The following is a 57091-nucleotide window of genomic DNA, read 5'->3' as shown; positions in this document are numbered from 1 at the left end:
ACCAGCACGCATGTGGGCACCCATTCCAACGATTTTCCCATCTTTAACAACAACGGCACCAACCATAGGATTTGGGCTTGTTTGTCCCGATGTTCCTTGTGCTAACTGCAAGGCAATCCTCATATATTCTTGATCTGTCATTCTTTTCACCTCTCCTGAAAAAATCAAAAAACCCCAAGGATTTTATATCCTTGGGGTTTGGGAGACGTGATTTCTAGAAATATAGTTCGAATACGAAAGTATAGGAAAGAAACCTAACGATGACTGATATTTTGGCATAAGGAAAAAACCTAGCAAAATATCAAATTCTTTCAACGCTAGTCGTATCTTTTTATTTCAGTATAGAAACATAACTATACAAAATAAAACATATATAAAGATTCAAAATGAAACTTTAAAAATATGCATACTGAAATAAAAGTGTATTCGCTATATAAAATTACTAGAAAACATATCCTTCTCCCATCCAGACTATACTGTCGGCCCTAGAGTTTCACTAGATCCACCGTTTTCGCGTTGAAAACGGGTCACGGACTTAGAAGCTATCGCTTCATCACCGCCGGTTGGGAATTTCACCCGACCCCGAAGGATGTTGTTTGCTCACATTATAGCACAAAAAAGAAAAAAGCATAGTAAAAAATGTTCGAATGTGAAGAATTGTTTGAAAATATATGCCGATTTGAATGGGGACGAAAGTAATAGAAATGTTGAAAGGGGAAGGGCTGTATAGGCTTTGATCAAAAGAAAAAACATACACAAATAAATGTGCATGCTCTTTAAATATTTATTCTGCCTCTGGTGCTCTAACAACAGACTCGAATTTGCCTTTATGCGAAGCATCGCAATAAGGCATGTTTTTTGATAAACCACAACGACATAAAGAAAATGCTGGTTTTGCTGGGAATACATTCCCTTGTGAGTCAACTAATTCCACGTCCCCTGTAACGCGAAAAGAGCCATTATCATTCACTTTAATTTGTACTTTTGCCAACGTTATCCCTCCTTTCCAAACGCTTACTCTCATCATATAATTAGGGAGAGTACTTGACAATATAAAAAGAGCACTTTGTTTGAGAGAGAAGAGAGTGTTATAATAGTTTTTATAACTGACTAGAGTAAGGTGACGAAAGATGGATAAAAAATTACACACACTACAAAATATTGCAAATGAGCGCACATGGGCATCATTTTTGAATGATAATCATCCATATAGTTTACTTCATTGGTCAATCGCAGGTGTAGGACAAGAACCGAAAGATGTTTGGTTACTTCAAGATGAGGTAACTTTTCAAACGACGGAATTCCCAACGCTAGACGAGGCAGTAAAGTGGATTTCTGAAAATATGGAACAAGTTACAGACGTTTTAGCGCAGTAAAAAAACAGGCTTATGCAAGCCTGTTTTTTGTTTCTTTTACATATGTGTTTAAAAATTGATCGATGGCATCTTCGTACTCTTCTTTATTTTCATTATAAGAGCAAGCGTGTGCACCATGTTCTGCAATATAAAGCTGTTTATTATTTTCTTTCGCTTCATAAAGTGATTTCGTCATATCAGATAAAATATAGTCATCATCTTTACTATGAATAAAGAGAACCGGATTGTTAATATTTTTTATACAATCAATTGGTGAAACTTCACGAATTGTATAGCCATCACGAACTTTTAAAAAGGCATTTGCTAAAGGTAATAAAGGCCATTTTGGCAAATGAAACTCAACTTTCAAACGATGTTGTAACTGTCCATAAAAATCAGAGAAAGGACAATCAGCAATATAAAAATCAGCACCATCTTCTACAAGTCCTGCATATTGAAGAAGAGTTGCAGCACCCATAGACTCACCATGAATTCCGAGTGTAATATTCGTTCCGAAACGATCTTTTAGCCAGTCAACTACTGACTTTAAATCATGTTTTTCATAATAGCCATAACTTGTTGTTTTACCACCGGTTTTACCATGACGGCGATGATCATAAATAAATACGTTATATCCTCTATTTAAAAATAAGTTTGCATATTTAACGGAATTCATTTTATTTACAGTCACACCGTGGCAAAAAATCATAAATTTATTGGAATGACCAGCTGGCATGTAATATCCGTGAAGTTCGTATCCGAATTGAGAAGGGATGTGAACCTCTTCTTTTTGAATAGCCTTAAAATCGTCCAAATGAAAATGCTTTTTCGTTTCGCGTTCTAAAACTTCTTCCTCTGTTTTTTTCTTCAAGTACATAACTTTATTTGTAAAGAAAATCCCAATCGCAGTTAGTGCACCTAGTATAGTAAACAATGCTGTAAAAAAACGTTTCATACTTTACCTCATCCTCCAAATACCTCTACATGTGATACACTAACATTGTATCACAATGATGTGAAAAGGGGAGAAATCGTGTATGGTTCATATACAAAAAATCACACCAGAAATGAAAGAAGCAATTCAGGATTTTATGTGTGAAAACTGGGGAAGCTCAATGATGGTCTCGCGAGGCAGAGTACATCAATTAGAAGAATTACCTGGTTTTATTGCACTCAGAAATAACAGAATAGTGGGAATTATAACATGTAAAGTGATAGAAAACATGTGTGAAATTGTATCGTTAAATAGTTTTGAGGAAGGGAAGGGGATTGGTACAAAACTGGTGGATTGTGTATTGCGAGTGGCAAAAGAGAACGAATGTAAAAAAGTGTGGCTTATTACGACGAATGATAATATGAACGCACTTCGTTTTTATCAAAAACGTAACTTCATGATGACGAACTTGTATATTGATGCGGTAAAGGAAGCACGAAAAATAAAGAAAGAAATTCCGTTTATTGGTTATGATAATATCGCGATTTCACATGAAATTCAGCTGGAGTATATTTTCTGAGTAGAGTGGAAATTGTGTAACAATTTTCAGAAATATAAAACAATAACCTTGACGAATGTTATATTTTGGTTTAATTTAAAATTGTAATCTATTACCATATTAAGGGGTGACGATGTGGCAACTATACGTGATGTTGCAAAATTGGCCGGTGTTTCAGTTGCAACCGTTTCAAGAGTCATTAACGAAAAAGGATATGTCCATGAAGATACGGTGAAACAAGTAAAAAAAGCAATTGAAGAATTACATTATAGACCGAATGCTACAGCAAAGCCTTTATTTAAACAACCTTCAACGGTGATTGCATTACTTGTAGATAATTTGCATAATCCATCATACATCACTTTGCTCCGTTTCGTTGAGGAAATAGCATACAAAGAAGGGTATCAAGTAATAGTTTGTAATATAGAAAATAAGAATAGATACATAGATATGTTGGAGCAAAATAACATTGCAGGCGTTATAATGACGAAATCTGTTTTTCGAAGTATAGGAGAAATCTCACTTCCTTTCGCTGTGCTTGAAGAACGACAATCTCTTATGAGCTATTATGAAAGTGGACAGAAAGCTGTTTCTTTATTAAAAGAGAAAGGCTGCCAGTTTCTTGCTTATATCGGTGAGGGAGTAGAGAGTGAAGAAATGGAAGAGCATGTGGCAGGATTTCTAGATACTGCTTGGAAAGAAGGACTTTCTTATCGAGAGGAAATTGTACAAGGGTATACGAATCAACAGTTTCTTGAATTGTTACAAAAGCATCCATACATAGATGGGGTTGTAGCTTCAAGTGATAAGGTCGCTATTGAGCTAATCAGGGCGGCGAAAACTCTTAATATTCATATACCAGGTAAGTTACAAATCATTGGATTTAACGGGAGTGTAGAGGGTGAATGGATAAGTCCATCATTAACGACGATTGGAAGTTATATCGAAGAAAATGGGGAAATAGCTTTTCAACAGTTAATAGGAAAAATAAAGAAGAAACAAGTGCGACAAGAAGAAGTGGAAACAGAATTTAGGTGCATTGAGAGAGAAACAACAAAGTAAAAGGTGCGTTTTTAAAACGCACCTTTTATAGTGTAATTGCGGCAATAAAGCCGAATATAAGTAACGGTATATTATAGTGTAGAAATGTTGGGACACATGTATCCCATATATGATGGTGCTGACCATCAGCATTTAAACCGGACGTTGGTCCAAGTGTACTATCAGATGCTGGAGAACCTGCATCACCAAGTGCACCAGCTGTACCGATAATTGCGATTGTAGCCATGGGACTAAATCCGAGCTGGACGCATAATGGTACGAAAATTGTTGTTAAGATTGGGATGGTTGAAAAGGAAGAGCCAATTCCCATCGTAACGAGAAGTCCAATAATGAGCATAAGAAATGCAGCAAGCGGTTTATTATTTCCGATTATATGTGCACTCGTTTGCACAAGAGATTCAACATGTCCAGTTTTTCGAAGAACAGCGCCAAATCCAGCGGCAGAAATCATAACAAATCCGATAAAGGACATCATACGCATTCCACTCGTTAAAATAGCATCGGCTTCTTTAAGAGGGAGGCTACCGCTAACTGATAAGACGATAATACCTGCTAAAGCACCAAAAATCATTGATTCTGTTGCTAATTGCACAGTTAATGTAGCGAGTATTGATAATAAACCCAAAGTAATGCTTCTTTTCGTATAGGGAACGATTTCATTCTGTGCAGAATGAATTTGTTCTGTTTCATATGTACGTGGTTTTCGGTATGTAATGAAAACCGCTACACATAATCCGATAATCATACCGATTGCTGGAATAGTCATCGCTTTTGGAATAAGTGCGACATCAAATGTAAGACCGCTTTGCGCAGCATTTGTTTGCAATACGTCATGATAAATTTTTCCGAACCCTGCTGGAACCCACATGTAAGGGGTAATTAACCCAAATGTAATAAGACATGTTACAAGCCTACGATCCACCCTCAGCTCATTTAATACTTTTAAAAGTGCTGGAATTAAGATTGGGATGAAGGCGATATGAACAGGGATAATATTTTGTGAGAAACAAGCCATTGTTAAAATGATAAATAATATAAGTATTTTAGAATAGACTTGTTTTTTCGTGTCTTGTTCGTTGCCGATCCATTTTAAAGCTGATTGGATCATTGCATCAGGAAGTCCTGTTTTTGAAAGGGAAATAGCAAATCCACCGAGCATTGCGTAGCTTAATGCGATAGGAGCACTGTTCCCAAGACCGGCTGTAAAAGTACTAATTGTTTCTGAAATACCGAGTCCGCCGATAAGTCCGCCTGTTAAAGCTCCAACGATAATGGCGACAATGACTTGGACACGTAACAAACTAAGCAGTAGCATGACTGCTACTGCGATGAGTACAGCGTTCATAATAAATGTAATCTCCCTAATTTTTATTCTGTTAAGGCAAGCAAGTGTTTGTAGTGACATATACTTGCGACATATCATTATAAAATGTTTTCTATGAAATGTAAAAGCGCCTTTTGTTATTAATGTTGAAAAGATAGTTCTTGTTTAATTGATTGTAAAGATTTAGCGAATAACTCAGGCTCTTCTAAATCTGGAGAATGTGCCGAGTTTGGAAACCAAATCATCTTTTTAATAGGAGCTTGAATGATATCGCAATATTGTTGAACGAGTGCATAAGGAGTTTGATAATCATAGCGACCAGAACAAAAATAAACAGGAATAGATAAACTTGAAATAGATGAAAAGAAATCGATTGTCAGCATCTCTTCCCATAAAACTCCGGATTTTAAATTTCCTGCGAGAAATTTGAACCAATCTAATAGCGTATATTCAGGAGAAAAGAAGCCTTTTCGTATGAAAGAAAAGGAAGATCCATTTTGGATTGCTCCTCCGAATGTACCAAGCCACTTTCTTTGAATAATGAGGCGTCTCGTATCTAAAAAGGGTGGTTTCCCTAATTTTAAAAGAGAAGCTAATGCCTTTTTATGGTCATGTTTTTTGGCAGAGCTAATTAAATGTTGATATAGTAATTCTTCATTTTGCTTCATATGTACGATTTGACCGATGCCGATGTATGCTTCTATATATTCGGGACATTGATTAGCGATTTGTAGTCCGATAATACTTCCCCAAGAATGACCTGCGAGAAATAGTTTTTGCTTATTAAAGCGTTTGAGAAGATATTGAATAACCTTTTTTGCATCTGAAAAAAATTGATCAATCGTAAGATTTGTTTGGATGTCCCGCCATAAAAAGGATTTACCTGCCCCTCGCTGATCCCAATTAATAACGATAAAGTGCTTTTCTAACTCTTTTTGAAAATGGCGAATAAAGCCGATTTGTGCCATACCAGGGCCGCCGTGACAGCATAATAAAATAGGCTGTTCCACGTTTTGACCGCGTATAAGGAGAGATTGTTTCCGGTCATTAATCATAACGCTTTCTATCGTAGCGATACTGTTAGGGATTAGTTGCTTCTTTTCGTTGTAAAACTGAGGGGTATGGCTACGAAAAAGCATATGTAAACCTCCTTTTCTTAAATGGTATGAATCGCACAGGCTCTTTCTTTTGCATATACTACTAGAAAATCATTGTATCATAACATACTGGTTTGATTTCAAGTTTAGGCGATTAAGAGAGGAGGGAGAATGTGACGATTGGAGAAATTATTGATTCTTTAAATAGACGCGAATCAATCGCTATTATAGCGAAACGGCTTGAAATGAGCCCATATACATTATCAAAGAAATTAAGGGTGATTGGATATGAATATGATGGAGAGCAGAAAAAACGTATCTTTATAGGTGATGGCGAAGAGCCACGTCATTTGCAAATCCAAGAAGCTACTGCCCTTCAATATGCAAAAACAGACTATCAATTACTAATTTATGAACAATTACAAAGCATTTATGAATTGCTAAGAAAAAGAGAAGAAGTAAGTGTTCAAATTATAAGTAAGAGCACAGAGAAAAAGAAACGAACCTTTTCGATTAATATAGAAGTATTAGCAAGACTAGATGTTATATCGGAATCAAAAGGGATTCAAAAGTCTAAAATTGTAGAAGAAGCACTACAGGAATTTTTGCAACGGTATGATGTTAATCATGAAACGTATCCAGAGAAATAAAAGAAAGGATACTATGTTCCATATAAGAGCGTGTATCCTTTCTTTTATTTCATTTTTTGTTTTGTTTCGAAAAGTAATATAGGAACCAAACGGCATGATTTTGTTCATCAGCTGCTGCGCGCCGAAATGTTTCTTTCACTTGTTGATTTGTCGTTTCGTCAGCAATTTCTAAGTAAAAATCAACTGTTCGTTGCTCATCTTGCCGAATTTCAAGGATTTGAGTTCGTTCATTTATGTCTGGAGCTAAAGTAGCTAATCTAGCATAAAAATGAATGGCGCTATATTCTCCATTAATTGCTTTCTCAATACTACGAATGTGTTTGTCGATACAATGTATCGTCATTGTTTGATAGAAATACATACAAATTTCCCCATTATAGTTTTCTATATACTACGAAGAAACAAGGGGCTATGTGCGTATCCTTTACTGCACTAGAAAAATGACAATACGTATGACTCTAAAAGAAGAAGCTCCTTGCATATAAAAGGAGCTTCTTCTTTCGAGTGTCACGCACTAGTTTGAATAGTATTTAATTGTTTTTTTGAATACGTCCATCAATAATCGGCTGAATTGGTTCTTTCACTTGTTTTACATAATCGACTAATGCTTCAAAATCGTTTGGACCAGTTTCAGCATTTTTTCCATTTTTAAAGGATACGAATCCATCACCGCCAGAAGCTAGGAAAGCATTTGCAACTACGCTATACGTTTTAGAGGGAACTAATTCTTCACCATTTGTTAAACGGATATTCGTAACCTTTTCGTTATTTGGTTTGTTTGCATCCCAAGTGTATTGAATACCTGAAATTTGAAGCATTCTCGTTGCTCCTTTTTGCCATTGTTGATTTAATATATCACGAATATCTTGACCTGTTAGATCTACTTTAATTAATTGGTTTCCGAAAGGCTGAATGCCGTATAATTCGCCCCATGTAATATCTCCAGCGTCTAGATCATTACGAATTCCACCAGGATTCATAAGAGCGATTTGTGTTTGCATAGTTTGGCGCTGGGCATCCGCAACTAAATTTCCAAGTGTAGATTCACCAGCATCGTTTTGTTTACGGTCGATAGGTGCTGTAGATTTTCCGACTACTTCATTTACAAGAGGTGCGATTTTTTCTTTATATTGATCTAACTTTTGTTTTACTTGTTTATCAGGCTCTACACCTTCATGGTACGTTGTAATAACTTCAGCTTTTTTCTTCATAATATCTTTTGTTTTTCTATCAATCGTTACATCTACATCAGAGAAAGCCATCCCGTAAGAGTTCGCTTGCACGATAAGTTTATTATTTACAGTACCATTTACGTACGTATGACTATGTCCGCCGAAAATAACATCAACTTCGGGATCTGTTTCATTTGCAATTCGAGTGAGGTCTCCATTTGTTACACCAGACTCATCAGTTGTTCCGCCGACATGTGCAAGGACTACGATAGATTTAACGCCGAGACGCTTTAATTGTTGTGTGGATTTATTAATAGCCTCTACTTCATCAGTGATTTCTACATTTTTAAGCATAGTAGGCATAACGACATTCGGTGTATCCGTTGTAACAACTCCAATGAACCCTACAGGAACTCCGTCAACCATTTTTACAGTGAATGGTGGTAAAAATAAGCGGCCAGTTGATTTATTATAGAAGTTTGCAGCGACATAAGGGAAGTTTGCTCCTTTGAAATTCCCTGTTTTTTCGTGATATCCACCGTAAATGAGGCGTTTCATTTCATCGATACCTTCATCAAATTCATGGTTTCCGATTGTACCAACATCAAACTTTAAGTCATTTAAAAATTCAATTGTTGGTTCGTCTTGTAATAATGCGGAAACTGGTGGGCTGGCTCCGACAATATCACCGGCATGTACGAGAAGTGTATTAGGGTTTTGTTTTTTGCGTTCTTTTAAATAAGTAGCTAAATAATCAGCGCCACCAGCTTCTTTATTGTTAACTTTTTTTACAGTATCTAGTTGACCATGTAAATCATTAATACCAAGCATTTGTACGTCTATGTATCGGTTTTGTTCGGCAGGAGTCTGAGATGGAGGAGCGGCGAATACGCTTGAAAAAGTAATAGTACTTAAAACAGCAACAGCAGGAATAATTTTTTTCCACATAATTAATTTCTCCTTTTTTTTATAATCTGACATCATACGACATAATTTTAATAGATTAATAGGATTATATCTATAGTTAAATTTAGTTTTTTCGAAAAATTAACATATTTACAAAAAATGAATAATAGAGAATGTGAGAGTAATGAACCTTTTTTATTGTCGATTTCGCCGTGTATCCTCTATAATGGAGAAAAAAGTAAAAGGTGAGTAGTATGAAGAAAAAGAAGCAAAGACAAACACAAAGACACTCTCAAATGAATCAACCAGAGAAAGAATCACTTACACTAGGTGATCAATTGAACGATTCGTTAATGCAACAATTAAAGAATAAGAAAAAAGAGTTGCAAGTGAGAGAAGAGAAAAAAGAGGCAGCAGAACAAGAAAGAAAGCGTAAGGAACAAAAAGAACGTGAAAAGAATAAATCATTTGAAGAACTGTTAAGTGAAAGTAGCCTTACTTGGAAAGACTTTAAATAATAAAAAGATGATCAGTGAAATGCCGCTGATCATTTTTTTGACGAGTTTGTAAGAAAAGGGGAGTTAGAATGAGGGAAATTGTAGTCGTTCCGTATGAAAATCATTGGAGTGAGAAATTCCAAATGGAAGCCGAAAGATTAAAATCGGCGATGCCAGAAATGGTGAAAGTCCATCATATTGGAAGTACGTCAGTGCCAGGACTGGCAGCTAAACCTATTATAGATATGATTATGGAAGTAGAGAGTCTCGACAGAGTAGATCATTGGAATGAACGTTTTAAAGAGCTTGGTTACATCGTAAAAGGGGAAAATGGTATTTCAAGACGTCGTTATTTTATTCATGGGACTGAGGAAAAACGCTCGTATCATTTGCACGTATTTGAAAAAGGGAATCCTGAGATAGTAAGGCATTTATCGTTTCGTGATTACATGATGGCTCATTGCGAAGAAGCAGAGGCATATGCAAATTTAAAGAAAGAACTAGCGGAAAAATATACATATGATGGCACGATGTATACGGAAGGAAAAAATGAGTTTGTACGTAATATTGATGAAAAAGCGAAAGAATGGAAAGGAAATAACGTGAATGACTGAGTTCACGTTATTTTTTTAAATGTGTATAAAAGTATTATGTAAACTGTACGTATGTTTTGACTTTTTGGATGAATCTTGTTGAAATAAAGTGGTGGTTTATAAAAATGTAACAATGAAAGGGAGAACGAGTGTGCATATTCCAACAACTACACTTCATAATGGTGTGAAAATGCCGATGATTGGTCTAGGCGTTTATAAAGCGAAAGAAGGCAACGAGGTTAAACAAGCAGTAAAAACAGCATTAGAATTTGGATACCGTTCGATTGATACAGCAACTGTATATGAAAATGAAAGCGGTGTCGGAGAAGCGGTTCGTGAATCAGGGATTCCGAGAGAAGACATATTTATTACAACAAAAGTTTGGAACGACGATCAAGGATACGAGGAAACACTTGAGGCGTTTGAAAAAAGCTTAAAGAAATTACAAATGGACTATGTAGATTTATATTTAATACATTGGCCAATAAGAGGGAAGTATGTCGATACGTACCGAGCGCTAGAAAAATTGTATGAAGAAGGTAAAGTGCGCGCGATTGGTGTTTCTAATTTTCATAAACATCATTTAGAACTGTTATTACCAAATTGTAAAGTGAAGCCGATGGTCAACCAAGTGGAACTTCATCCGATGTTAGCGCAATTTGAATTGCGTGATTTCTGTCAAGGTGAGCAAATTCAAATGGAAGCGTGGAGTCCTTTAATGAGAGGCGGCGAAGTATTCCAGCATCCAATTATTCAGGCTATTTCTAAAAAATATGAAAAGTCACCTGCACAAGTTATATTAAGGTGGGATATTCAAAGTGGGATTGTGACTATTCCTAAATCTGTTACGCCATCTCGTATTAAAGAGAACTTTACTATTTTTGATTTCTCATTAACTGAAGAAGAGATGGATCAAATTAATACGTTAAATCGTAATTTACATGTAGGAACGAATCCTGATAAATATGATACGTTATAAAAAAAGACTGCCGCCTAGTGTTGGGGGCAGTCTTTTGCTTTTATCGGTATCAATATTTTAGCGATGCAAAGCATATGAATCATACTTAACAATCTTTTGAAGTTGTACATATTCTTCTTTTGTTAAAGATAACTGTTGGCTAGCTTGTATATTTTCTTGCAATTGTTGAATAGAGCTTGCACCAGGTATAACAGCTGCAACAGTTTCGTTATGTAAGCAATATTGAATAGCCGTTCCTGTTAAAGAGCTTTCTCCGATTATTTCTTTTACACTCGCGAGTGTCGAATATAACTCATCGTAAGAATAAGAGAGGTAATCTTTTTCTTTTACTCTTTCTATCTTTCTTGCATTATTGTTAGTTAAAATCCCTTTTGCAAGTGGTCCGCGAGCAATAACGCTAATTTGCTGTTCATTAAGAAGCGGGAACCATTCTTCAGGGCGACGATTTAAAAGGCTGTATTCCATTAATATGCTAACGATATTTGATCGTTTTGCATACTCACGAATGACATTTGGACGTATAGAAGAGATACCATAATGACGAATAATCCCTTCTTTTTTTAATTCTTCAAAGGCTTCAACTGTTTCATCTATAGGATCTTCAATCGTCCCGCCATGCAGTTGATATAAATCAATATAATCTGTTTGAAGTCTACGTAAACTCTCTTTTACTTCGGCCTTTATATAAGCTTTAGAAGGATCCCAAGACCAACCGTTTTTTTCTTCTGTCCATCGATTTCCAACCTTTGTTGTAAGAACAATTTGGTCACGTTTTCCTTTCAGAGCTTTTCCAACAAATTCTTCATTTAATCCATAATCGTATAAGTCCGCTGTATCAAAAAAATTAATTCCTAAATCGATTGCCTCATCGATAATACGCATAGCTTCAGCCTCAGATGCACCGAGAGACATACAGCCAAATCCAATTTCCGTAACATATAAATCTGAGTTTCCTAATTGACGTTTTTTCATAGGTCAACCTCCTTACCTTTATTGTACGAAAGGGGAAGGAGGTTGACAAACGTTTACTTTTTGCCCCGCATTAACTGCCCGTAAAAGCCCGATTGGTTCAACTAATAATCAGAGGGGATGCCCCCCTCTGATTAAAGTTTCACTTTATTTGCTGTAATCCACTCTTGTACAGTTGTATACTCTTTTCCATATTGTTTTAGCTTATGACGAATTTGCCATGCTTTGCCGACTAAAGTGACGCGATTTGGTAAAATGTAAACTTTCATTTCTATCACGCTCCTTTTAATGTGGTAAAATGTATGAAGAACGATTAGGAAATAGAACAGGGAGATGAAGTAGTATGAGTAATCTTGCAGAAAGAACAGTAAAAACTGAACCGATTTTTGATGGTAGAGTTATAAAAGTTCGTGTTGATGATGTAGTATTACCAAATGGAGAAATGAGTAAACGTGAAATCGTAAATCACCCTGGGGCAGTTGCTATTATTGCTATTACTGATGAGGGGAAAATTGTACTCGTTGAGCAGTATCGTAAAGCTCTCGAAAAGGCAATTGTGGAAATTCCTGCTGGGAAGTTAGAACCTGGGGAAAAGCCAGAGGTAACAGCAGTTCGTGAATTAGAAGAAGAAACAGGATATGTATGTGAAAATATGGAGCTTATTACATCTTTCTATACATCACCTGGTTTTGCAGATGAGATTTTATATGTATATAAAGCGACAGGATTAAAACAAAAAGAAAATAAAGCAGCTTTAGATGAAGATGAATTTGTGGAATTAATGGAAGTGTCATTAGAAGAAGCGATTGATCTTATGAAAGACCTTCGCATACATGATGCTAAGACGATGTTTGCAGTACAATATTTACAATTACAAAAATAAACACTCGCCTAAGGCGAGTGTTTTTAGTTGATTTTTGCATATACACGTGCATCGCGTAAGCTGCCATCGGGTGCTAGGAAATCATTTTCCATTGTACCTTCTAAAATAAATTCTAGACGTTCTGCTAAGTTACATGCGTTTATATTTGTTGCATCAGTACGAATTTCAATTCTTCTAGCACCTAGTTTATCAAATGCAAATTGAATCGCACCTTTAATGGCTTCTGTCATATAGCCATGCTTTGTATAAGCGCTATGTAGCCAAAAGTGAAGTGAAAACTTTGGAATATCCCAGTTTTCAGGCTTGAGCGTAATAGCTCCGATGAATGTACCAGATACTTTATCGTATAAGTGGAAATCAAGTGTTTCACGAAGTAAAAACTGTCCGTGAGCTTCGCGAACAATTTCTTCAGCACGTTCTTCTGTTTCAGCTGTAATTGGCATCCATGGTAATAAGTCTTCTAGCGAAGCTTGGATTGCTTCATATACTTCTGTGCCATCACCTGGAAACGGCTTACGTACTTGCAAGCGCTCAGTTTGAAATAATGTTGGAAAATCTAATAATAATGGTTTCAAGAGAAATCCCTCCTATTCTCTACTTTTTAGTTTAGCAAAGTAGAGCGGAATTTCAATGCTAATTCGTCATACTTTTTTTCTTTCTTTCATACATTTTTAGTAAGAGTGTGAACGGAGGGAAGGAAAATGTGGCGAAAAACGTGGCAAGACCGTGTAATGTCTCACATACAGGAAAATTCTTCACTATATATATTTAATGCGGTTTTATTACTGATGGGAGTAATATTTGGAGCGATTCTTGTGAATAGTTTACAAATAAACCAAAAGCAAGATTTATCATTTTATTTACAGCGTTTTTTTGGACAAGTTTCTAAAGGAGAATTTGCTGTCGCAGGCGAAATGTTTCGAGAAAGTTACTTTTCGCAATTAAAATATATCGGCTTTATTTGGATTTTGGGGATTTCAATTATTGGGTTGCCGCTCATTTTTATCTTACTATTTTTAAAAGGGGTAGTTGTTGGATTTACAGTAGGTTTTTTAGTAAGTCAGCACGGATGGAATGGACTATTATTAGCATTTGTATCTGTATTGCCACAAAATTTAATTATAATTCCTGTATTTCTCGTAATGACAACAATTGCTGCAAGCTTTTCCTTACGCATGATTAGGCATCAATTTATTCGGAAAATAACTGAGCCACTATTACCGTTATTAATTCGCTATACATGCTTTTTTCTCGTGATTGGAGCGGTATTAGCTATTGCTTCCAGTGTCGAAGTGTATGCATCACCAGTTTTAATGAAAGAAGTTGTGGAGGCTATTAACAAACAATAAATACTTTTTGAGAATAATTATCAATTTGTTTTTATTGTTTTTCTTTTGACAGGAGCCCTTCTTCTGATATAATGGTGTAAGAGTGGCGAGGAGGGAGTAGTACCGAATGGAAGAAAGAATTGAACGAATTAAGAAGCAATTACATGCAGCGAGCTATAAATTGACACCACAACGTGAAGCAACAGTTCGTGTGCTGCTAGAAAATGAAGAAGATCATTTAAGCGCAGAAGATGTATACCTCCTTGTAAAAGAAAAGTCGCCAGAGATCGGATTAGCAACCGTTTATCGAACTTTAGAGTTATTGTCTGAGTTGAAAGTTGTCGATAAAATTAACTTTGGAGACGGTGTTTCGCGTTATGACTTACGCCAAGAAGGTGCACAGCGTTTCCATCATCATTTAATCTGTACACAATGCGGTGCTGTACAAGAAATACAAGAAGATTTACTTGGTGAAGTGGAGAATAAAGTGGAACGAGACTGGAGCTTTAAGGTGAAAGATCATCGTTTAACATTCCATGGGATTTGTAAAAATTGTCAAGAAAATGAAACGGATGAAAAATAACCTTTTCCTATTTAACTAGGAAGAGGTTTTTTATTTGAATAAGGTATAAATTGGTGAAAGCTTGGCATATGTTGTAATAACTTATATTTTGGAGGAATTTACAATGCGCCGAGCTTTAAAATTAACTTTTGATGGGATGAAAGTATTTTTATTATTTACAAGTTGTACGATTTTGTTTTATTTCGCTATACTATGGATAAATGAAGAATATGAAAGTTACCATCGTTATGAAAAGCCAAAAGAAGAGACTGTAGAAAAAGTATCAGGGAATGAGGAGCCGGAAAAGGATGCTTTCGTAAATAGAATGATGTTTTTCTATGAAAATGGGGAGTAGTGTAGATTGGAAGATCAATTAAAAGATTTTATTCATTATATGATTGTTGAAAAAGGTTTAGCGAAAAATACAGTTGTATCTTATGAACGCGATTTAAAAAGCTATGTGAAGTATTTGCAAAATGTAGAACAAACGAAGACGTTTCATGAAGTGACACGCTTGCATATTGTTAACTTTTTGCAGCATTTAAAAGAAAACGGGAAATCTTCAAAAACATTGGCGCGTCATATTGCATCGATTCGTTCGTTTCATCAATTTTTACTTCGTGAACGAGCAGTGGAGCATGACCCATCGGTACATATTGAAACGCCACAAGGGGAACGAAAATTACCAAAAGTATTATCGGTCGACGAAGTGGAAGCATTACTTCAAACACCGAAAACGGCAAGTGCTTTTGGGATTCGTGATAAGGCAATGTTAGAGTTGTTGTATGCAACAGGACTTCGTGTTTCAGAATTAATTGCATTAAATTTAGAAGATGTGCACTTAACGATGGGATTTGTTCGCTGTATCGGGAAAGGGAACAAAGAAAGAATTATTCCACTAGGAAGCTTAGCGACAGAAGCGATTCAAAAGTATATTGAAAAAGGAAGAAGAGAATTGATGGGTAAAAAAGCAGTAGATGCGCTCTTTTTAAACCATCATGGTAATCGATTATCGAGACAGGGATTTTGGAAAATTTTAAAACGGCTAGCGAAAGAAGCGAATATTGCAAAAGAGCTTACACCGCATACGTTACGCCATTCTTTTGCTACGCATCTATTAGAAAACGGGGCAGATTTGCGTGCTGTACAAGAAATGCTTGGACATGCAGATATTTCAACGACGCAAATCTATACGCACGTTTCAAAAACTAGATTAAAAGATGTATATAAACAGTTTCATCCGAGAGCATAGTTACTATGCTCTTTTTTCATAGATTGAGAAGAGTAACGTACTTCACAAAAACTTCACAAACATTTCGTACATTGTTTTCAGCGGAAGACTAGAATATTACAATGTATTTCCTCTATACTAAATAAAGTATGAAGGAGGAAATGATGATGAAAAAACTTATTATGACGTTATTTATCGCGATGCTAGCATTGGCTGGCTGTAATACAAACAAAGAAGAACCGAAAAAAGAACAGAAACTTGAAGCTGTAAAAGTAGCAGTTCAAACGAATCCGAAAGAAATTAAACCAGGTGAAAAAACAGAAGTACAAGCACTTGTTACACAAGGAAAAGAAAAAGTAACAGATGCTGATGATGTAAAGTTTGAAATTTGGAAAGCAGGCGACGAAAAGCACGAGATGTTAAATGCTAAGCATAAAGGAAAAGGTGTTTATGCTGTAGAAAAAACATTCGAAACGGATGGAGTATATCATGTTATTGCTCATACAAATGCACGTGAAATGCATGTTATGCCAGAAGTAAAAGTGGCTGTGGGAAATGCAAAAGTTGAAGATGCGAAAAAAGAAGAAGGTCATGGGGATCATAAAAGTGATACGATGATACATCTTATGGCTGGTGATATTAAAGCAAATGCAGAGTCAACAATGAAAGTTCATTTAAAACAAAAAGAAGAAGCGTTATCTGGTGCTGAAGTACAACTTGAGATTTGGAAAGACGGCGTTGAAAAACACGAATTTATTCCGGCGAAAGAGGGGAATAAAGGGGAGTATGAAAGTAAACATACTTTCAAAGAGAATGGTGCTTATAAAGTGAAAGTTCATGTAAGAAAAGGTGAACTACATGAACATAAAGAAGAAACAGTAGAAGTAAAATAAAAAGTAGCTCTTTAGAGCTGCTTTTTATTTTTATATTAGGAAATATGTTATAAAATGATTAGCACTTCTTTGCAGAATGGATTACAATAGAAGGGTAAAGAAAATGAGAAATTCTACGAAAATGTATTAAAAAGAAAGCGTAAACATGGTATGATATCAATATCAGATGTCTGACATCTGACTTAGAAAAAACTAGAAATTTTTTTGATTCGTTTGAAAGTAAAACGAAAAAGTTAGAGACTGATTTAAAGCAGTACTGTTTGATAATGAGGACGAAAGATAATTCCCATTGATAACAGTTTCACTTTATAGCGTTTTGAACATACTACAAGAAGTAGAACTGAACATATAGGAGGTTGCAGTTATGAATAAATATAAACGTATTTTCCTAGTCGTAATGGACTCTGTGGGAATCGGTGAAGCACCAGATGCTGAGCAGTTTGGTGATTTAGGTTCTGATACAATTGGTCATATCGCTGAACATATGAATGGATTACACATGCCAAACATGGTGAAATTAGGCCTTGGTAATATTCGTGAAATGAAAGGAATCTCTAAAGTAGAGAAACCGCTTGGATATTATACAAAAATGCAAGAGAAATCTACAGGTAAAGATACAATGACAGGTCACTGGGAAATCATGGGCCTTTACATTGATACACCATTCCAAGTGTTTCCTGAAGGATTCCCGAAAGAATTACTTGATGAATTAGAAGAAAAGACAGGTCGTAAAATTATCGGTAATAAACCAGCTTCTGGAACTGAGGTACTTGTTGAGCTTGGTCAAGAACAAATGGAAACAGGTTCTTTAATTGTTTACACTTCTGCTGATAGTGTATTACAGATCGCAGCTCATGAAGAAGTAGTACCACTTGAAGAGCTATATAAAATTTGTAAAATCGCACGTGAATTAACATTAGATGAGAAGTACATGGTAGGGCGTGTTATTGCTCGTCCGTTCGTTGGAGAGCCAGGAAACTTCACACGTACACCAAATCGTCATGACTATGCGTTAAAACCATTTGGTCGCACAGTAATGAATGAACTTAAAGATAGCGATTATGATGTAATTGCTATTGGTAAAATTGCTGACATTTATGATGGAGAAGGTGTAACTGAATCACTTCGTACGAAATCAAATATGGATGGAATGGACAAGCTTGTAGATACATTAAATATGGACTTTACAGGTATTAGCTTCTTAAACTTAGTTGACTTTGATGCCTTATTTGGTCATCGTCGTGACCCACAAGGGTACGGAGAAGCTCTACAAGAATATGACGCACGTCTTCCAGAAGTATTCGAAAAACTAAAAGAAGATGATCTATTATTAATTACAGCAGACCATGGTAATGATCCAGTACATCCTGGTACTGATCATACACGTGAATATGTACCGTTATTAGCATATAGCCCAAGCATGAAAGAAGGCGGACAAGAGTTATCACTTCGTCAAACATTTGCTGATATTGGTGCAACTGTAGCAGAAAACTTTAATGTTAAAATGCCAGAACATGGAACAAGCTTCTTAAACGAGCTAAAGAAATAGGGGGATAAACAGATGAATCGTGAACTAATTACAAAATCAGCTTCATACTTAAAAGAGAAATTTCAAGAGACACCACAAGTAGGACTAATCCTTGGATCTGGACTAGGTGTATTAGCAGATGAAATCGAGAACGCAGTAACAGTACCATACAGTGAAATCCCTGAATTCCCAGTTTCAACTGTAGAAGGACATGCAGGTCAACTTGTATTCGGTACACTTCAAGGTGTAACAGTAGTAGCAATGCAAGGACGTTTCCATTTCTATGAAGGATACGATATGCAAAAAGTAACATTCCCAGTTCGTGTTATGAAAGAACTAGGTGTAGAAACAGTTGTTGTAACGAACGCAGCTGGTGGTGTAAATACATCATTTGAACCAGGCGATCTTATGTTAATTTCAGACCATATTAACTTCATGGGTACGAACCCATTAATCGGACCAAATGATTCTGAAATGGGTGTACGTTTCCCTGATATGTCTACATCATATACGCCAGAACTTCGCGAAATGGCGAAACAAGTTGCAGCAGATTTAAATATTAAAGTACAAGAAGGTGTATATGTTGGAATGACAGGTCCTGTATATGAAACACCTGCTGAAATTCGTATGCTTCGTACACTTGGCGGAGATGCAGTTGGTATGTCAACAGTACCAGAAGTAATTGTAGCTCGTCATGCAGGTATGAAAGTACTAGGTATTTCTTGTATTTCAAATATGGCAGCTGGTATTTTAGATCAACCACTTCACCACGATGAAGTAATTGAAACGACAGAACGTGTTAAAGCTAATTTCTTAGCATTAGTAAAAGCAATTGTAAAACAAATGAAGGGGTGACTTCACAATGAGAATGGTGGACCTAATTGCAAAAAAACGTGATGGACATGCATTAACGACAGAAGAAATTAACTTTATCGTTGAAGGATATACAAATGGTAGTATTCCAGATTATCAAATGAGTTCACTTGCAATGGCAATTTTCTTCCAAGATATGAATGATCAAGAACGTGCAGATTTAACGATGGCAATGGTAAATAGCGGTGATACAATTGACTTATCAGCCATTGAAGGGGTAAAAGTAGATAAGCATTCAACGGGTGGAGTTGGTGATACAACGACACTTGTATTAGGTCCATTAGTAGCTGCTTTAGGTGTACCAGTTGCGAAAATGTCTGGACGAGGTCTAGGACATACGGGTGGTACAATTGATAAATTAGAAGCAGTACCAGGATTCCATGTGGAAATTGAAAATGATGAATTCATGCGTCTTGTAAATGAAAATAAAATCGCTGTTATTGGTCAAAGTGGAAACTTAACACCTGCTGATAAAAAGTTATATGCGCTTCGTGATGTAACTGCAACAGTAAATTCAATTCCTCTTATCGCTAGCTCAATTATGAGTAAGAAAATTGCTGCTGGTGCAGATGCAATTGTTCTTGATGTAAAAACTGGAGCAGGCGCGTTTATGAAAACGGATGAAGATGCAAAGCGTTTAGCAGAAGCAATGGTACGCATCGGTAATAACGTTGGTCGTAATACGATGGCGGTTATTTCTGATATGAGTCAGCCGCTTGGTGAAGCAATTGGTAATGCATTAGAAGTACAAGAAGCAATTGATACATTACAAGGTAAGGGACCGAAAGATTTAGAAGAGTTATGTTTAACACTTGGAAGTCAGATGGTGTACCTTGCTGGACAAGCTTCATCTTTAGAAGATGCACGTGAAAAGTTAATTGAAGTAATGAACAATGGTAAAGCGCTAGAATCATTTAAAACGTTCTTATCCGCGCAAGGCGGCGATGCATCTGTTGTTGATGATCCTTCTAAATTGCCACAAGCACAATTTAAAATTGAAGTGGAAGCGAAAGAAGACGGTTACGTATCGGAAATCGTTGCAGATGAAATCGGAACAGCAGCAATGCTTTTAGGAGCAGGGCGTGCAACGAAAGAGTCTGAAATTGATTTAGCAGTTGGTCTAATGCTTCGCAAAAAAGTAGGCGATAGCGTGAAAAAAGGTGACTCTCTTGTTACAATTTACGCAAACCGCGAAAATGTTGAAGACGTAAAAGCGAAAATTTATGAGAACATGAAAATCGCTAAAGATCACGTAGATGCACCAACTTTAGTACACGGTATTGTAACGAAGTAATAAAGTGAAACTTTAATCAGTGGGGGCTTTATCCCCACTGATTATTAGCCTTCACCAATCGGGCATTTACGGGCAGCCCGACCCAGACCTAACTTCTTTGCTTTCGCTGAATTTTGAGGTAGGGGTCTTACTGCCCGCAAATAGCGGGATAAAAAAAGCTGAGGAGATTTCTCCTTGGCTTTTTTTACTATTTTTTGTTTATAATAGTAATGGGTGAAATTATGATTAGAATTTGTGCAATAACGAAAAAAAATGAAGTTTTATATGATGTTTCGCTAGAAGAAACGAAAAAAGAGAACATCATATGGTATTGGCTTGATTTATATAAGCCAACGAAAGAGGAGTATACATATATTTTACAAGATCACTTCAAGTTCCATCCCCTTGCAATTGAAGATTGTGTAGAGTATGTACAGAGACCAAAGGTAGATTTTTATGATGGATATAACTTTTTAGTTCTTCATGCATTCGGAGAAGACGGATTAGAACCGCATGAAATCGATTTATTTATTAGTGATCGATATATAGTCTCTTTCCATTTCTCTCATAATAATGCGATTGAAAGAGTATGGAAAACGCTCGGTGAAAAGAAACGTATTAAGAAGAGTCCTTTGCATGTAGCACATACAATTATTGACCAAATTGTAGATGATTATTTCGCACCTGTTTATTACATCGAAGACCATTTAAATGCAATTGATGATAATTTAACGGGTGAGACAGCAGGAAGTGTGCTAGAAGAAGTATTTGATATTCGTGCAGATTTATCTAAGCTAAGGCGTACGATTATTCCGATGCGTGATTTATTGTATCGTATATTAAATTCAACACGTTTTTACGGTATAAGCGATCATGAAATTTATTTTAAAGATATACATGATCATTTGCTTAAACTGACAGAGATGATTGAAGCGAGCCGTGAATTAACAGCAGATATTCGAGATAGTTACTTTTCGTTGAATTCCCACCATATGAACAATATTATGAAAACATTAACTGTTTTCTCAACTATTTTCATGCCGTTAACATTTATTGCAGGGGTATACGGCATGAACTTCGCACATATGCCAGAGCTTGGCGGGAAGTATAGTTATTTTATTTGCTTAATTTTAATGGCATTAATTGGCGGCGGAATGATGGCTTGGTTTTATAAAAAAGGTTGGTTTAAGTAAAAAAACACCGAGGATTTCCTCGGTGTTTTTTTCTTAGCCAATAGCGTGTAATACGAACATGGCTAAGAATAAGCATGTAATAATATACATGGACGGTGCGACTTCTTTACGCTTTCCAAGTGCAACTTTCAAGATAGGATAAGCAATAAATCCGAACGCAATGCCATCAGCGATACTATATGTGAGCGGGATCATAACGATAATTAAAAACGCTGGAAATCCTTCTGAAAAGTCGTTCAGAGGAATTTGTTGAATGCTTGTAATCATCAGCCCGCCAATAATAATTAAGATTGGTGCAATGGCACTGTCAGGAATTATTTTGACAAACGGAAGCGCAAACAGTGATGCGAAGAATAACAACCCTGTAACGATAGACGTCAGACCTGTCTTTCCGCCTGCAGTAATACCTGCGGCACTCTCTACTGTTGAAACGGTAGGGCTTGTGCCAAATAGACCACATGTCATTGCTGAAATTGCATTTGCTTGGTAAGCACGTGGGAATTTACGATCATCTTCTAATAAACCATGTAAAAGTCCCATGTTCTCAAAAATAAGCACCATGCTTAAGGAGAATGTTGCAATCCAAAATGGCAAGGAAGAAAGTTTCCCAAATGACATAGCTCCAAACACATCGCCATAATTAGCGAATGAAAACGAACTATTTCCCATTTGACTCGTATCAACAAGGCCAAACAGCCATGCAATACCAGTTCCAATTGCAATCGTCCATAAAAAGCTTCCACGTACGTTACGCGCAAATAGTACAAGTGCGACAATAAGAGTAAGTAGTGTGGCAAGAACGACAGGACTACTTAATTTTCCCATTGCAACAGCAGTATTAGGATGCGAAACGACTAAACCACCTTTTTGCAAGCCGATGAAAGCTAAAAACAACCCGATACCGACAGTGATCGCTTCCTTTAATGACTTTGGAATCGATACCGAAAGCACGCGAGCAATCGGTGTAAAAGCAGCAATTGTAAAAATAATACCGGCGATAAAAACAGCTGCCAATGCTTCTTGCCAAGTTAAACCGAGCGTATGCACAGCAGTGTACGTGAAGAATGCATTTACACCCATACCAGGGACAAGAATAGCAGGTGCATTTGCCCAAAATGCCATGAGTAGACATCCGACAAATGAACTAAAAACAGTTGCCAAAATTCCTGCCTCAAGAGGAATGCCGGCATCTGATAAGATTGACGCATTTACAATCATAATATAAACAATTGTGAAAAATGACGTGACTCCAGCTAAAACTTCTTGTTTTGGTGATGTTTGGTGTAAGTCTAATTTAAATGTTCTTTCAAGTATTCCTTTCATGTTAAACCTTCTTTTTCATATCCCTCTCCCACCCGTGATATCTCTTATGTAAGAGCTCACCGTCCTTTATTATATCAGAACATCATGTTTTTACAACAACGAAAATGATAACGGTTACTTATAAATGAGTTTATTTATAAATACGTAAAAATTGCCCGGATAGATGAAATGATTTCTAGTTCTCCTGATTGAATGGGCGGAGCTGCTTGCGCATGCAAAGTAGCATATGATGAGATCTCCCGTGGTAATTGGGCAGATTCTTCAACGAGTGAGAGGGGAACAGGATTAATATTTAAATTGTAGGTACTCGCAATTGTACGAGCTTTGTCTACTGCTTGTTGCAGAGCTTGAATGAGAGCTTGCTCATAATATTTATTTGGATGAGATATTCGAAAACGTAATCCTTTTGCTACGTTTGCACCATTTGTAACGGCTATATCATATACTTCCCCTGCTTTTTGCACATTTAAAACGGTAATTTCATACAAATGCTCCACACGGTAGCCTTGTAGTAATGCTTTATCATTTACATATTCGTATTGAGGAGTAATTGTATAAGAAATGGTTTCTATATCTTTATCGGCAATACCTAGCTGTTTGAGTGCATCAAGCAATTGTTTCGATTGCACTGCATTTTCTTCTTGCGCCTGTTTTACATTTTTACTATCTGTTCGAATGCCCAGTGTTAATATGACAACATTTGGTTTTGCCTTTATAATGCCTTCTCCTTGTACAGTAATAGTAGCTTCTTTACCAGTATTTGTCGTACGGATATTATGTAAATACGGATTCATTCCACTTTGCATTTATGCTCACCATCCTTTTTTATATGTATATGTGTGAACAAAAAAGAAAATCTTATGAAAAAAGTTACATAAATGAGAATGTTGAGGGAAGAAAGCATATACAATATAGGTATTTATAGATTATAATATGTGTAAATATGATAAAAAAGGGACGAGGCTAGTGAACGAAAATAGAGAAACACTGATTTTAGATTTATCTGCATCATTTCGAAAGATGATACGTTTATTACAAAATGATATTAATACACGTTTTTCAGAGCATATGCCATATAACGAATTCTCTGTATTACGTGCGTTATTTTTAAAAAGTCCACAGATGGCTTCGCAAATTGCGAGTGAAGTAAACGTAACCTCCAGTCATATTACAGCTGTAACAGATCGTCTCGTGCGAAAAGGGTTTGTTGAAAGAAAACGTTCAAATTCGGACCGTCGTATCGTATACTTAGAAATTACTGAAAACGGACGAGAAGTAACTGAAAAGCTTGAAGCTGTGCGTAAAGAATATTATAAAGAGAAATTTAAAGGTTGGAGCGACCAAGAGATAGAAATGGTTTTAGAACTATTTGGCCGCGTATTATAATAAATGAGGATAGGAAGCGAGAGCTTTCCTATCCTTTTTCTTTTGAATAAAAATATTTTGAAACTCCGATACTTTAATTAAACAGATCGGAGGAAAGATTATGAAATATATTGCTGCACTTACCATTTTACTTGGAAGTTTCTTCTGCTTTCATACATTCATGTACGCCGATACCCCTATCCAAGTGGTGCAAAAAGAAGTGAAGTACATTGAGAATGAGAATACCGTCTTGTATTCGAAATTATGGGTTCGTTCTATGCAAAACGCAGTATTATTTCATCATAGCGATAATGTTCGTAATCAGGACACTTTGCGTAATGTAACAAGTTCATCGCTCGTTAAAGCGAAGCAATTACCATTTAAGAAAGCATCAATGTACATTCCAAGATTATCGCAATACGTATCAAAAGCAGGGAAAGAAAATATTCAAGTGCACTACATTGCGGTGCACTATAATGTGAAAAAAGAAAATGCGTATCAATTAAATGGCATGAACTATTTTCTGCAAGTATTTGTGAAAGAGCGCGGCGAATGGAAAATTGCTGAAAGTGTAGTCGCGCCGACAGAGCAAATTGTGCAAAACGGTGATGGGTTTGGGATGAAAGAAGAGATGGTGTATGGGGATAGGAGAGAGAATGTAAAATAACCTCCTCTTAGTGAGGAGGTTATTTTATTTGAAATTCCAAGAGACCTTCAATCTCAATATTTTAGATAGAAGAAAATAGCTAATTATGCTTGTTCCGAACAAACCAATGTAAAAATTAAGCAACGAATGGGTCCCACCAATTATTAAACCACCGCTAATTCCAATACAGAAAATAGCGCAGACCATAAATGTTTTTTGAAGCTTTGGATATAGTAAGAAACTACCATTCCGCTCATTGACTGAACGAACATATAAATATATACCGAGTGGTAATAAAATAATTATATTTACAATAGGTCCAATCAATGTTTTTACTGAAGGAATTTTTGTAAAGTTTGGTTCATTATGACGCACTCCATCAGGATCGGTATAGGCATTTTGCGGATTATAATCAAATCTAATATGAAAATCTTCTGCTGGACCTGAAATGCGTATGTTTTCCATAACACGATGCATATTGCCATTGTCCTCATGAAAGTCAGTATTCGAGTGAACAGCGATGACTGCTGAGATAAGGGATGGAAATAACAATGGAAACATGAATATAGCTGCAGTGAGAAGTCCCTGCGAGAGAATATTCCCAGTAATTGTTCCTATACATAAAGCAAGTGTATAAATAGCAATTAATACAATTAACATGTATATAAAATAAGAATGAAATGGGGAAAATACTTGATACTTATTATGAAAAGTTGTTTTTTTCATAATGGCGAATAGTCCCCAGTTTAATACGATGATTGCTGCAATGTTGCAGATTCCAAACAACCACTTTGTTATATAGAGGTGTGAACGTTTAAAGGGCATAGACCACAACAAGTCACTAGAGTTATTTTGTCTTTCCCATCCGATTAATGTGCAGGCTAGAACGATAAGTACACTACCTAATATTATGACAGGGTCTATAAGTGTTAAATCAAAGTGGTAATGATATACATAGTTCCACTGTTTATTTTCTTTTAGAAAGTATAGCTGTTGAATAGAAGCCATATAGTATTTATATGATAAAGTATAGAAGCTAACGAACCAAAACAACCACACAACATATTTACTTTGTTGATATGTTCTTAGCCATAGTGCTTTTTGAAACATAGGCCCCCTCCTTTAAAAAACTTTATAATTTGTTAGACGTGATAGTACAACATAAGTAATGATTCCAGCGAGAAGCAAACTGATGTAATAGTTAAGTAAGAAATTAAATTGATTTATTTTATAGCCACCTAGTAATGCAAAATAAATGGTTGTCCCCCATATCCATATTCGTAAATGTTTTTGGAAAATAAATATCTTTTGACTATTTTCATTTGGAGAACGTTTGTATAAATATGTGCCAAGTATTAAGTAAAATATTGTATAGAAAATAGGGACTAACATGGATTTAGCCGAATAGTACCTATAAGATGCTGGATCTCTTAAAGTGGTTGAATCGTTTTCTTTTTCACGTGATTTTGGATCATAATCGTAATAAATAGAAAAATTATATATTGGTGCAACTATATTTGTTTTATTATTTATTTCAGAAAGACTTTCATATAAGGAAGAATTTCTATTATTCTGAGCATCTAAATGATTTATTGTAAAATTGTATAGTAATGAAATAAATGTAAGACCCATTAGTAACCAAGGAATACAAAAAACGATTTGTGAAACAACGCTTCCAGTAAAGGCACCAATACATAATGCAGCTGTATATACTGCAACATATGAAACAATTGCATAAAGAAAGTATCGATGAAATGGTTCGAATGATTGATAATCCAAATGAATTGTTGTTCTATAAATAAAGTACATAACAATCCAGTTTACAAGAAGAGACCCCACAATCCAGAATGAACCGAAAGCCCATTTAGATAAGAAAACATCTTTTCTTTTAAATGGCATTGTCATAAGTAGTGCATTAGACTGGTTGCTACGTTCCCATCCTATTAATAGACAAGCAATAGAAATAATAAGAATAGTTATCGAAAAACTATTACCTGTATTTGACGAAAAAACATAATCATAATAGAACGTTCCCTTTTCATGTAATTTATAATAATTAGCAAGTTGTTGCTGAGCTGCTTTATAGTATCCGAAAGATAGAAGATAAAGAGTATAAAAGAAGAACAGTAGTACAGCATATTTCCCGCGTTTCCAATTCCACATCCACAACGCCTTATGAAACATACCCATCCTCCTCAAGTGTCGTAACGAAGACATCTTCAAGTGACATTGATAATTCTTCAATGAGTATTGGTTGCTCTTTATAAAACTTCTCCAGTGTTGTAGCCACATTTTCCTCAATTAAGATTGTATATACTTTTCCTGTTTGGTTTAATATTTTAATATTGCTTAAGTTTTCTAGTTTTTGAGGTAATGAACGTTCATAAGCAACTTGTATTTTGGCAAATCGTGATTTTGCATCATCTAGTGATGTAATAGAATCTACTGTATGTCCTTTTAAAATAATGATTGTATCGGCAATTTTTTCAACTTCATCTAAATGGTGAGTGGAGATGAAAATTGTAATTTCTTTTTCTGCCACTTCTTCAACGAGAAATTGTAGAATCTGTCTTTTGACGATAGGATCAAGTCCGTTTGTCGGTTCATCTAAAATGACATATTCTGCTTTTGCAGCGAAAGCTAAAATGATCGCAAGCAGTGCTTTCATTCCTTTTGAGTAACTACGAATACGTTTGTTTGGTAAATTAAAACGTTCTAATATTTCATAAAAATATTGTTCATCAAATGCTGTATAAACCGCTTTATAAAACTTTACGATTTCTTTTACTGTATATCCGTTCAGTATGTTAGTAGAGTCTGGAACGTATACAACTTTTTGTTTAATTTCAGGATGCATATGAACATCTGTATTCTCATATGTAACAGTTCCTTCATCGGGGTCTAAAATGCCGACCATCGTTCGTAATAAAGTTGTTTTCCCCGCACCGTTTCTTCCGAGCAATCCGACGATACTACCTTTTTGTAATGTGAAAGAAACATCGTCTAAAATCGTTTGGTTATCAATTGTTTTCTTCAAGTTTGTCACTTTCAACATCTGTATTTCCTCCAATCTCTTTATAGTATGAATCTATCCAATCGTGAATTTTATCTTTCGTAATCCCAAGATAAGAGGCTTCTAGTAATAATTGATGAAATTGCTTTTCAACCATAGCGATTTTCCTTTCGTCTAATGTTGGGGTAATCGATTGGGCTACAAATGTTCCTTTTCCTCGTAATGTTTCAATAATCCCTTGTCGCTCTAATTCTTGATAAGCTTTACTTACTGTATTTGGATTTATAACGAGCAAAGAAGCAAGCTCGCGTACAGAAGGAAGTTTATCACTTGGAGCTAACATATTTTTTAGTACGAGCTCTTTTATATTTTGAACAATTTGTTCCCATATCGGAGTGTTGCTTCTTGGATCAAGTTGAATATGCAAGAGCAATGTCTCCTTCCTTATGAGTATTAAGTGTACTACTACGTGTAATACACTTAATACAATATAGGCAAGGAATTTATTTGTCAACTGAAAATAATAGAAAAATATGGTATTAAAAATGTATAAATTGGAAAAAATAAGTTTGATATAGAATGGAGGGTTAGTCATGAAGCGAGTTTTTGGAATACTTGTTTGTTTCATGTTATTGCTTTCTGGTACTTCAGTTAGTTTCGCACAATCTGAGAAAACGAAGCAGGAAAAAACAGAAGAAACCACGCCGAAGTTAGCGGAACAAGCGTCGTCAGCGATCGTAATTGAGCAAGATACAGGTAAAGTTTTGTTTGATAAAAATCCGAATGAAAAGTTACCACCTGCTAGTATGACAAAGATTATGACAATGCTATTAATTATGGAACAAGTTGAAAAAGGAAAACTAAAACTAAACGATAAAGTTAGAGCGAGTGAACACGCAGCTTCAATGGGCGGATCACAAATTTTTCTAGAACCTGGGGAAGAGATGACTGTAAATGAAATGTTAAAGGGCATTGCAATTGCATCTGGAAATGATGCATCGGTTGCAGTAGCTGAGCATATCGCTGGTTCAGAAGAAGGTTTCGTAAATATGATGAACAAAAAAGCGAAAGATCTAGGATTGAAAAATACACATTTTCAAAATCCGACAGGTCTTCCAGCGAAAGATCATTATTCTACAGCGAATGATATGGCTATTATGGCGAAAGAGTTGATGAAGTATCCACTTATTCGAAAATACACAGGTAAATATGAAGACTATTTACGTGAAAATACGGATAAGAAGTTTTGGCTTGTTAATACGAATAAGCTAGTACGTTTTTATCCTGGAGTAGATGGAGTGAAAACAGGCTTTACGACAGAAGCGAAATATTGTTTAACGGCATCGGCTGAGAAAAATGGTATGCGTGTTATTTCAGTTGTAATGGGAGCACCTACATCAAAAGAGCGGAACAATCAAGTAACGAAGCTTCTTGATTATGCATTTGGACAATACATGACAAAGAAATTATATACACGTGGTGAGAAAATTAAGACTGTACAAGTAGGAAAAGGTAAGGAAGAAAAAGTAGATTTAGTTGCGTCAGACAATGTGTCTCTTCTTATGAAGAAGGGCGAAAATATGGACAAAGTTAAACAAGAAGTGATTGCTGAAAAGAAAGTGAAGGCACCGATTAAAAAAGGTGATGCACTTGGCACACTTGTTATTAAAAGAGATAAAGATGTTTTATTAAAACAAACAATTGTAGCGAAAGAAGATGTTGAGGCAGCGAGCTGGTGGGAGTTATTTAAAAGAAGTTTTGGGATGTTTTCAACATCAAAATAGCGGCGGGAATTTTGATGTTTTTCTGTTCGTATTTACTGAAATAATTGCTGAAAGGTTTCACTTTATGACGAAATAGTTCTTCTTTTGTCAGTAGGAAGGATTCTGATTTTATATCACGAAAATCTTATGTTAATGAGTAAAGTTTGAGCATAAGGAGGAAATCGTGTGAGTCTTTCCATGCATTTAGAAGTAAAACGTGACGTCTTATGTGTGAGGCTAGAGGGCGAGTTAGATCATCATACTGCTGAAGAGTTGCGAACGAAAGTCACAGATATGATTGAGACACATGGTGTTCATCATATTATTTTGAGCCTAGAGAACTTAACATTTATGGATAGTTCTGGTTTAGGCGTTATATTAGGCCGATATAAACATGTAAAGGGATTAGGTGGAGAGATGGTTGTCTGTGCAATTTCACCGCCCGTTAAACGTTTATTTGAAATGTCAGGTCTATTCAAAATTGTTCGTTTAGAAGAAAGTGAAGCGCATGCGCTCGCGACGTTGGGGGTGGCGTAGATGAGAAATGAAATGAACCTTCAATTTTCAGCGTTAAGTCAGAATGAATCATTCGCTCGTGTTACGGTAGCTGCTTTTATTGCGCAATTAGACCCGACGATGGAAGAACTAACAGAGATTAAAACAGTTGTGTCAGAAGCGGTTACAAATGCAATTATTCATGGGTATGAAGGAAATGCAGAAGGTGTTGTTTATATTTCAGTGATTTTGGAAGAAGCGATGGTGAAACTCACGATTCGAGATGAAGGGATTGGTATCTTTAACTTAGATGAAGCAAGACAACCCCTTTTTACAACTAAACCTGAATTAGAGCGTTCCGGAATGGGATTTACTATCATGGAAAATTTTATGGATGAAGTAGAAGTTATTTCAAACGAATCTTTCGGGACAACAATCCATTTGACAAAATACTTATCAAATAGTAACGCTCTATGCAATTAAGGAGAATAGCCAATGGACATAGAGGTCAGAAATGAGAAGAAGAAACCTCAGTTAAAGGACCACGAGCTAAAAGCGTTAATTCAAAAAAGTCAAGATGGAGATCAACAAGCGAGAGATACAATCGTTCAAAGTAATATGCGTCTCGTATGGTCGGTTGTACAGCGATTTCTTAATCGAGGATACGAACCAGACGATTTATTTCAAATTGGATGTATTGGACTCTTAAAATCGGTAGATAAATTTGATTTATCTTTCGACGTGAAATTTTCAACATATGCAGTTCCAATGATTATCGGTGAAATACAACGATTTTTACGTGACGATGGATCAGTGAAAGTAAGTAGATCTTTAAAAGAAACAGGAAACAAAGTCCGAAAGATGAGAGACGAGCTTTCGAAAGAATTTGGAAGGGCTCCAACGATTAATGAGGTAGCACAGGCTCTTGAACTAACGCCGGAAGAAGTTGTTCTGGCGCAAGAAGCGAGTCGTGCTCCTTCGTCGATACATGAAACTGTGTATGAAAACGACGGAGATCCAATTACTATTTTAGATCAAATTGCAGATCAATCGGAAACGAAATGGTTTGATAAAATTGCTTTAAAAGAAGCAATTAGAGAATTGGATGAACGAGAAAGGCTAATTGTGTATTTGCGCTATTATAAAGACCAAACCCAATCAGAAGTAGCGGAGCGAATAGGCATTTCGCAAGTACAAGTTTCAAGACTTGAAAAGAAAATATTAAAACAGATGAAAGATCGAATAGATGAATAGCTATCTATTCGATTTTTTTTTATTGTCACGAAAAGGAGAAGATTCCAACTATCGCTGAAATTTACAGAATTTATTGATAATTTAGTTAATTTAAACTATAATCCAAGTATGAACTTGTCACAAAGGGGGAAGGAAACATGGAAACGAGGCAACAATGGGGAACGAGGGCTGGATTTATTTTTGCAGCAATCGGTTCCGCTGTTGGACTAGGGAATATATGGCGTTTTCCTTATACAGCGTATGAAAACGGGGGAGGCGCATTCTTTTTACCGTACTTATTTGCATTATTAACGACTGGTATTTCATTGTTAGCTTTCGAGTTTGCTCTTGGGCATCGTCATCGTGGTTCGGCGCCACTTACATTCTTCCGTATTCATCGACGTGCTGAATTTATTGGATGGTGGCAAATGTGTGTGACATTTATTGTTTCAACATATTACGCCGTAATCATTGCTTGGTCTATTTCGTATACGTACTTTGCAATTACTGGAGCATGGGGGAAAGACACGCAATCATTTTTATTTAAAGAATATTTACATGTTGCAGATAAGCCAGGACAATTCGGGGGGCTCGTACCAGAAGTATTAATTCCGTTAGCTCTCGTTTGGATTATTGTGCTTGGTGTTGCGTTTAAAGGAGTTAAAAAAGGAATCGAAGTTGTTAACCGTATTTTTATTCCTTTACTAGTTGTTATGTTCCTTATTATCGTTGTTCGTGCAGTGACGATGGAAGGGGCGATGCAGGGGCTAGATGCATTTTTTAAACCAGATTGGAGTCGTATTTTTGATGGGAAAGTATGGCTTGCTGCTTACGGTCAAATTTTCTTTAGTTTATCTTTAGCATTCGGAATTATGATTACGTATTCTAGTTATTTACCGAAAAACTCAGATACAACAAATAATGCTTTTATTACAGGATTTGCAAATTCAGGATTTGAATTATTGGCAGGTATTGGTGTCTTTGCAGCTCTTGGATTTATGGCGAATAACATGGGGGTACCGGTTGATAAAGTAGCTAGTGCTGGTGTAGGACTTGCATTTGTAGTATTCCCGCAAATTATTAATGAGTTACCGATGTCGCCGTTATTTGGTGTATTATTCTTCTTATCTCTAACTGTTGCTGGAATTACATCACTCATTTCACTTGCAGAAGTATGCTTTGCCGCTGTATCTGAAAAATTCAGCTTGAGTCGTCAAAAGACGATTGGAATTATGGGAACGCTATTAGTATTAGTTTCTCTTGTTTTTGCAACACGTGGTGGACTTATGTTCCTAGATGTTGTTGATTACTTCGCTAACAATTTTGGATTGATTACAATTGCACTCGTTGAAGTAGTTACAATAGGACTAATCTTGCGCCGTTTACCAGTTTATCAAAATCATGCAAACTTTGTATCTGATATAAAGTTAGGAACGTTTTGGAGAGTGAGTTTACTCGTTATTACTCCACTTATGTTAGGGTATATGTTAATTGATGGTACAATCCAAAACATTAAAAAGAACTACGGAGGTTATCCAACAGAGTTTGTTGTAACGTATGGTTGGTCGATAGCGGCAGCATTCCTTCTAGTCGCGTTAGTTATTGGTCTGAAAAAATGGAATGCACAAATACATTCAGACTCTGTCCAGCTTGAAAAAGAATGGAAGGACCGAGGTGTTTCATGATGAGTGGATCAGCGATTATGATGATGGTTATAGGTATGGTAGTCATTTGGGGAGGACTTGCATTAAGTATTGCAAATTTATTTAAGAAAAAGGCATAAGCTAAAAACATCTGTACCGAAATGGTACAGATGTTTTTTTATGAAAAAATTGTATTAGAAAAAATTCCAATAACCATACTACAACTACGAGGAAGAGTGAAGGGGTGAATGAAAATTGGAACAAACGATTTATATTAAAATGCGCAATCGCTTAAAAGTGTCTCCTACGTATGAAGTAAAGCTGAGCGATGTTGCTCAACTTGCCGGAGATTCTTTTGTAGTTGAGTTGTTACAAAATGAAATAGTCTACAAAATAACAGCGCATGATAAAACACATGTTGTAATTGATGTTATGAAAGTGATTGAGATTATTCAACAAAAAGCGGCTCACATACAAATTAATTTACTTGGTTCTGGACAAACTCTTGTTGAAATTATATACGAAAAAAAGAAAGTGCATCCGGTTTTCTTCGGACTTGTATGGTTGTTACTTTTCATTGGAGCGGCCCTTGCGATCATTTATTTCCATGAGGATGTAAGTATGCAACAAGTACACCAACGGTTATATTACATGATTACTGGAGAATTTAAGGCGCAACCACTCTTATTTCAAATTCCTTATTCATTAGGTCTTTGATTAGGTATGGTCTTATTTTTTAATCATGTATTTCAAAAGAGAATTAATGAAGAGCCGAGCCCGTTAGAAGTTGAGATGTTTCAATATCAGCAGTCGCTTGATCAATATGTAATTGTTCACGAAAACAAGGATAATATGAAACAGATTGCTGATGATTGAGTGTGCATTTGTTGTATTAATTGGCTTAGCTGGAGGGATTGCAGTAGGTAGCGGATATGTCGCGTTTTTAGCTGTACTTGGTATAATCCCTCGTTTAGCTCAATTAACGAGAAGTGGAAAGCATATTCAATACTTTGAGTGGGCGGTCATTGCAGGTACTTTAACAGGGGCTTGGTGTAGTTTGAAAAATATTACATTTCAAACGTCACAATATTGGCTCGTTATATTAGGGATATTTTGTGGCACATTCATTGGAATGCTCGCTGCGGCGTTAACGGAAGTGTTAAACGTTTTACCTATTTTAGCGAAACGAGTAAGGGTAGAGGAGAAAATTATTGTTTTACTCGTTGCTCTTGTACTTGGGAAAGTAATAGGCTCGTTGTTTCACTGGATTTATTTCGTAAAGTAGGAGGCAACATATATGGCAGGGCGAAAATTGAAGGACGATTACATAAATAAAGTGAAGGAGTACCATCCAAAACCGAACTATTTCATAAATTGTGTGAAGGCATTTCTTGTTGGTGGACTCATTTGTACGGTGGGAGAAGTGTTGATGAAATTTTATATACATTACTTTCACTTTAGTGAGAAAGAGGCAGGAAACCCTACAGTTGCAACTCTTGTTTTACTATCAGCGATTTTAACAGGGTGTGGCGTATATGATAAAATCGGGCAGTTTTCTGGAGCGGGATCAGCAGTACCAGTTACTGGATTTGCGAATTCTATGGCGAGTGCCGCACTAGAGCATAGGAGTGAAGGGATTGTTCTAGGAATCGCTACTAACATGTTTAAGCTTGCAGGAAGTGTCATTGTATTTGGAGTCGTCGGTGCATACATTATCGGGTTAATAAGATATACATTTCAAATTTTAATGTCTTAAAGGAGGGGTGGGTATGAGATTGACAGGAAAACAAACGTGGGTATTTCAAAATGATATCTTCGTGAATGCAACTGGTACTGCTGTCGGTCCGAAAGAAGCTGAAGGCCCTCTTGGAAAGGATTTTGATATTTCATATTCTGACTTACATTGTGGAGAGGAAAACTGGGAACTTGCTGAACGAAGGTTAATGTCAGACTCAATTCAACAAGCGATGCAAAAAGGGAATATAAAAAAATCGCAAATTGATTTCTTTTTAGCGGGAGATTTATTAAACCAAACAGTGACAGCAAATTATGTTGCTCGTGAGTATGGTATTCCTTTTTTAGGGATGTTCAGCGCTTGTGCGACGTCAATGGAAACTTTGGCGATTGGATCAGCTTTTATAGATGGTGGATTTGCGAATCGTATTTTAGCTACAGTAAGTAGTCATAATGCGACGGCTGAAAGACAATTTCGTTCCCCAACAGAATACGGAGGACAAAAGCCAGGGACAGCAAACTCAACTGTTACCGGAGCAGGGTCAATATTAATTAGCAATGAGGAGAGTGCAATTAAAATAACAGCAGCAACAATTGGTAAAGTGCAAGATTTAGGAATTGCTAATCCTTTAGATATGGGATCAGCGATGGCACCAGCTGCTGCTCATACAATTCAACAACATTTTGAAGATTTGAGAAGAAGTGCAGCTGATTATGATCTTATTGTTACTGGTGATTTATCGGCTGTTGGGACACCAATTGCGAAACAACTTTTACTTGAGGAAGGGTATGATTTGGGGAATGTATACAATGATTGTGGATTAATGATTTACAATTCAAATCAAGAAGAAGTGTTTGCAGGGGGCAGTGGTTGTGCTTGTTCAGCTGTTGTAACATACGGCCATTTATTGAGTGAAATGCAAAAAGGGAATTTACAAAGAATTTTTGTTGTTGCAACTGGAGCTCTATTAAGCCCCATGATGATACAACAGAAGGAAACGATTCCAACGATTGCGCATGGTGTTGTGTTTGAAAGCGTTAAAGGAGAGTGAATTGTGGATTTTATATATGCATTTCTTGTAGGAGGAGCTATTTGTGTAATTGGACAAGTGTTGCTAGATTTCGCAAAGTTAACACCGGCACATTTAATGGCAACTTTTGTAGTCGCCGGAGCTATTTTAGACGGATTCGGATTGTACGATAAGCTTATAAAATTTGCAGGTGCTGGGGCAACAGTCCCTATTACAAGTTTTGGACACTCACTATTGCACGGGGCAATGCATGCGGCAGAAAAACATGGATATTTAGGAATTGGAATCGGTATGTTTAGCTTAACGTCTGCGGGGATTTCAGCAGCGATATTATTTTCATTTTTTGTTGCACTTATATGTAAACCGAAAGGATAAATCAAATGAGACGAAGGGTTGTTTTGGTCACAGATGGAGATGAATATGCAAAGCGGACAATTGAGCTGTTAACAAAGGAATTTGGGGGGAGGTGTATTTCAGCATCGCAAAGTAATCCGACCAAATTGACAGGGAAGAAAGTTGTTGAGCTTATTATGCAAACGCCATATGACCCTGTATTTGTCATGTTTGATGACAGCGGATTTATAGGAGAAGGATCTGGTGAAAAGGCGTTAAAGTATGTCGCAACACATAAACAAGTTGATGTACTCGGTATTTTAGCAGTAGCATCTAATACACATCATTGGGAATGGGCGCGTGTAGATGTAAGTGTAGATCGGAATGGGAATTTGACAGAATATGGCGTTGATAAATTTGGACTCCCAGATGGTGAAATTGGCAGGATTAGTGGGGATACGATTTATTGTTTAGATGGTCTGAATGTTCCTGTCATAGTGGGGGTCGGTGATATTGGCAAGATGTGCGGAAATGATGAATGGGAGAGAGGATCACCTATTACTAGAAAAGCGATTCAATTAATTTTGGAAAGGAGTGGGTTTTATGACGAAGCCTAAAAAAGTGAATATCCCGATTTCATCTTTTTTAAGTGATAATGAAAATTATTTAAAGCAAACAGTTGGACTTGGTGTTACATACGATGTTGGTATTCGTAAATTTCAAATTTTAAATAAAGAAATTGGTGTGTTATTTGTAAATGGACTTTGTGATACGAATTATATTATCCCTATTTTAGAAGAAGCGGTGGATACAAATGAAATAAGGGATGTAGAAGAAGATACAGTAAAGCTTTTAGAGAATCGTTTAATTCATCAACAAGTAAGTAAAGTAAAAACGATGGATGATGTAATGCTCCAAGTATTATCAGGACTCATTGTTATATTTGTGGAAGGTGAAACTGAAGCGTTCGCAATAGATGTTCGTAGTTATCCGGGCCGGACACCGACAGAACCAGATACAGAAAAGGTAGTGCGTGGTGCAAGGGATGGCTTTGTTGAAAATATCGTTGTAAATACAGCGTTAATTCGTAGAAGAATACGCGATCCACGTCTTCGAAATGAAATGATTCGAGTAGGGGATAGATCGCAAACGGATATTTGTATTACATACGTTCAAGATGTTGCAAATCCGGATTTAGTGAAGATTATAAAACAAGAATTAAATAATATTGAAGTAGATGGGATTACGATGGCGGATAAAACGGTAGAAGAATTTGTAGTGAAACAAGGTTATAATCCATTCCCGCTTATCCGATACACAGAGAGACCAGATGTAGCAGCAAATCATCTGTTAGAAGGACATGTGTTAGTACTCGTTGATACATCACCAAGTGCTATGATCACTCCAACAACATATTTTCACCACTTACAGCATGCAGAAGAGTTTAGACAAAATCCAGCTGTAGGTACATTTTTACGTTGGGTACGTTTTTTAGGTGTTATATTTTCGCTATTCTTACTGCCATTTTGGCTAGTTTTTGTTTTTGATCCGACTCTTTTACCGGAAAGTCTTGCTTTCATTGGACCAAATAAGATGACGCATTTACCGATTTTATTACAAATTTTGATGGCGGAAGTCGGACTCGAATTTTTAAGAATGGCCGCCATTCATACACCGACATCATTGTCGTCGGCAGCAGGATTAATTTCTGCCATATTAATTGGTCAAATTGCAATTGATGTAGGCTTGTTTGTACCAGAAGTTATTTTGTACGTAGCAGTTTCTATGATTGGAGCATACGCTACGCCAAGTTATGAGTTAGGGCTTGGGAATAAGATTGGAAAATTGTTTGTCATTATTTTAACAGGCATATTTCATGAAATGGGATTTGTCATTGGAATGACGATATTGATTCTATTTTTAACATCTATAAAAAGCTTGCAAACACCGTATTTATGGCCGTTTTTACCGTTTGATTGGGGCGCGTTAACGAAAATTTTACTTCGTCCAACTATGTCTAGTTTAAAGGTTCGTCCAAGTATTGTAAGACCTCAAAATGTGCGAAGACAAAAATAAGCGGGATTATGCTCCGCTTATTTTTTATTGAAAATTTATTCTTTTTTTAACAAAAATCAAACATTTTTTTTGTACAATTAGAGTAGATATTGTGTATGGAAGGGGAAGAGGACATGATTAAACTATTTGTAAGTGATTTAGATGATACACTCGTTTACAATATGAATGATATGCAAAAAGAAGATGAACGAGCGCTTTGTTGGCTAGCTGAAAACGGGACAAATATTTGTTTTGCCTCTGGCCGTTTTACTCACCGAATTGATGAGGCGGTAAAACGGTTTTCGTTCCCGTATTACACAACTAGTTTAAATGGAGCGACAATGATACTACCGGATGGAAAAGTATTTCATGAATCGAGTTTTGAAGATGGGGTTGCCCAGGAAATATATCGATATATACATAAAAAGGGACTAGCAGATATTGTTTGTGCAAATGAGCAGCGATATACAAAAAGGAAGAATGAACATCACCATACTTTTGAAGAGTATATGGGAGTGCATATTGCTGAAATCGAAGAGTTAGAAGAGGAATTTGGGAAGACTGTACATCCTGCGAAATTATTTGTTTTTGGCGAAGAAGAAAAAATTGTAGCATTAGATCAAGAGTTGAGAGATACATTTCATAGCGAAGCGGAAGTCTTTATATCGGGTAAGCGATATGTTGACATTATGCCAAGAGGTGTAAGTAAAGGAAGCGCTCTGAAGCGATTAATGGAACATTTACAAATTGAAGCAAATGAAGTTGCATGTATTGGAGATTCTTTCAATGATATTTCTATGTTTGAAGTAACCCCGCACTCCTTCACCCTCCATCATGCTCATCCGTATGTGAAGGAGAAAGCAAATCATGTTGTCCGTTCGGTTGAAGAAGCTATTATGAAATTACCGTTACTTGTATAAAAAAGAAGCTCGTCACTGGCGAGCTTCTTTTTTACTTGAATAAAGATTTAACGAAATCAATGATACTAGAGAAGAAATCTTTTACTTTATCTAGGAAACTTTGCCCTTCTTCAGATCCTAAGAAGGCAGACACATGGTCTTTTGCTTTCTCTAATTGGCTACCAACTTGGTTCCAATCGATATTAAGATTTTTCATTTTATCAAATAACGATACTAAGTTATCCAACTGTTCATCTGTTAATGTAATGCCAAGTTGATCAGCAATTTTTTTAATTAATGAACGTAAATCTTCAGTTGTTTTTGGCTGTTCTTTTGCAATTTCTTCTTTAATTTTTGCAAAAAGTTGAACTGCTTTTTCTTCGCCGATTTTATCACCAAGTTGTGCTGTTTGTACCATTTCTTCATTGGCTACTTTTTTTACTTCTTCAGGAATGGCTTTGTTTGATGTTGTTTCATAGGCCTTCATTAAACCTGTTAAAGCAGCAGTTCCTGAAACTTTAAATGGTGCAGTAATTTGAATCTCTGCATCTTTCACACCTGCTGTAATAAGTGCATTTGTGTACATTGCATCTGTTATCGAATTAATGTTTTTTGAGCGTACAATGAGACCAGATCCTGGTTTTGTGTATGTAATCATAGAAGAGGAAATTGCTCTTGTACCAATTTGTGCTTTTGGAACAATTCCTTCTAGAAATTTATGTTCTTCCGCATTAGACACAGTGATGATTGTAGCATCTTTTGGTGCTTTCATTTCTTTTAACAGCTCTTGTTTTTGTTGTTCAGATAAGTTTTCTCCTAGTGTAACAATTGATTCTCCCTCAATGATGTCTGCAAATGAAGCTGTTGGCATAATAAATACGGCTACAGCTAATAGCAGAGCTAGTAATTTCGCTTTCACGAAAAATCGCTCCCTTTCTCTTTCTGAAATTTTCGGGCAACACAGTTATTATAGTATATTTTTCTTATTTGTCACCTAGCTTCTTCCACATTTCAAAAAAGAAGTATGCAGATTGTCGGATTCTTTTTGTTTCTCGTCATGAATATGGTAATATAGTGCTGAGATAGTTGAAAGGAGACATATACATATGAAAACTTTAGGATACATATTAATGGAAAATGGCGAAAAAATCGATTTAGAATTTTTCCCAGAAGAGGCACCAAAAACAGTAGAAAACTTTAAAAAATTAGCAGAGCAAGGATTTTATGATGGTGTGACATTCCACCGCGTTATTCCTGGATTCGTAAGCCAAGGTGGAGACCCAACAGGCACAGGAGCAGGTGGCCCAGGTTACTCTATCCCATGTGAAACTGATGGAAATCCGCATAGACATCTTGTTGGCTCACTTTCTATGGCACATGCTGGCCGTAATACAGGTGGTAGCCAATTCTTTGTTGTTCATGAGCCACAACCGCATTTAGATGGCGTACATACTGTATTCGGTAAAGCAACAAGCGGTATTGAAACAGTATTAAACATGCGTCAAGGCGATGTAATGAAAGAAGTTAAAGTTTGGGAAGAATAAGTTACGAGAAAAGGAGAGCGATTTTGCTCTCTTTTTTTATTTCCTATAAACAGGAATTGGTATATATTTCAAAGTATATGACACAAATAGGACGGCTACTAACGTTAAATTATATTGTTCATGAGAACACACTTTTAACAAAATACATAGGATAGAGTACGAATTATATGCTTCAATAAATGTATTTCTCTTAACATATTGCTTTTGGTAGAACTACTTTGTTCAAAAGTGGTTAATAAGTGAAATGTGATGAGAAAGGGATTTTCCTTTTAGTTCCTATATAGTATTGTCTCTTTTTTGAGCGGTGTAATAGAAAGAAATAGCGTGGAAACATATATTTGACTTTCTTCTTAACGCTTTGTATGATTATCAAGTTATTTCAGCCCCTTCTCACTCTGGTAAAAATATTGTAGAATGAATGTGATATGAAAAGAGTGATTGAGGGGATAAATAGTTTGTAACTTTTGTAAGAAGGGATAAGGGTTATGTTAATTCGTTTTAAAAAAAGTTATGAAAAAATTGCAATGGGGCTTCTTTCATTTATGCCAACTGAAAAAGATGTGAAAACATTACAATTGACAATGAAAGAGTATGAGGCGAAAGAGGATTGGCAATTGTATTTGTGGAAACAAAATGAAGATTTTGTTGGGATAATGGGGATTATAAAAAAAGAAGATCAGGTATTGGAAATTCAGCATTTGAGCGTGAATCCGTCTCACCGTCATATGGGGATTGGGACGAAGATGGTTCAAGAGCTTAAGAGTAAATTTCTTGAGTTTACAATTTGCGGAAATGAGCAAACAGCAAGTTTTTGCAAAAAGTGTAAAGAGCTTGAACAAAATATACATTCATGAAAGCAGGGATAAGTAGTTTATTATCTCTGCTTTCTTTTTTGTAGTTGCTCGTGTCGCTCAGAAATGACTTCTGTTCGATCACGCAATGTGTGCTTACTTATGATGTATTCACCAGGAATGACGTTCACATCTTTCCAAGAGAGGTTTTGTTTCTTACATAACTGTATGCATTGTTTTTCTAACGATACGTCTAACAATGGTAAAAATAACGGCGCAAAAATTTCCTTTTTGTGGATAGAGTGTAATCTTTCATTTAATAAGAACATAAGTTGTTTATGATCTATTCCTAATTGATGTAAAGATGTACTGTTCTTTTCTAAAAGTGCTATTGCGCTTTTTATCATCTTCTCTGCACCATTCCAGTTGGATCGTCTGTGATGGTATAAGGAAACAGCAATTTGAATGAGACCGACTAAGTAATTGTCGCGTTCTCCTCTAGGTTTTAATTTCCAATACTCTTCTAATATTTCATGACATTCAAAATAATCATAGTCTCCGTGAAAATGAATTAAAAATTGTATGTACTCGGTAGGATACATTTTATTCGCTCCTGTCTAACGGTTATATGTACAGTTTATCATAGAAATATTAACAATAAGCGACTAGGGAAATATCCCTAGTCGCTTTATTGCGTCCTATTAGCAGAAGCAAGCTGCTCCTACAATGATTAGTAAAATGAACAGTACAACAAGTAATGCGAACCCACCGCTAAAACCGCAATCAACGTGACCCATAGTTTTTTGACCTCCTACATTGTTCTTACTACATTGTTATCATATGAAGCGGTGGGCATTATGACATGGGCATAGGTCTATTTTTAATTAAATTTCTTAAAAAGGTTGGATAGAACATGAGTATGCTCTATACTTATGGTGTTATAGAAAAAATGTGGTGGGATGCTTTGTGCAGTATAATTTTAAAGTAGAGGCTTTTGAAGGGCCTTTAGATCTATTGTTACACTTAATAAATCGTTACGAAATTGATATATATAATATTCCTGTAGCGAAAATTACAGAGCAATATCTATCTTATGTCCATACGATGAAAGAATTACAATTAGATGTTGCCAGTGAGTATTTAGTAATGGCTGCAACGTTATTACAAATTAAAAGTAAAATGTTGTTACCGAAACAAGAAGAAGATGTACCTGATAACGGTGAAGACTTTATAGATGATCCTCGTCAAGAATTGATGGAGAGGTTAATTGAATATAAGAAATATAAGCAAGTTGCTACTGAGTTAAAAGAAAGAGAACAAGAAAGAGCACAGCTATATACACGTCCGCCAATTGATTTTACATCATTTCAACAAGAAGAGGAGACAAGCTTACCTCTTGATGTTACGTTATATGATATGTTAGCGGCATTTCAAAAGCTAATGCGTCGTAAAAAAGCAAAAACCCCCGTAACAACGCGAATTACTCGCCAAGAAATACCAATTGCACAGCGAATGACTGATATTCTACAACAGTTAGAAGTAAGAGGCGGTCGTCAAAGCTTTTATGATTTGTTTGCTGATGAAGAACGTGAAATAATGGTTGTAACATTTTTAGCGGTTCTTGAGCTAATGAAAAATCAACAAATCATAATTGAGCAGGAACATAATTTTGATGAAATTTTCGTATCAAGCTCTAATAAATCCGTATAGAGTTGATGTGAAGATGGGATAGAAATATTTTATCTCATGTTAGGTTTTAATGTATCGTTTGGAACGAGAGAAGAAATATTGAACCGAACGCATTTACTGTGATTCGGTTTTTTTATGTGTGTTTTTTATGGGAAATAGGAGAAAGGAGTTCGTAAAATGGATAGAAAAGAACAAAAATCGATTATTGAAGGGCTTTTATTTGTTGCAGGTGACGAAGGGATTTATCCGGAACAGATAGCTAAAGTTCTGGAAGTTGAAGTGGAAGAAGTAATAAACAGTATAGAGGAAATGCAAAAAGAATGCGAAGGATCGAATCGCGGTTTGCAAATTGTACAATATGCAAAAGTGTATCGTTTTGCAACAAAGAAAGAACATGCTTCGTACTATCAAAAATTAATAGATACTCCAACCGCGGCTTCACTTTCTCAAGCAGCTCTTGAAACGTTGGCAATCGTTGCGTACCGTCAACCGATTACAAGGACAGAAATGGAAGAGATTAGAGGTGTGAAAACGGATAAGGCATTACAAACGTTAGTTTCACACTTACTTATAAAAGAAACGGGAAGAGCGGAAGGACCAGGGCGCCCTATTTTATACGGAACGACGAAAGAATTTTTAGATACGTTTGGATTGAAAACATTAGATGATTTACCACCTCTTTCGGAAGAAAATGAACAAATGAATGAAGCAGATTTATTCTTTGGTTCTTTACAGGAATTATCAAAATAAAAGCTTAGCATTTTGCTAAGCTTTTTTTGTATATCAATTACAGAGCGTGCCATACTAAATGAAAAAAGGAGACGAGTTATGAAAGGTGTACGGAGTATTCTATTGTTGGTTTCTGTTTTATTATGTTTTTCGTTAAACAGCGCATCGGCTAAAAGATATATGATGTCTATTCATACTGCGTCTTCTATACATATGCAGCGGCAACATTTCGGTAAAATGAAAGTGAGTTTTTTAAAAGTTGGACAAGGTGATGCGACACTTATTACATTGCCAAATGGTCAAACGATGTTAATAGATGGGGGTCCTTATGAAGCGGGAGAGGTCATTATTCAAAAACTAATTGAAAAAAGAATTAATCATTTAGATGTGATTGTAAGTACTCATCCTGATATGGACCATATAGGAGGACTTATTCCAATTGTAGAGCAAATGCCAGTTTCCCTTGTATTAGATAGCGGGAAAACATATAGTTCATTTACTTATCATACGTATCGAAATAACATTAAAAAAAGGGGCATTCCTTTCATTTCAGTGAAGGAAGGACAATACATACCGCTAGATCCACATGTTTCTATACAAGTATTAAACAATGGTAAATCGAAAGACGAGAATAACGAGTCCTCAATTGTGTTAAAGATTCGATATGGTAAAGCGGACTTTTTATTAATGGGTGATGCTGATATACGGACGGAAAATGAAATATTAAAGCAATTTGATGTACATGCAGATGTATTAAAAGTTGGGCATCATGGCTCGTATACTTCAACGAGTGAAACATTCTTAAAAAAAGTAGATCCACAATTCGCTATTCTTTCGTACGGGAGTAGAAATCCATATGGGCATCCTCATCAGAGTGTAGTAAGACGATTAAAACAGCGTGGTATAATGATATATGGAACAAACAAGCGAACTGTGGAAATAGAAACAGATGGTGAACATATTACTATGGGGGCAAGCGGTCTTATGCCATTACTTAAGTAACTAATTATATAAGAGGTTATTATCCATTTTGGTAAAAATGGATAATATATATTAGAATGAAAAAGAAATCAATTTCCTTTTTTCGCTGAACGAAGAGGAAATTTCATTAGAATGTATAGACAACTACTTGTGTGTATATTAAGATGGAATTAGGCGAATAAGGTAATAATAATAAGTAGGTATTTCATGGGAAAGGGTCGATGAAAATGAAAACGCAAGTTGTCATCAATGCCGAAATTTATACAGGTAAAGAAGTAGTGGAAAACGGATTTATTCGTTACACAGAAACAGTTAAAGAAATTGGTTTGATGGCTCAATATGTATCACAAGAAAATGAAACTGTGTTAGATGTGGCAGGAAAGATTGTGATTCCAGGTATGATTGATGTTCATATTCATGGTGGATACGATATTGATGCGATGGATGCAAATAGCGATGGATTAGTAACTCTTGGTAAAGAAATGTTAAAAGAAGGAGTTACAACTTACTTCCCAACAACAATGACACAAGCTCCAGAAGCGATTGAAGCGGCGCTAAGTGCTGCGAAGGAAGCGAAAGACAAAGGAGCACATTTCGAATATATTCACTTAGAAGGACCATATGTTTCAAAAAAACGTGCGGGTGCACAACCACTTGAACATATTGTTCCTGCGAGTATCGAGCAATTTAAACAATGGCAGGAAGCAAGCGGTAATTTAATTAAATTAGTAACATATGCACCGGAAGAAGAAGGTGCGTTAGAGTTTGAACAGTATCTTGCTGAAACAGGTGTTGTTGGCACAATGGGGCATACAGATGCAATTGATGCACAACTGAAAAATAGAAAAATTACACATGCAACACATTTATACAATCAAATGCGTGGATTACATCATCGTGAACCAGGAGTTGTTGGTCATGTGTTATTAAATCCAGATGTAATGGTTGAAGTAATTACAGATGGTATTCACATTCACCCTGATATGGTGAAATTAGCATATAAATTAAAAGGACCGAAAAAAGTAAGTGTCATTACAGATGCAATGCGTGCAAAAGGTCTTGAAGAAGGATTATATGAGCTTGGCGGACAGCCAGTACATGTAAAAGATGGCAGTGCCCGATTAGAAGATGGAACGTTAGCTGGTAGTATTTTAAAAATGGATCAAGCTTTCCGAAATGTAATTGAATTTACAGGATGTTCAATCGAGGAGGCAGTGTTAATGACATCAGTTAACCAAGCAGAAGAATTTGGATTAAATAATAAAGGCGCGTTAGCGGTAGGTAAAGATGCAGACTTTGTTGTTATGACTGAAGAATTACATGTATATGATACGGTTCGTTTAGGAATTCATATGAAGGAAGGGAAGTAATTAGATGAATATTCTAGTTGTAAAAACTCCAGAAGAATTAGCAGAAGCAGGTTATAAGTTAATTAAAGAGGTTGTAAAATCAAAAGAAAATCCAACTTTAGGAATGGCTACAGGAAGCTCTCCATTAGGTATTTATGCAGAAATGCGAAAAAATAAACTTGATACAAGTCATGCAACCACTGTAAACTTAGATGAGTACGTAAATTTACCACACGAAGATAAAAACAGCTATCACTATTTCATGCAAGAACAGTTGTTTGATCATCTTCCATTTAAACAAACTTATGTACCGAATGGGATGGCAAGTGATTTAGAGGAAGAGTGCAAGCGTTATGAAGGCATTCTAGTAGCTAACCCAGTTGACTTACAGATTCTTGGAATCGGTGAAAACGGTCACATCGGATTTAATGAGCCAGGAACACCATTTAATTCTCCAACTAACATTGTAGAATTAACAGAATCTACACGCCAAGCAAACCTTCGCTTCTTTGAAAATGAAGAAGATGTGCCGACTCATGCGATTACAATGGGAATTGGAAGTATTATGAAAGCGAAACAAATTCTACTTGTTGCTATGGGATCTAAAAAGGCAGAAGCTATTAAAGAATTATTGCAAGGTGAATATAGTGAGGCGTGTCCTGCTACAGTTTTACAACGTCATCCGAATGTAACCGTAATCGCAGATCCAGAAGCTCTATCTTTATGCAGTGAGGCGATTGCTGATGAACATCGACAAGTATTCACCATTTCCGATTTATTATCAGATTCAAGAGTGGGTGAAACAGCTAATTGAGGAAGGCGAATGGAAGCCGGGAGATAAAATTCCGTCTGAGAATGAACTTTGTGATAAGTTCGAAGTGAGTCGTATGACAATCAGACAGGCGATTAATAACTTAGTGGAACAAGGTTATTTATACCGGAAACGTGGGATTGGAACGTTCGTCCAACTTCCGAAAGTGGAGCAAAAGTTGCAAGGAATGACGGGATTCACAGAAGATATGATATCTCGTGGTATGAAACCGAGCAGCCAGTTATTAAGTTTCCGCCTAGTTCCAGCTACTGCTAAAATAGCAGACCGGCTGAGAATACAAGAGGGAGAATCGGTTTATGAAGTGAGGCGTACGCGCTTAGCTGATGACGAACCGATTGCATTTGAGACGACATATTTGTCGCCAACTCTTGTGAAAGATATTAACGAAGAAATATTACAACAATCTTTATATGAACATTTAGAGAAAAAACTGGGCTTTAAGCTTGTTCGCGCTACTCAATCAATTGAAGCTTCAATTGCAACGGATAATGAAGCTGAACATCTGCATATTCCTAAAAAGGCGCCTGTACTTGTAATGCGTCAATGGTCATATTCAGAAGGTGAGTTACCGTTAGAGTATGTGAAATGTATTTATCGTGGGGATCGTTACAAGTTTATTACGAACATCGCACGTAACAAGTAATATATTTCAGTTTGTGAAGTACAGTGAACTTTGATGTTTTCAACATGTAAAGAAATAAAAATACGACTCATCCTTATAAGGATCGAGTCGTATTTTTATTTGCTTCTTCATTATAAACAAGTACTTGGTTAACGGCATCTTTGACAGTATCTACTACATAGTGAGCGTGCTCTTTTACCGCATCATCAGCTTGAGACATAGCAAAACTATGGGGAGTTAAGGAAAACATTGGAATATCATTGTAAGAATCCCCTATGCACGCAACCTCCTCTGGTTGTATTTGAAACTCTTGTAATAAAACAGAAATAGCAGAACCTTTACTAATATTTGGTGGCATTACATCTAAACATTGTTCAGCTGAAATGAAAGTACTAACTTTTCCATGGAATTTTTCATCGATCTTTTTTTGAAGGAGTTGTAAGTTTTCCTTTGTTCCACCGATAGAAATTTTATTTGGAAAAATTGTATCATCGATTTTCTGTAATAAATTTGGTTCTTCAACAGAAGTCATTGCTACTTGTTTTTCGAGTTCATGAATAAAAGGTGTCTTTTCTTCAATATAGTAATTATGCTCATCACTTACATAACGGAAATAAGGGTCTTGATTTGTCATAGCTAGTAAATCAGGAAGAATGCTGGAATCAAAATTTGCGGATAATAGTTGCTTATTTTCATTAGTGTATACAAACACACCATTTACACTAATACGATGGAAATTTGTATTTACAGCTTTCATTAAGTCTGCGATTTCATTATCAAGTCGTCCAGAAGCGAAGCAAAGAATAACATTTTGCTCAGCAAGACTGCGAAGTGCCGCAACATCCTGTTCATCAATCAGACCTCCATGCTGCATCATTGTACCGTCAATATCACTTACAAACATTTTAATCATGTTGCTATCTCCTTTCTATGTACAGTTGCTCTTACATTATACGCATCATATACAAACATGTCTAAAAAATGAATTTTTATCAAATGGTAGATGTTTTACATTGACGACAAAGAAGAATGTTCTGTAACATAAAAGTAGGCTATTTAAGTACGAGGGTGGTGTTATATGAGTAATTATCTAGAAATTAAAAAAGTTTTAAATAATAATGTCATCATTGCTAGCCATCCTGAACACGAGGAAGTAGTAGTGATCGGTAAAGGAATTGGATTTGGAAAAAAGGCTGAAGATGTGTTGGAGCAAGAACAAATTGAGAAAATGTTTGTTTTAAAAAATGAACGTGATCGAGAACAATACAAACTTTTAGTGCCGCATGTGAGTGAAAAGCTAATTGAATTGATGAATGATATTATGTTATACATTCAAGAAAAAGCGGAGTCTCCATTAAATGAACATATTCATATCGCTTTAACAGATCATATTTCTTTTGCAATTAAAAGGCTGAAACAAGGACTTACAATAGATAATCCTTTTTTAGTTGAAACGAAAATGCTATATCCAGAGGAATATGAAATTGCTGAAGGAGTTGTGAAACTTTTAAATTCTCGTTTGCAAATTACATTGCCAGAAGGAGAAGTTGGCTTTATCGCACTCCATATTTATAGCTCGCTTACAAACTCTGATTTATCTTCTGTTAATCAAAATTCTCGTCTTATTGCACAACTTGTGTCTTTAATTGAGACAAACCTACAAATTACATTAGACCAAGAAAGCATTCATTATTTACGCCTTATTCGCCATTTACAATATGCTATTGAACGGGTGAAAAAAGGAGAAAAAGTAGAAGAAGCACAAAGTTTTGCTGATTTATTAAAATTAGAATATCCAGTTTGTTACAATTTGGCGTGGAAGCTAGTCAAAGTAATGCAGAACGAATTACAACTTCCTGTTTATGAAGCGGAGAGTATTTATTTAACGATGCATTTACAACGATTAGTGAAAGCAGAACATGTGTAAAAAGACATATATTTTTGTCTAAAATGAAAACGTTAAAAAAAATGATTGAATCGCTTACAATAGTTATGTATAATAACTATTGCAAAGTTATACAAAATTCGACAAACACATTAAGGTAAATAACGAAAACGTTTGCTTTAATTATAGTGAACTTATACGTAATCCTATTTTTGACACGTGTTACTGATTCGATCAGGCATGAGTGGAGAAAAGTTGGGAATGTAAGCTAAAGAAAGGGACATACTACCCTTTGTATAGCTATCGTTCTATCTTTTTTTTCCTCATGCCTTTTTGGCGTTTGTCGAAAAGTATCAATATAGATAAGAGAGGAAGGGTTTCCATGTTTAAGAAGATCTTTGGTGTTCTTCAAAAAGTCGGAAAAGCGCTTATGCTTCCAGTAGCGATTTTACCGGCAGCAGGTATTTTACTTGGATTTGGTAATGCATTTCAAAATCCACAACTAACAAATGTTATCCCTGCTTTAAAAGCAGATTGGTTCGTAATGGTTGCAAAAATTATGGAACAATCTGGCGATATTATTTTCGCTAACCTTGCGCTATTATTCGCAGTTGGGGTAGCGATCGGTTTAGCTGGTGGAGACGGAGTAGCTGGTTTAGCAGCGTTCGTCGGATACTTAATTATGAACAAAACGATGAGTGTATTCTTAGAAGTAGATAAACTAGTGAAAGTAACAAGCACTGGAACAGATCCAGTAAAAATTGGATTTTCAGATCCAGCATATGCAAACGTATTAGGAATTCCAACGCTGCAAACAGGAGTGTTTGGTGGTATTATCGTCGGGATAGTAGCGGCATATTGTTATAATAAATACTTCAACATTGAATTACCATCATACTTAGGTTTCTTTGCAGGTAAGCGTTTCGTACCAATCGCAACTGCAACATTCTCTTTAGTGGTAGGTATTATCATGTGCTTCATTTGGCCATACATTCAGGGTGGCTTAAATACGTTCTCACATCAAATGATTGATGCAAATAGAACGATAGCAGCATTTATATTCGGTTTAATCGAACGTTCATTAATTCCATTTGGATTACATCATATTTTCTATTCACCGTTCTGGTTCGAATTCGGTCAGTATACAAATGCAGCTGGCGAATTAATCCGTGGTGACCAAAAAATCTTTATGGCACAGTTAAAAGACGGCGTAGAATTAACAGCAGGTACATTTACAACTGGTAAGTATCCGTTCATGATGTTCGGTCTTCCAGCAGCAGCTTTAGCAATGTACCATGAAGCACGTCCGGAAAATAAAAAATTAGCAGCTGGTATTTTAGGATCTGCTGCATTAACATCTTTCTTAACAGGTATTACAGAACCGCTTGAATTTTCATTCTTATTCGTAGCACCAGTATTATTCGGAATTCATGCAGTATTCGCTGGTCTATCATTTATGACAATGCAAATTTTAGGTGTTAAAATTGGTATGACATTCTCTGGTGGTTTAATTGACTTCATATTATTCGGTGTACTACCAGGTCGTACGGCATGGTGGTGGGTAATTATTGTTGGTCTTGTACTAGCAGTTATTTACTACTTCGGATTCCGTTTCGCAATCCGTAAATGGAACTTAAAAACACCTGGTCGTGAAGTAGCGAATGCTAATGAAGGCGCAGGGAAAACAGAAGCAGGAGAACTTCCACGTGAAGTATTAGTAGCACTTGGTGGTAAAGAAAACATTGCTTCGTTAGATGCTTGTATTACTCGTTTACGCGTTCAAGTTAACGAACAAAAAAATGTAAATAAAGACCGTTTAAAAGAGCTTGGAGCAGCCGGTGTACTTGAAGTTGGAAATAACATTCAAGCTATTTTCGGACCGAAATCTGACACGTTAAAATCACAAATTCATGATATTATGTCGGGTCGTACACCTCATGTGGAAAAAGAAGCGCCTGTAAAAGTGGAAGAAGCTCCTCAACAGGTTGATGAAAATGAAACAATCGTTTCACCAATTGAAGGGAAAATCTTACCGATTACAGAAGTACCTGACCAAGTATTCTCAGGGAAAATGATGGGAGATGGATTTGCGATTGAGCCAACAGAAGGAACAGTAGTTTCTCCGGTTAATGGTGAGATTGTAAATGTATTCCCTACAAAACATGCGATTGGTATTCAGTCTGAAGGCGGAAAAGAAATTTTAATCCACTTCGGTATTGATACTGTAAAATTAAATGGTGAAGGCTTTGAAGCGCTTGTAGCACAAGGTGATAAAGTGAAGCAAGGACAACCATTATTAAAAGTAGATCTTGCATTTGTAAAAGAAAATGCACCATCTATTATTACACCAATCGTCTTTACGAATTTACAACAAGGGCAACAAGTCGAATTGAAAAAAGATGGAAATGTTAAGAAGGGCGAAAACGCTATTATTGACATTCAGTAGGAATTTGACGCAAAATGTTTATAATTATAATAGGCGATGTGGTTGACCGAACATCGCCTATTATATACAATAGATGATGTAGTACTCACGTCTATACAACTAAAAAAATACTGTATTTGAAGGAGATAAATTATCATGGAAAAAATCTTTAAAGTAACTAGCGACTCAGGAATTCATGCTCGTCCAGCAACTCTACTTGTAAACACTGCAAGCAAATTTGGTTCTGACATCAACTTAGAGTATAACGGAAAAAACGTTAACTTAAAATCAATCATGGGTGTTATGTCTTTAGGAATTCAACAAGGCGCGGAAATTAAGGTCACTGCAAATGGTGATGATGCAGCTCAAGCACTAGCAGCTATCGAAGAAACTATGAAAAACGAAGGATTAGGAGAATAATGACTCTTAACATTCAAGGGATCGCTGCATCAAGTGGGATTGCTATTGCAAAGGCTTTCAGACTTGAGAATCCTGAATTTAACATTGAAAAGAAATCAATTACAGACGAAGCTGCTGAAATTGCACGCTTAGACGCTGCGCTTGAGAAAGCAAAATCTGAACTAGAAGCTATTAAGGACCATGCTTTTGCTGAGCTAGGTGCTGATAAAGCTGCTATCTTTGAAGCACATTTATTAGTATTAAATGATCCGGAATTAGTAAATCCAGTAAAAGATAAAGTAAATGGCGAAAAAGTAAATGCTGAATTTGCAATGGATGAAGTTGCATCAATGTTTATTTCTATGTTTGAAAACATGGATAACGAATACATGAAAGAACGTGCTGCGGATATTCGCGACGTAACAAAACGTGTTCTTGCACATTTACTAGGAATTAACTTCTCAAACCCTGGTACAATTTCTGAAGAAGTAATCATCATTGCTGAAGATTTAACACCATCTGATACAGCTCAGTTAAACCGTAAGTATGCAAAAGGTTTCACAACTGATATCGGTGGACGTACATCTCACTCTGCAATTATGGCTCGTTCTATGGAAATTCCAGCTGTTGTTGGTACGAAAGTTGTTATGGAGAAAATCCAAAACGGCGATATCGTAATCATTGACGGTTTAGATGGAGAAGTAATTGTAAACCCATCTGAAGAAACTCTTCGTTCTTTTGAAGAAAAGAAAGCGAAATTTGAAGAGCAAAAAGTTGTATGGGCAAAATTAAAAGACCAAGCAACTGTAACAAGTGATGGACATCACGTTGAGCTTGTTGCTAATATCGGAACACCAAATGATGTACAAGGTATTATCGATAATGGCGGAGAAGGCGTTGGTTTATACCGCACAGAATTCTTATACATGGGCCGTGACAATCTTCCAACAGAAGAAGAGCAGTTCGAAGCGTATAAAGCAGTTCTTGAAGGTGTAAAAGAAGATCAACCAGTCGTTGTTCGTACACTTGACATCGGTGGAGATAAAGAACTTCCATACTTACATTTACCAAAAGAAATGAACCCATTCTTAGGATACCGTGCAATTCGCTTATGTCTTGATGAGCAAGATGTGTTCCGTACACAACTTCGTGCATTACTTCGTGCTAGCGTATACGGTAACTTGAAAATTATGTTCCCAATGATTGCAACTCTTGATGAGTTCCGTCAAGCGAAAGCAATCTTATTAGAAGAGAAAGCAAAACTTGTAGAAGCGGGTACAACTGTTTCTGATTCTATTGAAGTTGGTATGATGGTTGAAATTCCAGCTTCAGCAGTATTAGCAGATCAATTCGCCAAAGAAGTTGATTTCTTCTCTATCGGAACAAATGACTTAATCCAATACACAATGGCTGCAGACCGTATGAACGAACAAGTAGCTTACTTATACCAACCATATAACCCATCTATTTTACGTCTTGTAAAAATGGTTATCGATGCTGCTCATAAAGAGGGCAAATGGGCTGGTATGTGTGGTGAGATGGCGGGAGATTCACTTGCTATCCCATTATTATTAGGATTAGGCTTAGATGAGTTCAGTATGAGTGCAACATCTATCCTTCCTGCAAGAACACAACTAAGCAAGTTGTCAAAAGCAGAAATGGAAACATTAGCAGAAAAAGCATTAACAATGTCAACTGCTGAAGAAGTTGTTGAATTAGTTAAAAGCATATAATAGTAAAAAAACCTGAGTCGATTTGAAATCGGTCTCAGGTTTTTTCTATGAGAAAAGTAAATCTTATTTTCTTACTATAGAGGATAAGGAACAGAATTAGATAGCGATTGCAACGATATCAGTTGGGCATACACGTAAAATACCAGTAAAAGTATTTCGATTTTGATTGTTCTTATCGTCTTTATCGTTATCTTTGTCGTCTTTGTTATTACGAGCTAAAGCAGAGAAAAGAGCAACGCCGTTAGCGAAACCTTCAAAAATTACATTGTTGAATGTTCCGTTACCTCTAATGCTTAAAAGAGAAAGTTCTGTTCCAACTGAAATGCTAGCAAGTACGTTACATACAGCTGTTTGTTGTGGTTTTACCTCTTTCTCTTTCTCGCGATGATCGCGATGGTCACACTCTCTTTCACGATGATGACAGTCTCTAAAGTTATCACAGCATCCAAATGATCCAAACATAATCCTCATCACCCCCTTCACACTTATAATCTATGTAAGTTCGGTAGTTAGTGACTGGACAGATAATGGAAATTTTTCTAGGGGATTTTCTCATTTTAAATGACTAGATGGGTATTTAGTATGGAATGATGTTTAAAATAGGGGAAATGTCACAAAAAAATGTAAAGACCACCGAAATGAATGAATTAGGTAGCCTTTACACTTTTTTGCTTTTATATAAAACGATGATATATACAGGAAGAGCTAAGAGTAGTGGTGCAATGGATCGTGCAGTATGTTTTTCTGCTTCTAATTGTAACGCTTCTTCTTTAGGGAATTGTAACACTGATATGTTTGCAGCATCGCCAATAAAATATAGCAGTAGTACAGTTACTATGTAACTCAAAAGTGCGATAAAGCTTCCGTATGAACTCAATGAAAATCCCTCTCTTGTTATCTATTTGTTATCATTGTATCACAATTGTAACAAAAATACACGGTTATATTTCAATACTTTAACAAATTTCGACACAAAACGCCATATTTGTTTATGGTGATAGCGTAAAAATTACAATTTCTCTATGTGTAGATGTCGAATAATACATTGTAATATTACGGATGTGTGACAGAATATAAAAAAACGAAGGTAATGAAATTACCTTCGTTTTTATTATTTCGCCCATTCACTTACTTGTTCTACGCTCATGCGCGGTGCAGGGTGACCTTTTAAAGTGGATTCACCAATTGTAATAAGCATAATTGGTACGTAACGAGATGAAACATTAAATTCTTCCATTAGTGCTTGTGGGTTGAAACCACCAATTGCGCAAGTATCCCAGCCAGTTGCTTTAGCAGCAAGCATAAGTTGCATTGCTGCTAAAGCAGCATTTGAAAAGGCAGCATCTCGTGGGTATTGCTCACGAGTATATGCAGATTCAATATTTTTAGCTAAGCGCTCTTTTGCGTCTGCTTTCATAAATCCTTGTTCTACAATTGGACCGTAAACAGGTTCAACATTTTTATATGCCTCTAAATCACCTAAAATAGCGACTACGGCAGAAGCATCAAGAATTTGTTGTTGGTTATAAGCAATTGGGTGTAATCGTTTTTGTACATCTTCGCCTTGGAAAACAAGGAATTTCCAGTGTTGCAAGTTCCAAGCAGAAGGTGCTTGCGCAGCTGCTTTTAAAATTTCATGTAACTCTGTAGATGAAATTTCTTTTTCAGGGTTGAATGCACGTGTAGATGTGCGTTCATATAAAACGTTAAAAAAGTCATTGTTTGTCATTATATATCCTCCAAATTACATATCAACTTAATATAAAATAAATGTAATATACTCTACTTACATTTTGTAAGTTATTGAATTTAAGAATATAATACCTTTATTTTAATTGTCAAGTTTTAAATAGTAAGGCAGGGCATTCATACAAACGATACAATTCATATAATCATACACTAAAAAAGGAATTTCCAGAGCAGATAAGCGAAGATAACATTCTCAATTAGCTTGTTAATATGAGTTCCTCACAATTCTTTATAAAATGATTGTGAGGAATTCAGTAAAACAAGATATATGAAGTGAGTGAAGACTAGTGATGAACATACTACATTTTTTATTAGAGAATACTGTTTTCCAAAATGTATTACAAGATCTTCAGTTGAATGTCCTTTATATAGAAGATGGATGTACACATCAACAAACGATAGAAAACGTCCATCCAAAATGTATGTTTATAGCAAATAGTTTTGAAGAAGGAGAAATATTGTTTCATAGAACTAGACCACATATTGTAATTATGTACGTAACAGATTTCGCTCAAATAAAATATATAAAGAATATATATAATTCACAGAGCACATTTATTATCATTTGGGATCAACAGATAGATAATCAGTTTGCAGATTTACTACTGTTAGGAATACGTAATATTGTTATAGCACCAGTAACTCCACAAGTGGTACTAGAGGAAGTGAATAAGAGTTTATATCAACTTTCTTTAGTGCGGCAAGTAGGTTTACAACAAGAATTGCTTCAAACGATGTTTGATTTTCAAAATGATTTATTATTTATAGTAGAAGATGATGAGATTGTTGATTGTAATACGAATTTTTTACAATTCTTCGGACATGATAATTTATTTACGTATCGTGAACAACATTTAGTGTTTGCAGAACATCTTATTAGAGAGAACGGATATTATTCGACGACTCACGATATAACATGGCTGGATGATACTTTATCAAATGGAAGAAGAATTAAAATGTACAATTATG

At 36.0% G+C, this 57091-nt stretch carries 68 protein-coding genes, 1 pseudogene and 1 riboswitch (2 of these 70 cut by a window edge); of the genes and pseudogenes, 46 read left to right on the top strand and 23 right to left on the bottom strand.

Features of this window, described 5'->3' with window-relative positions:
- On the bottom strand, positions 1 to 141 hold the 5' end (the start) of the coding sequence (ribD, locus tag B5P40_RS11815; protein WP_002167712.1) for a bifunctional diaminohydroxyphosphoribosylaminopyrimidine deaminase/5-amino-6-(5-phosphoribosylamino)uracil reductase RibD. The gene continues 972 nt to the left of window position 1, outside the view; only the first 141 of its 1113 coding nucleotides appear in the window; it begins with the start codon at positions 139 to 141; the stop codon falls past the left edge of the window.
- Between the two features lie 309 nt (positions 142 to 450).
- A riboswitch (FMN riboswitch) is annotated at positions 451 to 594 on the bottom strand.
- Between the two features lie 190 nt (positions 595 to 784).
- Complete coding sequence (locus B5P40_RS11810) at positions 785 to 991, bottom strand: CDGSH iron-sulfur domain-containing protein (protein ID WP_001151582.1); 207 nt, start codon at positions 989 to 991, stop codon at positions 785 to 787.
- A 139-nt stretch (positions 992 to 1130) separates the two neighbouring features.
- On the opposite strand from B5P40_RS11810, the gene B5P40_RS11805 reads away from it, so the two are divergent.
- Positions 1131 to 1376, top strand: a complete 246-nt coding sequence (locus tag B5P40_RS11805) for a DUF2552 family protein (RefSeq protein ID WP_002014992.1) — start codon at positions 1131 to 1133, stop codon at positions 1374 to 1376.
- A 10-nt stretch (positions 1377 to 1386) separates the two neighbouring features.
- On the opposite strand, the gene B5P40_RS11800 is transcribed toward B5P40_RS11805, so the two are convergent.
- Positions 1387 to 2310 (bottom strand): alpha/beta hydrolase, encoded by a 924-nt coding sequence (locus B5P40_RS11800; RefSeq protein ID WP_002014993.1) that lies wholly within the window; start codon positions 2308 to 2310, stop codon positions 1387 to 1389.
- An 82-nt stretch (positions 2311 to 2392) separates the two neighbouring features.
- Here B5P40_RS11800 and B5P40_RS11795 point away from each other — a divergent pair, with 82 nt between their 5' ends.
- A complete protein-coding gene (locus tag B5P40_RS11795; RefSeq protein ID WP_002128979.1) occupies positions 2393 to 2869 on the top strand; it encodes a GNAT family N-acetyltransferase in 477 nt (158 codons plus the stop codon).
- A gap of 114 nt (positions 2870 to 2983) precedes the next feature.
- A complete protein-coding gene (locus B5P40_RS11790) occupies positions 2984 to 3910 on the top strand; it encodes a LacI family DNA-binding transcriptional regulator (protein WP_002014951.1) in 927 nt (308 codons plus the stop codon).
- 25 nt (positions 3911 to 3935) lie between these two features.
- Here the strand turns inward: B5P40_RS11790 and B5P40_RS11785 are convergent, their stop codons facing one another.
- Both B5P40_RS11785 and B5P40_RS11780 read right to left on the bottom strand, forming a co-directional pair.
- A complete protein-coding gene (locus B5P40_RS11785) occupies positions 3936 to 5255 on the bottom strand; it encodes a Na+/H+ antiporter family protein (RefSeq protein WP_002014950.1) in 1320 nt (439 codons plus the stop codon).
- 119 nt (positions 5256 to 5374) lie between these two features.
- A complete protein-coding gene (locus tag B5P40_RS11780) occupies positions 5375 to 6373 on the bottom strand; it encodes an alpha/beta fold hydrolase (RefSeq protein WP_002128974.1) in 999 nt (332 codons plus the stop codon).
- Positions 6374 to 6504: 131 nt separating this feature from the next.
- On the opposite strand from B5P40_RS11780, the gene B5P40_RS11775 reads away from it, so the two are divergent.
- Complete coding sequence (locus B5P40_RS11775; protein ID WP_002014948.1) at positions 6505 to 6981, top strand: ribbon-helix-helix domain-containing protein; 477 nt, start codon at positions 6505 to 6507, stop codon at positions 6979 to 6981.
- A gap of 49 nt (positions 6982 to 7030) precedes the next feature.
- Here the strand turns inward: B5P40_RS11775 and B5P40_RS11770 are convergent, their stop codons facing one another.
- Both B5P40_RS11770 and B5P40_RS11765 read right to left on the bottom strand, forming a co-directional pair.
- On the bottom strand, positions 7031 to 7342 hold the full coding sequence (locus B5P40_RS11770) for a ferritin-like domain-containing protein (protein ID WP_002014947.1): 312 nt from the start codon (positions 7340 to 7342) through the stop codon (positions 7031 to 7033).
- A gap of 169 nt (positions 7343 to 7511) precedes the next feature.
- Positions 7512 to 9101: a bifunctional metallophosphatase/5'-nucleotidase gene (locus B5P40_RS11765; protein ID WP_002128971.1), complete on the bottom strand. Its 1590-nt coding sequence runs from the start codon at positions 9099 to 9101 to the stop codon at positions 7512 to 7514.
- Positions 9102 to 9313: 212 nt separating this feature from the next.
- Between B5P40_RS11765 and B5P40_RS11760 the strand changes: the two genes are divergently transcribed.
- The 3 genes from B5P40_RS11760 (at position 9314) to B5P40_RS11750 (ending at position 11128) form a co-directional block, all read left to right on the top strand.
- Complete coding sequence (locus tag B5P40_RS11760) at positions 9314 to 9577, top strand: YqkE family protein (protein ID WP_002014945.1); 264 nt, start codon at positions 9314 to 9316, stop codon at positions 9575 to 9577.
- Between the two features lie 68 nt (positions 9578 to 9645).
- Positions 9646 to 10170, top strand: a complete 525-nt coding sequence (locus B5P40_RS11755) for a GrpB family protein (RefSeq protein WP_002128969.1) — start codon at positions 9646 to 9648, stop codon at positions 10168 to 10170.
- 130 nt (positions 10171 to 10300) lie between these two features.
- Entirely contained in the window at positions 10301 to 11128 is an 828-nt protein-coding gene (locus B5P40_RS11750; RefSeq protein WP_002128968.1) for an aldo/keto reductase, read from the top strand.
- Positions 11129 to 11185: 57 nt separating this feature from the next.
- Here the strand turns inward: B5P40_RS11750 and B5P40_RS11745 are convergent, their stop codons facing one another.
- Together B5P40_RS11745 and mciZ are read right to left on the bottom strand one after the other, a co-directional pair.
- Entirely contained in the window at positions 11186 to 12100 is a 915-nt protein-coding gene (locus B5P40_RS11745; protein WP_002088476.1) for an aldo/keto reductase, read from the bottom strand.
- 131 nt (positions 12101 to 12231) lie between these two features.
- Positions 12232 to 12366, bottom strand: a complete 135-nt coding sequence (gene mciZ / locus B5P40_RS11740) for a Z-ring formation inhibitor MciZ (protein ID WP_000870297.1) — start codon at positions 12364 to 12366, stop codon at positions 12232 to 12234.
- A 74-nt stretch (positions 12367 to 12440) separates the two neighbouring features.
- Here mciZ and B5P40_RS11735 point away from each other — a divergent pair, with 74 nt between their 5' ends.
- Complete coding sequence (locus B5P40_RS11735; protein WP_002014941.1) at positions 12441 to 12980, top strand: NUDIX domain-containing protein; 540 nt, start codon at positions 12441 to 12443, stop codon at positions 12978 to 12980.
- A gap of 23 nt (positions 12981 to 13003) precedes the next feature.
- On the opposite strand, the gene B5P40_RS11730 is transcribed toward B5P40_RS11735, so the two are convergent.
- Positions 13004 to 13555, bottom strand: a complete 552-nt coding sequence (locus tag B5P40_RS11730) for a GNAT family N-acetyltransferase (RefSeq protein WP_002033881.1) — start codon at positions 13553 to 13555, stop codon at positions 13004 to 13006.
- 126 nt (positions 13556 to 13681) lie between these two features.
- On the opposite strand from B5P40_RS11730, the gene spoIIM reads away from it, so the two are divergent.
- From spoIIM to corA, 9 genes are all read left to right on the top strand, one after another.
- Positions 13682 to 14329 carry a stage II sporulation protein M gene (gene spoIIM / locus B5P40_RS11725; protein ID WP_002014939.1) on the top strand — a complete coding sequence of 216 codons (648 nt, stop codon included), beginning with the start codon at positions 13682 to 13684 and terminating at the stop codon, positions 14327 to 14329.
- A 106-nt stretch (positions 14330 to 14435) separates the two neighbouring features.
- The gene (gene fur / locus B5P40_RS11720) at positions 14436 to 14891 is read left to right on the top strand and encodes a ferric iron uptake transcriptional regulator (RefSeq protein WP_000392654.1); all 456 of its coding nucleotides are present in this window, start codon (positions 14436 to 14438) and stop codon (positions 14889 to 14891) included.
- A 103-nt stretch (positions 14892 to 14994) separates the two neighbouring features.
- Positions 14995 to 15225 (top strand): YqzK family protein, encoded by a 231-nt coding sequence (locus B5P40_RS11715; protein ID WP_002088473.1) that lies wholly within the window; start codon positions 14995 to 14997, stop codon positions 15223 to 15225.
- Between the two features lie 6 nt (positions 15226 to 15231).
- On the top strand, positions 15232 to 16122 hold the full coding sequence (gene xerD, locus B5P40_RS11710) for a site-specific tyrosine recombinase XerD (RefSeq protein ID WP_002128966.1): 891 nt from the start codon (positions 15232 to 15234) through the stop codon (positions 16120 to 16122).
- 143 nt (positions 16123 to 16265) lie between these two features.
- Entirely contained in the window at positions 16266 to 16994 is a 729-nt protein-coding gene (locus tag B5P40_RS11705) for a FixH family protein (protein ID WP_002128965.1), read from the top strand.
- A 364-nt stretch (positions 16995 to 17358) separates the two neighbouring features.
- Complete coding sequence (gene deoB / locus B5P40_RS11700) at positions 17359 to 18543, top strand: phosphopentomutase (RefSeq protein ID WP_002014935.1); 1185 nt, start codon at positions 17359 to 17361, stop codon at positions 18541 to 18543.
- Between the two features lie 12 nt (positions 18544 to 18555).
- Positions 18556 to 19377, top strand: a complete 822-nt coding sequence (locus tag B5P40_RS11695; protein WP_001078443.1) for a purine-nucleoside phosphorylase — start codon at positions 18556 to 18558, stop codon at positions 19375 to 19377.
- A 7-nt stretch (positions 19378 to 19384) separates the two neighbouring features.
- Positions 19385 to 20689: a pyrimidine-nucleoside phosphorylase gene (locus B5P40_RS11690; protein WP_002067030.1), complete on the top strand. Its 1305-nt coding sequence runs from the start codon at positions 19385 to 19387 to the stop codon at positions 20687 to 20689.
- 209 nt (positions 20690 to 20898) lie between these two features.
- Positions 20899 to 21861 (top strand): magnesium/cobalt transporter CorA, encoded by a 963-nt coding sequence (gene corA, locus B5P40_RS11685; RefSeq protein WP_002067031.1) that lies wholly within the window; start codon positions 20899 to 20901, stop codon positions 21859 to 21861.
- Between the two features lie 33 nt (positions 21862 to 21894).
- On the opposite strand, the gene B5P40_RS11680 is transcribed toward corA, so the two are convergent.
- Positions 21895 to 23184, bottom strand: a complete 1290-nt coding sequence (locus B5P40_RS11680; RefSeq protein WP_002143039.1) for an NCS2 family permease — start codon at positions 23182 to 23184, stop codon at positions 21895 to 21897.
- Positions 23185 to 23318: 134 nt separating this feature from the next.
- Positions 23319 to 23990, bottom strand: coding sequence for an SIMPL domain-containing protein (locus B5P40_RS11675; protein ID WP_002033894.1), 672 nt, complete (start codon positions 23988 to 23990; stop codon positions 23319 to 23321).
- A 160-nt stretch (positions 23991 to 24150) separates the two neighbouring features.
- Here B5P40_RS11675 and B5P40_RS11670 point away from each other — a divergent pair, with 160 nt between their 5' ends.
- Together B5P40_RS11670 and B5P40_RS11665 are read left to right on the top strand one after the other, a co-directional pair.
- Entirely contained in the window at positions 24151 to 24570 is a 420-nt protein-coding gene (locus B5P40_RS11670) for a MarR family winged helix-turn-helix transcriptional regulator (RefSeq protein ID WP_002088468.1), read from the top strand.
- Positions 24571 to 24670: 100 nt separating this feature from the next.
- Positions 24671 to 25216 (top strand): hypothetical protein, encoded by a 546-nt coding sequence (locus B5P40_RS11665; RefSeq protein ID WP_002167720.1) that lies wholly within the window; start codon positions 24671 to 24673, stop codon positions 25214 to 25216.
- 24 nt (positions 25217 to 25240) lie between these two features.
- On the opposite strand, the gene B5P40_RS11660 is transcribed toward B5P40_RS11665, so the two are convergent.
- The 4 genes from B5P40_RS11660 to B5P40_RS11645 are packed head-to-tail and all read right to left on the bottom strand — an operon-like array spanning position 25241 to position 28635.
- On the bottom strand, positions 25241 to 26305 hold the full coding sequence (locus B5P40_RS11660; protein ID WP_113709264.1) for an ABC transporter permease subunit: 1065 nt from the start codon (positions 26303 to 26305) through the stop codon (positions 25241 to 25243).
- Between the two features lie 12 nt (positions 26306 to 26317).
- Positions 26318 to 27379, bottom strand: coding sequence for an ABC transporter permease subunit (locus B5P40_RS11655; RefSeq protein ID WP_002128959.1), 1062 nt, complete (start codon positions 27377 to 27379; stop codon positions 26318 to 26320).
- On the bottom strand, positions 27369 to 28250 hold the full coding sequence (locus tag B5P40_RS11650) for an ABC transporter ATP-binding protein (RefSeq protein ID WP_002128958.1): 882 nt from the start codon (positions 28248 to 28250) through the stop codon (positions 27369 to 27371). Before B5P40_RS11650 ends, B5P40_RS11655 begins: the two co-directional genes overlap by 11 nt.
- Positions 28216 to 28635: a GntR family transcriptional regulator gene (locus tag B5P40_RS11645; protein WP_002033900.1), complete on the bottom strand. Its 420-nt coding sequence runs from the start codon at positions 28633 to 28635 to the stop codon at positions 28216 to 28218. The genes B5P40_RS11650 and B5P40_RS11645 overlap by 35 nt, the downstream gene beginning before the upstream one ends.
- 166 nt (positions 28636 to 28801) lie before the next feature.
- On the opposite strand from B5P40_RS11645, the gene dacF reads away from it, so the two are divergent.
- The 14 genes and pseudogenes from dacF to B5P40_RS11575 all read left to right on the top strand — a co-directional run bounded on the left by dacF (position 28802) and on the right by B5P40_RS11575 (position 39415).
- Complete coding sequence (gene dacF, locus B5P40_RS11640) at positions 28802 to 29992, top strand: serine-type D-Ala-D-Ala carboxypeptidase DacF (protein ID WP_002088461.1); 1191 nt, start codon at positions 28802 to 28804, stop codon at positions 29990 to 29992.
- A 165-nt stretch (positions 29993 to 30157) separates the two neighbouring features.
- On the top strand, positions 30158 to 30508 hold the full coding sequence (spoIIAA, locus tag B5P40_RS11635) for an anti-sigma F factor antagonist (RefSeq protein ID WP_002128957.1): 351 nt from the start codon (positions 30158 to 30160) through the stop codon (positions 30506 to 30508).
- Positions 30509 to 30949: an anti-sigma F factor gene (gene spoIIAB / locus B5P40_RS11630; RefSeq protein ID WP_001243400.1), complete on the top strand. Its 441-nt coding sequence runs from the start codon at positions 30509 to 30511 to the stop codon at positions 30947 to 30949.
- Positions 30950 to 30961: 12 nt separating this feature from the next.
- On the top strand, positions 30962 to 31720 hold the full coding sequence (gene sigF / locus B5P40_RS11625; protein ID WP_002014922.1) for an RNA polymerase sporulation sigma factor SigF: 759 nt from the start codon (positions 30962 to 30964) through the stop codon (positions 31718 to 31720).
- A 137-nt stretch (positions 31721 to 31857) separates the two neighbouring features.
- On the top strand, positions 31858 to 33384 hold the full coding sequence (locus B5P40_RS11620; RefSeq protein WP_002143036.1) for a sodium-dependent transporter: 1527 nt from the start codon (positions 31858 to 31860) through the stop codon (positions 33382 to 33384).
- Complete coding sequence (locus tag B5P40_RS11615) at positions 33384 to 33482, top strand: methionine/alanine import family NSS transporter small subunit (RefSeq protein WP_000016829.1); 99 nt, start codon at positions 33384 to 33386, stop codon at positions 33480 to 33482. Before B5P40_RS11620 ends, B5P40_RS11615 begins: the two co-directional genes overlap by 1 nt.
- A 115-nt stretch (positions 33483 to 33597) precedes the next feature.
- Positions 33598 to 34218 (top strand): annotated as a pseudogene (locus B5P40_RS11610) (stage V sporulation protein AA).
- Complete coding sequence (gene spoVAB / locus B5P40_RS11605) at positions 34211 to 34627, top strand: stage V sporulation protein SpoVAB (protein ID WP_016092269.1); 417 nt, start codon at positions 34211 to 34213, stop codon at positions 34625 to 34627. The pseudogene B5P40_RS11610 and the gene spoVAB overlap by 8 nt, the downstream one beginning before the upstream one ends.
- Before the next feature lie 12 nt (positions 34628 to 34639).
- Positions 34640 to 35098 (top strand): stage V sporulation protein AC, encoded by a 459-nt coding sequence (spoVAC, locus tag B5P40_RS11600; protein WP_002128953.1) that lies wholly within the window; start codon positions 34640 to 34642, stop codon positions 35096 to 35098.
- Positions 35099 to 35111: 13 nt separating this feature from the next.
- On the top strand, positions 35112 to 36128 hold the full coding sequence (spoVAD, locus tag B5P40_RS11595) for a stage V sporulation protein AD (RefSeq protein WP_002128952.1): 1017 nt from the start codon (positions 35112 to 35114) through the stop codon (positions 36126 to 36128).
- Positions 36129 to 36131: 3 nt separating this feature from the next.
- On the top strand, positions 36132 to 36482 hold the full coding sequence (gene spoVAE, locus B5P40_RS11590; protein WP_002014916.1) for a stage V sporulation protein AE: 351 nt from the start codon (positions 36132 to 36134) through the stop codon (positions 36480 to 36482).
- A 5-nt stretch (positions 36483 to 36487) separates the two neighbouring features.
- The gene (spoVAEA, locus tag B5P40_RS11585) at positions 36488 to 37057 is read left to right on the top strand and encodes a stage V sporulation protein SpoVABEA (protein WP_002088445.1); all 570 of its coding nucleotides are present in this window, start codon (positions 36488 to 36490) and stop codon (positions 37055 to 37057) included.
- Positions 37044 to 38516 (top strand): spore germination protein SpoVAF, encoded by a 1473-nt coding sequence (gene spoVAF, locus B5P40_RS11580; RefSeq protein WP_002128950.1) that lies wholly within the window; start codon positions 37044 to 37046, stop codon positions 38514 to 38516. Before spoVAEA ends, spoVAF begins: the two co-directional genes overlap by 14 nt.
- Positions 38517 to 38611: 95 nt before the next feature.
- Positions 38612 to 39415, top strand: a complete 804-nt coding sequence (locus tag B5P40_RS11575) for a Cof-type HAD-IIB family hydrolase (protein ID WP_002067045.1) — start codon at positions 38612 to 38614, stop codon at positions 39413 to 39415.
- 31 nt (positions 39416 to 39446) lie between these two features.
- Here the strand turns inward: B5P40_RS11575 and B5P40_RS11570 are convergent, their stop codons facing one another.
- Positions 39447 to 40313: a DUF1002 domain-containing protein gene (locus B5P40_RS11570; protein ID WP_113709263.1), complete on the bottom strand. Its 867-nt coding sequence runs from the start codon at positions 40311 to 40313 to the stop codon at positions 39447 to 39449.
- A 187-nt stretch (positions 40314 to 40500) separates the two neighbouring features.
- Here B5P40_RS11570 and B5P40_RS11565 point away from each other — a divergent pair, with 187 nt between their 5' ends.
- Both B5P40_RS11565 and ribT read left to right on the top strand, forming a co-directional pair.
- Positions 40501 to 40938: a peptidylprolyl isomerase gene (locus B5P40_RS11565; protein WP_000853785.1), complete on the top strand. Its 438-nt coding sequence runs from the start codon at positions 40501 to 40503 to the stop codon at positions 40936 to 40938.
- 485 nt (positions 40939 to 41423) lie between these two features.
- Positions 41424 to 41792, top strand: a complete 369-nt coding sequence (gene ribT / locus B5P40_RS11560; protein ID WP_000908403.1) for a GNAT family N-acetyltransferase RibT — start codon at positions 41424 to 41426, stop codon at positions 41790 to 41792.
- A 20-nt stretch (positions 41793 to 41812) separates the two neighbouring features.
- Here ribT and B5P40_RS11555 read toward each other — a convergent pair whose 3' ends face one another.
- Together B5P40_RS11555 and B5P40_RS11550 are read right to left on the bottom strand one after the other, a co-directional pair.
- Positions 41813 to 42331: a DUF309 domain-containing protein gene (locus tag B5P40_RS11555; RefSeq protein ID WP_002167723.1), complete on the bottom strand. Its 519-nt coding sequence runs from the start codon at positions 42329 to 42331 to the stop codon at positions 41813 to 41815.
- Between the two features lie 99 nt (positions 42332 to 42430).
- On the bottom strand, positions 42431 to 42526 hold the full coding sequence (locus B5P40_RS11550; RefSeq protein ID WP_000510194.1) for a YjcZ family sporulation protein: 96 nt from the start codon (positions 42524 to 42526) through the stop codon (positions 42431 to 42433).
- Positions 42527 to 42695: 169 nt separating this feature from the next.
- Here B5P40_RS11550 and B5P40_RS11545 point away from each other — a divergent pair, with 169 nt between their 5' ends.
- From B5P40_RS11545 to phnF, 6 genes are all read left to right on the top strand, one after another.
- Entirely contained in the window at positions 42696 to 43439 is a 744-nt protein-coding gene (locus tag B5P40_RS11545) for a segregation/condensation protein A (protein WP_002143025.1), read from the top strand.
- A 156-nt stretch (positions 43440 to 43595) separates the two neighbouring features.
- Positions 43596 to 44168 carry an SMC-Scp complex subunit ScpB gene (gene scpB / locus B5P40_RS11535; RefSeq protein ID WP_002128944.1) on the top strand — a complete coding sequence of 191 codons (573 nt, stop codon included), beginning with the start codon at positions 43596 to 43598 and terminating at the stop codon, positions 44166 to 44168.
- 78 nt (positions 44169 to 44246) lie between these two features.
- Positions 44247 to 45149 (top strand): ComEC/Rec2 family competence protein, encoded by a 903-nt coding sequence (locus tag B5P40_RS11530; RefSeq protein WP_002128943.1) that lies wholly within the window; start codon positions 44247 to 44249, stop codon positions 45147 to 45149.
- 206 nt (positions 45150 to 45355) lie between these two features.
- Positions 45356 to 46498 (top strand): N-acetylglucosamine-6-phosphate deacetylase, encoded by a 1143-nt coding sequence (gene nagA / locus B5P40_RS11525; RefSeq protein WP_002088433.1) that lies wholly within the window; start codon positions 45356 to 45358, stop codon positions 46496 to 46498.
- A gap of 4 nt (positions 46499 to 46502) precedes the next feature.
- Entirely contained in the window at positions 46503 to 47291 is a 789-nt protein-coding gene (gene nagB / locus B5P40_RS11520) for a glucosamine-6-phosphate deaminase (protein WP_002033913.1), read from the top strand.
- Entirely contained in the window at positions 47221 to 47952 is a 732-nt protein-coding gene (phnF, locus tag B5P40_RS11515) for a phosphonate metabolism transcriptional regulator PhnF (protein WP_078172874.1), read from the top strand. The genes nagB and phnF overlap by 71 nt, the downstream gene beginning before the upstream one ends.
- A 73-nt stretch (positions 47953 to 48025) precedes the next feature.
- On the opposite strand, the gene B5P40_RS11510 is transcribed toward phnF, so the two are convergent.
- Complete coding sequence (locus B5P40_RS11510) at positions 48026 to 48844, bottom strand: Cof-type HAD-IIB family hydrolase (RefSeq protein WP_002167724.1); 819 nt, start codon at positions 48842 to 48844, stop codon at positions 48026 to 48028.
- A 165-nt stretch (positions 48845 to 49009) separates the two neighbouring features.
- Between B5P40_RS11510 and glcT the strand changes: the two genes are divergently transcribed.
- The 4 genes from glcT to ptsP all read left to right on the top strand — a co-directional run bounded on the left by glcT (position 49010) and on the right by ptsP (position 54373).
- Entirely contained in the window at positions 49010 to 49858 is an 849-nt protein-coding gene (gene glcT, locus B5P40_RS11505; RefSeq protein WP_002033914.1) for a glucose PTS transporter transcription antiterminator GlcT, read from the top strand.
- Between the two features lie 340 nt (positions 49859 to 50198).
- Positions 50199 to 52262: a PTS glucose transporter subunit IIABC gene (ptsG, locus tag B5P40_RS11500; protein WP_002014901.1), complete on the top strand. Its 2064-nt coding sequence runs from the start codon at positions 50199 to 50201 to the stop codon at positions 52260 to 52262.
- Positions 52263 to 52397: 135 nt separating this feature from the next.
- Complete coding sequence (gene ptsH / locus B5P40_RS11495) at positions 52398 to 52661, top strand: phosphocarrier protein HPr (protein ID WP_002033915.1); 264 nt, start codon at positions 52398 to 52400, stop codon at positions 52659 to 52661.
- On the top strand, positions 52661 to 54373 hold the full coding sequence (ptsP, locus tag B5P40_RS11490) for a phosphoenolpyruvate--protein phosphotransferase (protein WP_002128938.1): 1713 nt from the start codon (positions 52661 to 52663) through the stop codon (positions 54371 to 54373). The genes ptsH and ptsP overlap by 1 nt, the downstream gene beginning before the upstream one ends.
- A 96-nt stretch (positions 54374 to 54469) precedes the next feature.
- Here the strand turns inward: ptsP and B5P40_RS11485 are convergent, their stop codons facing one another.
- From B5P40_RS11485 to B5P40_RS11475, 3 genes are all read right to left on the bottom strand, one after another.
- Positions 54470 to 54835: a DUF3915 domain-containing protein gene (locus B5P40_RS11485; RefSeq protein ID WP_002033917.1), complete on the bottom strand. Its 366-nt coding sequence runs from the start codon at positions 54833 to 54835 to the stop codon at positions 54470 to 54472.
- A 196-nt stretch (positions 54836 to 55031) separates the two neighbouring features.
- Positions 55032 to 55250 carry a hypothetical protein gene (locus B5P40_RS11480; RefSeq protein WP_002088422.1) on the bottom strand — a complete coding sequence of 73 codons (219 nt, stop codon included), beginning with the start codon at positions 55248 to 55250 and terminating at the stop codon, positions 55032 to 55034.
- Positions 55251 to 55484: 234 nt separating this feature from the next.
- A complete protein-coding gene (locus tag B5P40_RS11475) occupies positions 55485 to 56102 on the bottom strand; it encodes a nitroreductase family protein (RefSeq protein ID WP_002033918.1) in 618 nt (205 codons plus the stop codon).
- Between the two features lie 310 nt (positions 56103 to 56412).
- On the opposite strand from B5P40_RS11475, the gene B5P40_RS11470 reads away from it, so the two are divergent.
- Positions 56413 to 57091 carry the 5' portion of a GGDEF domain-containing protein gene (locus tag B5P40_RS11470; protein ID WP_002128934.1) on the top strand. It continues 614 nt past the right edge of the window, so 679 of the gene's 1293 nt are visible here — the first part of the coding sequence; the start codon lies at positions 56413 to 56415; its stop codon lies off the right edge, out of view.

The organism is Bacillus sp. SRB_8, from assembly GCF_003264205.1.
GTDB classification, from domain to species: Bacteria; Bacillota; Bacilli; order Bacillales; family Bacillaceae_G; genus Bacillus_A; species Bacillus_A mycoides.
This window is presented reverse-complemented; position numbering and strand designations above follow the sequence as displayed.

Coding starts and splice junctions, on each gene's coding strand:
- B5P40_RS11565 (WP_000853785.1), top strand. CDS start 40,501: ATGAAAACTTTAGGATACATATTAATGGAAAATGGCGAAAAAATCGAT.
- B5P40_RS11805 (WP_002014992.1), top strand. CDS start 1,131: ATGGATAAAAAATTACACACACTACAAAATATTGCAAATGAGCGCACA.
- spoVAB (WP_016092269.1), top strand. CDS start 34,211: ATGATTGAGTGTGCATTTGTTGTATTAATTGGCTTAGCTGGAGGGATT.
- B5P40_RS11550 (WP_000510194.1), bottom strand. CDS start 42,526: ATGGGTCACGTTGATTGCGGTTTTAGCGGTGGGTTCGCATTACTTGTT.
- spoIIM (WP_002014939.1), top strand. CDS start 13,682: ATGTGGCGAAAAACGTGGCAAGACCGTGTAATGTCTCACATACAGGAA.
- B5P40_RS11715 (WP_002088473.1), top strand. CDS start 14,995: ATGCGCCGAGCTTTAAAATTAACTTTTGATGGGATGAAAGTATTTTTA.
- B5P40_RS11680 (WP_002143039.1), bottom strand. CDS start 23,184: ATGAAAGGAATACTTGAAAGAACATTTAAATTAGACTTACACCAAACA.
- spoVAD (WP_002128952.1), top strand. CDS start 35,112: ATGAGATTGACAGGAAAACAAACGTGGGTATTTCAAAATGATATCTTC.
- B5P40_RS11620 (WP_002143036.1), top strand. CDS start 31,858: ATGGAAACGAGGCAACAATGGGGAACGAGGGCTGGATTTATTTTTGCA.
- B5P40_RS11675 (WP_002033894.1), bottom strand. CDS start 23,990: ATGCAAAGTGGAATGAATCCGTATTTACATAATATCCGTACGACAAAT.
- spoIIAB (WP_001243400.1), top strand. CDS start 30,509: ATGAGAAATGAAATGAACCTTCAATTTTCAGCGTTAAGTCAGAATGAA.
- B5P40_RS11575 (WP_002067045.1), top strand. CDS start 38,612: ATGGAAGGGGAAGAGGACATGATTAAACTATTTGTAAGTGATTTAGAT.
- B5P40_RS11780 (WP_002128974.1), bottom strand. CDS start 6,373: ATGCTTTTTCGTAGCCATACCCCTCAGTTTTACAACGAAAAGAAGCAA.
- spoVAF (WP_002128950.1), top strand. CDS start 37,044: ATGACGAAGCCTAAAAAAGTGAATATCCCGATTTCATCTTTTTTAAGT.
- B5P40_RS11785 (WP_002014950.1), bottom strand. CDS start 5,255: ATGAACGCTGTACTCATCGCAGTAGCAGTCATGCTACTGCTTAGTTTG.
- sigF (WP_002014922.1), top strand. CDS start 30,962: ATGGACATAGAGGTCAGAAATGAGAAGAAGAAACCTCAGTTAAAGGAC.
- B5P40_RS11770 (WP_002014947.1), bottom strand. CDS start 7,342: ATGTATTTCTATCAAACAATGACGATACATTGTATCGACAAACACATT.
- B5P40_RS11475 (WP_002033918.1), bottom strand. CDS start 56,102: ATGACAAACAATGACTTTTTTAACGTTTTATATGAACGCACATCTACA.
- ptsH (WP_002033915.1), top strand. CDS start 52,398: ATGGAAAAAATCTTTAAAGTAACTAGCGACTCAGGAATTCATGCTCGT.
- corA (WP_002067031.1), top strand. CDS start 20,899: ATGGGTGAAATTATGATTAGAATTTGTGCAATAACGAAAAAAAATGAA.
- B5P40_RS11705 (WP_002128965.1), top strand. CDS start 16,266: ATGATGAAAAAACTTATTATGACGTTATTTATCGCGATGCTAGCATTG.
- scpB (WP_002128944.1), top strand. CDS start 43,596: ATGGATAGAAAAGAACAAAAATCGATTATTGAAGGGCTTTTATTTGTT.
- phnF (WP_078172874.1), top strand. CDS start 47,221: ATGAACATCGACAAGTATTCACCATTTCCGATTTATTATCAGATTCAA.
- B5P40_RS11660 (WP_113709264.1), bottom strand. CDS start 26,305: ATGTTTCAAAAAGCACTATGGCTAAGAACATATCAACAAAGTAAATAT.
- B5P40_RS11530 (WP_002128943.1), top strand. CDS start 44,247: ATGAAAGGTGTACGGAGTATTCTATTGTTGGTTTCTGTTTTATTATGT.
- B5P40_RS11765 (WP_002128971.1), bottom strand. CDS start 9,101: ATGTGGAAAAAAATTATTCCTGCTGTTGCTGTTTTAAGTACTATTACT.
- spoVAEA (WP_002088445.1), top strand. CDS start 36,488: ATGAGACGAAGGGTTGTTTTGGTCACAGATGGAGATGAATATGCAAAG.
- ribT (WP_000908403.1), top strand. CDS start 41,424: ATGTTAATTCGTTTTAAAAAAAGTTATGAAAAAATTGCAATGGGGCTT.
- B5P40_RS11615 (WP_000016829.1), top strand. CDS start 33,384: ATGAGTGGATCAGCGATTATGATGATGGTTATAGGTATGGTAGTCATT.
- B5P40_RS11760 (WP_002014945.1), top strand. CDS start 9,314: ATGAAGAAAAAGAAGCAAAGACAAACACAAAGACACTCTCAAATGAAT.
- B5P40_RS11695 (WP_001078443.1), top strand. CDS start 18,556: ATGAATCGTGAACTAATTACAAAATCAGCTTCATACTTAAAAGAGAAA.
- dacF (WP_002088461.1), top strand. CDS start 28,802: ATGAAGCGAGTTTTTGGAATACTTGTTTGTTTCATGTTATTGCTTTCT.
- B5P40_RS11755 (WP_002128969.1), top strand. CDS start 9,646: ATGAGGGAAATTGTAGTCGTTCCGTATGAAAATCATTGGAGTGAGAAA.
- B5P40_RS11800 (WP_002014993.1), bottom strand. CDS start 2,310: ATGAAACGTTTTTTTACAGCATTGTTTACTATACTAGGTGCACTAACT.
- spoVAC (WP_002128953.1), top strand. CDS start 34,640: ATGGCAGGGCGAAAATTGAAGGACGATTACATAAATAAAGTGAAGGAG.
- nagB (WP_002033913.1), top strand. CDS start 46,503: ATGAATATTCTAGTTGTAAAAACTCCAGAAGAATTAGCAGAAGCAGGT.
- B5P40_RS11795 (WP_002128979.1), top strand. CDS start 2,393: ATGGTTCATATACAAAAAATCACACCAGAAATGAAAGAAGCAATTCAG.
- ptsG (WP_002014901.1), top strand. CDS start 50,199: ATGTTTAAGAAGATCTTTGGTGTTCTTCAAAAAGTCGGAAAAGCGCTT.
- B5P40_RS11735 (WP_002014941.1), top strand. CDS start 12,441: ATGAGTAATCTTGCAGAAAGAACAGTAAAAACTGAACCGATTTTTGAT.
- fur (WP_000392654.1), top strand. CDS start 14,436: ATGGAAGAAAGAATTGAACGAATTAAGAAGCAATTACATGCAGCGAGC.
- mciZ (WP_000870297.1), bottom strand. CDS start 12,366: ATGAAAGTTTACATTTTACCAAATCGCGTCACTTTAGTCGGCAAAGCA.
- nagA (WP_002088433.1), top strand. CDS start 45,356: ATGAAAACGCAAGTTGTCATCAATGCCGAAATTTATACAGGTAAAGAA.
- B5P40_RS11510 (WP_002167724.1), bottom strand. CDS start 48,844: ATGATTAAAATGTTTGTAAGTGATATTGACGGTACAATGATGCAGCAT.
- B5P40_RS11655 (WP_002128959.1), bottom strand. CDS start 27,379: ATGTTTCATAAGGCGTTGTGGATGTGGAATTGGAAACGCGGGAAATAT.
- B5P40_RS11690 (WP_002067030.1), top strand. CDS start 19,385: ATGAGAATGGTGGACCTAATTGCAAAAAAACGTGATGGACATGCATTA.
- ptsP (WP_002128938.1), top strand. CDS start 52,661: ATGACTCTTAACATTCAAGGGATCGCTGCATCAAGTGGGATTGCTATT.
- B5P40_RS11485 (WP_002033917.1), bottom strand. CDS start 54,835: ATGTTTGGATCATTTGGATGCTGTGATAACTTTAGAGACTGTCATCAT.
- glcT (WP_002033914.1), top strand. CDS start 49,010: ATGAGTAATTATCTAGAAATTAAAAAAGTTTTAAATAATAATGTCATC.
- B5P40_RS11555 (WP_002167723.1), bottom strand. CDS start 42,331: ATGTATCCTACCGAGTACATACAATTTTTAATTCATTTTCACGGAGAC.
- B5P40_RS11650 (WP_002128958.1), bottom strand. CDS start 28,250: ATGTTGAAAGTGACAAACTTGAAGAAAACAATTGATAACCAAACGATT.
- B5P40_RS11665 (WP_002167720.1), top strand. CDS start 24,671: ATGAAATATATTGCTGCACTTACCATTTTACTTGGAAGTTTCTTCTGC.
- B5P40_RS11745 (WP_002088476.1), bottom strand. CDS start 12,100: ATGAAAAAACGTCAATTAGGAAACTCAGATTTATATGTTACGGAAATT.
- deoB (WP_002014935.1), top strand. CDS start 17,359: ATGAATAAATATAAACGTATTTTCCTAGTCGTAATGGACTCTGTGGGA.